Raw genomic sequence first — 42,115 nt, 5'->3', positions numbered from 1 at the left:
ATCGACGCCGAAGTCCGGCAAGGCAGCAACGTGGCGGAGACTGCAGCTGAAGCGGGCATACGCCACGTGGTGTACGGGGCGGCAGGAGTCAGCGACCAGCCGACAGGCGTCGGCTCCTGGGACTCGAAGCTGGTCATAGCCCTGCGCTTTCGCGAACTCGGACTGCCGCTCACCGTGCTCCGGCCAATGGCTTTCATGGAACTGATGACGGACCAAGGTTACTACCCACAGTTTTCCACCTGGCACCTGATGCCAAAGCTGATGGGCCCGACCCGGCCGGTGGGCTGGCTGTGCGTTGACGATCTGGGTGCCATCGCCGCCCGAATGTTCGCCGACCCCGAACGGTGGAGCGGCGCGGTGCTGGGTTTGGCATCCGACGTGCAGTCAATAGACGAATGCCGCACCCTATGGCAGGAACAGACCGGACGAAAGCCCCGTGGCGTGCCGATGCCGGAGAAGCTGTTTGAACGCTTCGTGGGAAAGGACCTCACCACCATGTGGCGATGGCTGCAGACCGGACAATTCGACATGAGTACGCAGGCAACGCGCGAGGTCCTGCCGGAGGCCCGGACCATTAAGGAATGGCTGACACAACGGCCCAAGTGAGCGGTGCTGAGCAGCGCGGACCGCGGTGACTGCGGGGCTGCCGCTTGGCTTACCCGCTGGAGGCGAAAAGGCCGACCCGGCGGCAAGCACCCCGGGGCGATCAGCAGAGGCACTTGTCAGCTGTGTACACACTTAAAAGCGAAAACCCCTCTGACGAGGGGTTTTGCTGTGCCCGAGGTGGGACTCGAACCCACACACCTTTCGATACCGCATTTTGAGTGCGGCGCGTCTGCCAATTCCGCCACTCGGGCGCGGAACACCCAACAAGAAACCACCGGAAAACATCCGCTCCTGCTGGAGTGCGCGAAACTACTCTACATGCAGATAGTCTGAATCTCAGAACCGACCCGGCCGAGCAATAAATCATACGCACGAACCGGGGCAACTAAGATGGTGGAGAACCCGCCTACCCCTCCAAGGAGATCCTGTGTCAGAACAGACGGAATCCAAGCCCGCTTCCCAGCCTGCCCGCCGCGTTGTGGTCGCAGAAGACGAGACCCTCATCCGCCTCGACATCATCGAAATCCTGAAGGGCGAAGGCTTCGACGTCGTCGGAGAAGCGGACAACGGCGAGAAGGCCGTGGAACTGGCCGAGGAGCTCACGCCCGACCTCGTGCTGATGGACGTCAAGATGCCCGTCATGGATGGCATCTCCGCCGCCGAAAAGATCGTCAAGGCCCGCATCGCCCCCGTGGTGCTGCTGACCGCCTTCAGCCAGAAGGAACTGGTGGAGCGTGCCCGCGACGCCGGCGCCATGGCGTACGTCGTCAAGCCCTTCACCCCGGCCGACCTCATCCCCGCGATCGAAATCGCCCTCTCCCGCCACGAGGAGATCAAGGCGCTCGAGAGCGAAGTGTCCGACCTCCAGGAGCAGTTCGCCACCCGCAAGCTCGTGGAGCGCGCCAAGAGCCTGCTGACCACCAAGATGGGCCTGACCGAACCGGAAGCCTTCCGCTGGATCCAGAAGACTTCCATGGACCGCCGCCTGAGCATGCGCGAAGTGGCCGAGACCATCATCAACCAGGTCAACTAAGCGTCACGCCGCAAAGAGGCGTCCGGGAGCCGTACGACGGCGGCCGGGCGCCTTTTTCGCATCCCGCACCGACCGCCGTCGTACTTGAGCACGAGACAGCAAAGGAGGCTCTCGCCGTTCGGCGGGAGCCTCCTTTGCTGTCGAAGGTGAGGATCAGGCCTTCGCGGCCGCCTTCCTCTTCTTCTTTTCCGGCCACGGGCCGAGCTTTTCCTTGCGCTCCGCGCTGGCCTTGGAGGTGTCGGCGAGGTCGCCCACCTTGTGGACCTTCAGGGAGTTGGTGGAGCCGGCCTGTCCGGGAGGCGAACCGGCGGCGATGACCACGAGGTCGCCGTTGTCGACGAGCTTCATGTCCAGGAGGCTGCGGTCGACCTGGGCGGTCATGGCGTCCGTATGGTCCACGGTGGAGACCAGCACCGGCTGGATGCCCCAGGTGAGGGCCAGCTGGTTCCAGACGTGCTCCACCGGGGTGAAGGCGAAGACCGGCTTGATCGGGCGCAGGCGGGACAGGCGGCGTGCCGAGTCGCCGGACTGGGTGAAGGTACAGATGTACTTCGCTTCCAGCTGGTCGGCGATTTCGACGGCGGCACGGGTGATGGCGCCACCGCGGGTCTTGGGCTTGGTGCCCAGCGGGGGCACGCGCTCCAGGCCGTGTTCTTCGGTGGACTCGATGATCCGCGCCATGGTCTTGACGGTTTCGATCGGGTACTTGCCGACGGAGGTTTCGCCGGAAAGCATGACGGCGTCGGCGCCGTCGAGGACGGCGTTGGCGCAGTCGGACGCCTCGGCGCGGGTGGGGCGCGGGTTGTCGATCATAGATTCGAGGACCTGGGTGGCCACGATGACCGGCTTGGCCCAGCGGCGGGCCAGTTCGATGGCGCGCTTCTGGACGATCGGAACCTCCTCGAGCGGCAGCTCGACGCCGAGGTCGCCACGGGCCACCATGATCGCGTCGAACGCGTCGATGATCTCGTGGAGCTGGTCCACGGCCTGCGGCTTTTCGATCTTTGCGATCACCGGAACGCGGCGGCCTTCTTCGTCCATGATCTCGTGCACGCGCTTGATGTCGGCCGCGTCGCGGACGAAGGAGAGCGCCACGAGGTCCACGCCGCGCTTGATGGCCCAGCGGAGGTCGTCCTCGTCCTTTTCGCTCAATGCGGGGACGTTGACGGCGACGCCGGGCAGGTTGATGCCCTTGTTGTTGGACACCATGCCGCCGACGGTGACGGTGGCGACGACCTTGACGTCGTCAACCGCGGTCGCACGCAGGGACACCTTGCCGTCGTCGATCAGAAGGGTGTCCCCCACCTTGACGTCTTCGGTGAGGCTCTTGAGCGTGGTGGAGCAGATCTCCTTGGTGCCGGGGACGTCTTCGGTGGTGATGGTGAAGGTGTCGCCGACGTCGAGGGCGTGCGGGCCCTCGACGAAACGGCCCAGGCGGATCTTCGGTCCCTGCAGGTCGGCCATGATGGCGACCGGTTTGTGCAACTGGGCGGAGGCCTTGCGGACGTTCTCGTAAGTGTTGTCGTGAACGGAGTAGTCGCCGTGGCTCATGTTCATGCGGGCGACATCCACGCCGGCCTCGAGCACCGCGAGGGTGTTGTCGAAGCTGGAGATGGCCGGCCCGAACGTGGCCACAATTTTCGCGCGTCTCATATACCTACCCTAGTAATTGTGCTGCTGGATGTGGATGGGGAACTTGCGGTACCTACAGGACGGAGATGGCCCGGTCCGTAGGCGCGACAGGTGCCGGAAGGATGGTGCTTCCCATGAGGTGCTTGTCGACGGCAGCCGCGCAGGCGCGTCCCTCCGCGATGGCCCACACGATGAGGGACTGTCCACGTCCGGCGTCGCCGGCAACGAAGACCCCTTCGGTGTTCGTCATGTAGTAGCCGTCCCGGGCCACGTTGCCGCGGCCGTCGAACTCGGCGTGCACCTGCTCGGTGATGCCGGCCGGCTCGGCGCCGGTGAAGCCCAGGCTGAGGAAGACCAGGTCCGCGGGGATGACGTGCTCGGTGCCGGCCTTGGGCAGGCGCTTGCCGTCCACGAACTCGGTCTCGGCGACCTTGACGCCGGTAAGCTTGCCGTCCTCGCCGATGAACTCGACGGTGGAGGCCAGGTACGTGCGTTCGCCGCCTTCTTCGTGGGCGCTGGCGACCTCGAAGAGCGTGGGGAACGTCGGCCAGGGCTGGTGCGCGGCACGCTCCAGCGGCGGCTGCTTGCCGATGGCGAGGGTGGTCACGGAAGCCGCGCCGTGGCGGTGCGCGGTGCCGAGGCAGTCCGCACCGGTGTCGCCGCCGCCCAGGATCACCACGTGCTTGCCGCGGGCGTCGATCTGGTTCTCCACGGTTTCGCCGGCAACAACACGGTTGGCCGGGACCAGGTAGTCCATGGCGTAGTGGATGCCTTCGAGCCCGCGGCCCGGGATCGGCAGGTCGCGCGGCACGGTGGCACCGGTGGCGATGACCACGGCGTCGTAGCGGCGGCGCAACTGCTCCCAGGTGACGTCGGTTCCGACGTTCACGCCGGTCCGGAAACGGGTGCCCTCCGCCTTCATCTGCTCAATGCGGCGGTCGACCTGCTCCTTCTCCATCTTGAAGTCGGGGATGCCGTAGCGCAGCAGGCCGCCGATCTTGTCGTCACGCTCGTAGACGGCAACGGTGTGGCCCACGCGGGTCAGCTGCTGGGCCACTGCGAGGCCGGCCGGACCGGAGCCGACGACGGCCACGGTCTTGCCGGACAAGCGGGTGGGCGGCAGCGGCTGGACCCAGCCGTTTTCGAAGGCCTCGTCGATGATCGAGACTTCCACCTGCTTGATGGTGACAGCGGGCTGGTTAATGCCGAGCACGCAGGACGCCTCGCAGGGTGCCGGGCACAGGCGGCCCGTCCACTCCGGGAAGTTGTTCGTTGCGTGCAGGCGCTCGATGGCTTCCTCGCCCTTGCCGCGCCACGTGAGGTCGTTCCATTCGGGAATCAGGTTCCCGAGCGGACAGCCCTGGTGGCAGAACGGCACGCCGCAGTCCATGCAGCGGCCGGCCTGGCTCTTGAGCACGCCCTTGTCCTGGGCTTCGTACACTTCCTTCCAGTCCATGATGCGGACGGGAACGGGGCGGCGTGGCTGCGTTTCGCGCTGCCGGACCTTCAAGAATCCGCGTGGATCAGCCACCGGTTACCTCCAGAATTCGGGACCAAACTTCTTCGCCGTCGGGGTCGAGGCCCTCTTCGATGGCGGAGAGACGGGTCTGCAGGACTGCCGCGTAGTCGCGCGGCAGCACCTTGGTGATGCGGGCGGCCGTGTCGTCGAAGTTTTCGAGCAGGCGGCCGGCCAGGACAGATTCGGTTTCCTCCAGGTGCTTGACCAGCAGGCCGTGCACGATGTCACGGTCCTCGGCGTCGAGTTCAAGGAGCTGGAGCTCGCCCGAGTCCAGGGCTTCCTTGTTGACGCGTGCGGGCTGCAGGTCCAGCACATAGGCGGTGCCGCCGGACATGCCGGCGCCGAAGTTGCGGCCGGTGCGGCCGATGATCAGGGTCTGGCCACCGGTCATGTACTCACAGCCGTGGTCGCCGATACCTTCGACGACGGCGGTGGCACCGGAGTTGCGGACCAGGAAGCGTTCGCCCACCTGGCCGCGGAGGAACAGCTCACCGCTCGTGGCACCGTAGCCGATCACGTTGCCGGCGATGACGTTGCGTTCGGCCTGGAACACATTGTTGCGGTCCGGACGGACGATGATCCGGCCGCCGGAGAGACCCTTGCCGACGTAGTCGTTGGAGTCGCCGTACATGCGCAGGGTGATGCCTGCGGGCAGGAAGGCGCCCAGCGACTGGCCGGCGGTGCCGTTGAGCGTGATGTCGATGGTGTCCGTGGCCAGCACGTCGGTGCCGAAGGTCTTGGTCACCACGTGTCCGAGCATCGTGCCCACGGAGCGGTCGGTGTTGATGACGTCGAGGGAAATCCTCACCGGCGAACGGTCGCTGAGCGCCTCGGCGGCCATGGTGATGAGCCGCTGGTCGAAGTGCTTGTCCAGCTCGTGGTTCTGGCCGGTCAGGTTGCGCAGCGGAACGTCGTCGTCGAACTCGAGGCCGTGCAGGATCGGATCGAGGTCCAGTCCGTCGGCCTTCCAGTGGTCGATCGCGTCGCGGGAGTCGAGCACTTCGGCGTGGCCGATGGCCTCCTCCAGGCTGCGGAAGCCCAGTTCGGCGAGCAGCTCGCGCACTTCTTCGGCAAGGAATTCGAAGAAGTTGACCACGAATTCGGGCTTGCCGGTGAAGCGGGAGCGCAGCTCGGGGTTCTGCGTGGCGACGCCCACCGGGCAGGTGTCCAGGTGGCAGACGCGCATCATGATGCAGCCGGAAACAACCAGCGGAGCGGTGGCGAAGCCGTACTCCTCGGCGCCCAGCAGGGCGGCGATGACGACGTCGCGGCCGGTCTTGAGCTGCCCGTCCACCTGCACCACCACGCGGTCGCGCAGGCCGTTGAGCATCAGGGTCTGCTGGGTCTCGGCGAGGCCGAGCTCCCACGGGACACCCGCGTGCTTGAGCGAGTTCAGCGGCGAGGCGCCGGTTCCGCCGTCGTGGCCGGAGACCAGCACGACGTCGGCCTTCGCCTTGGTCACGCCGGACGCCACCGTGCCGATGCCGACCTCCGAGACCAGCTTCACGTGGACACGCGCCGACGGGTTCGCGCGCTTGGCATCGTAGATGAGCTGCGCGAGGTCCTCGATCGAGTAGATGTCGTGGTGCGGGGGCGGGGAAATCAACCCGACGCCGGGAGTCGAGTGACGCGTGCGGGCAACCCAGGGGTACACCTTCTGGGCCATGAGCTGGCCGCCTTCGCCGGGCTTGGCGCCCTGGGCCATCTTGATCTGGATGTCCTCGGCGTTCGTCAGGTACAGGCTGGTCACGCCGAAACGGCCGGACGCGATCTGCTTGATGGCTGAGCGGCGCTCCGGGTCCAGCAGGCGCTCCACGTCCTCGCCGCCTTCGCCGGTGTTGGACTTGGCGCCCAGGCGGTTCATGGCAATGGCAAGGGTTTCGTGGGCTTCCTTGGAGATGGAGCCGTAGCTCATCGCACCGGTGGAGAAGCGCTTGACGATGCTGGAGACCGGCTCGACTTCCTCAAGCGGCACCGGCTGGCGAAGGCCGTCCTTGAACTTGAGCAGGCCGCGCAGTGTCATCAGGTTCTTCGACTGGTCATCGATGCCCTGGGTGTAGGACTTGAAGATGTCGTAGCGGCGCTCACGGGTGGCGTGCTGCAGGCGGAACACCGTCTCCGGGTTGAAAAGGTGCGGTTCGCCGTCGCGGCGCCACTGGTACTCGCCGCCGCCGAGCAGCGGGCGGTGCGGCTGCTCGATGCCGCCTTCCGGGTAGGCCATCTGGTGGCGTGCCGACACTTCGGCGGCGATGACGTCCAGGCCCACGCCGCCCAGCTGGGAGTGCGTGCCGGAGAAGAATTCATCCACGAGTTCCTGGGACAGGCCCAGGGCCTCGAAGGTCTGGGCACCCGTGTAGGAGGCCACGGTGGAGATGCCCATCTTGGACATGATCTTCAGGACGCCCTTGCCGAGGCCCTTGATCAGGTTGTAGACGCCGTCCTCGGGGGTGACTCCCACAACTTCACCGGTGCTGATGAGCTGCTCCACGGATTCCATGGCCAGGTACGGGTTCACGGCCGAGGCGCCGTAGCCAACCAGGACGGCGACGTGGTGCGTTTCGCGGACGTCGCCGGCTTCGACCACGAGGGCGGTCTTGGTCCGGTTGGCGCTGCGCAGCAGGTGGTGGTGCACGGCGCTGACCAGCAGCAGCGACGGGATGGGCGCCCACTGCGCGTTGGAGTCACGGTCCGAGAGGACGATGTACTGCACACCGCGGTTGATGGCGCCGGAAACCTGCTCGCAGATCTCGGTGAGGCGGGCACGCAGGGCCGCTTCGCCACCCTCGGGGCGGTAGAGGCCGCGGACCTTCATAGCGATCTTGTCGCCGTCGGCGTTTTCGATGTTCGCGATCTTGGCGAGCTGGTCGTTGTTGATCACCGGGAACGGCAGGGACACCTGCGGCTGGCGGACCTGTCCGACGTCGAGCAGGTTGCCGTTCGGACCGATCGCGCACTTGAGGGAGGTGACCAGTTCCTCGCGGATGGCGTCCAGCGGCGGGTTGGTGACCTGCGCGAAGGACTGCACGAAGTAGTCGAAGAGCAGGCGCGGGCGCTTGGACAGGACGGCCACCGGGGTGTCCGAGCCCATGGCGCCGAGCGGCTCGGCGCCGGTGCGGGCCATCGGGCCGAGGAGGATCTTCAGCTCTTCGGTGGTGTAGCCGAAGGTGCGCTGGCGGATGTTCACGGACGCGGCCGTGTGCAGCACGTGCTCGCGCTCGGGAAGGTCGTTGAGGTCGATCAGGTTGTCCTTGAGCCATTCGGCCCACGGGTTGGCGGCGGCGACCTCGGCCTTGACCTCGGCGTCGTCGATGATGCGGCCGGCCTCGGTGTCCACCAGGAACATCTTGCCCGGGGAGACGCGGCCTTTCTTGACCACGTTGGACGGCTCGACGTCGATCACGCCAACCTCGGAGGCGAAGACGATCAGGCCGTCTTCGGTGATCCAGTAGCGTCCGGGGCGCAGGCCGTTGCGGTCCAGGGTGGCGCCAACCAGGTTGCCGTCCGTGAAGGACACGGCGGCGGGACCGTCCCACGGCTCCATGAGCAGCGAGTGGTACTCGTAGAAGGCACGGCGTGCCGGATCCATGGTGGCGTGGTTTTCCCAGGCCTCCGGGATCATCATCATGATCGAGTGCGTGATCGGGCGGCCGGAGAGCCACAGCAACTCGGCCACCTCGTCGAAGGATGCGGAGTCGGAAGCGCCGGGGGTGCAGATCGGGTACAGCTCTTCCGGGGAATCGCCCAGCAGCGGGTTGGCCAGCTGCGACTGGCGGGCGCGCATCCAGTTCCGGTTGCCCTTGACGGTGTTGATTTCACCGTTGTGGGCGATGGTGCGGAACGGCTGGGCGAGCGGCCAGGACGGGAAGGTGTTCGTGGAGAAACGCGAGTGGACGATTGCCAGCTTGGTCTTGAAGCGCTTGTCCGACAGATCCGGGTAGAAGGGCTCCAGCTGCGCGGTGGTCAGCATGCCCTTGTACACGATGGTGCGTGAGGACAGGGACGGGAAGTACACGCCGAACTTGTTCTGCGCGCGCTTGCGGATGCGCCAGGCGCGGGAGTCCAGTTCGTTGCGGTCCAGGGTCTCGCCGGTGGCGGAGGCGAAGAACGGCTGGGCGAAGTACGGCATGCAGGCGCGGGCCATGGCGCCGACAAGGTCGGCGACGACGGGAACCTCGCGCCAGCCGAGGACGGTCAGGCCTTCGTCTGCGGCGAGGCCTTCGATGCCGGCCTTGGCGGTGTCGGCCTCGCGCCCTTCTGCGGGCAGGAACGCGGTGCCGACCACATACTGGCCGGCGGCGGGGAGTTCAAACTCGGTGACGGCGCGGAAGAACTCATCCGGAATCTGCATCAGCAGGCCGGCGCCGTCGCCGGTTCCTTCGTCGGCGCCGACGGCGCCGCGGTGTTCGAGGTTGCGCAGGGCGGTCAGGGCCGCGTCCACAATGTCGTAGCCGGGCTCTCCGCGCAGCGTGGCGATGATTGCCAGGCCGCAGGCGTCCTTCTCCTGCTCCGGGTTGTACAGGCCTTGGGCCTCCGGAAGCGCCGCGAAACGCTTGAAGGGAGAGATGGCTCCCTGCGGTTCAACCGTTCCGGCTTGGCTTGGGCGGTGAAGACGGGTCATGAAGACGTCCTTCCTCGAGATCGTGCGAATGGAAGGGACAACGTTGGCCCCACCTTGTCTGCCGTGTGACGGGCACAACAAAGCGCTGAATTACTGAAATTGTAGGCCAGCCGCCGATGCGCAGCGAAGAGTTACGTACGGCTCCAGCCCGTTTTTGACCCTGGCGGCGATCGTATGCTGCCCGGTTGTCACGAAGGTGCCACGACGCTGTGGCGGGGGTTCTTGGCGGTAGCCCGGTGCCCCAGGGCCGGGACGCCGGCTAGGTGCTCCTGCCTGCGTCCGGCCCGGATTCGGACCCGGCCTCCCCCGTGCGTCCTGCGGGCTGCTGTGCGGCCTCCGGAGCGGTGTCCGAGGGGGTTTTCCCGTCCGCGTCCGAGGGCGCCGAGGGGTGGGTCAGATCACTGTTCTTCTCCGGGAGATTACCACGCGAACCGCTATCTGAGACAGAACTGTCCAGGTTGTGACCGGTGAGGGTGGTCACGTCGCGGTCCGGTCCGTGGCCCTTCAAGTACACCGAATCCGGGGTCTTCGGGGCGCGGATTCCAAGGAGGATGAAGACAATGAGAGCCGCGAGGAAGACCACGATGCTGGTCCAGACGTTCAGCCGCGTGGTGATCCCGAACAGGGTGATTTGCTCGGCGTCGTCAATCCTCAGGGCTTCGATCCAGACCCTGCCGAGCGTGTAGTACATCGCGTACAGCCAGAACAGCCGGCCGCGGCGGAAGTGGAAGCGGCGGTCCAGCAGCAGGAGGATTCCGACGCCGGCCAGGTTCCAGAGCGATTCGTACAGGAACGTCGGGTGGAACAGGGTGTCGGCTGGCAGCCCGGCCGGGAAGTTCGGGTTGGCGGGATCGATCTGCAGGCCCCAGGGCAGGGTGGTGGGCCCGCCGAAGAGTTCCTGGTTGAACCAGTTGCCCCAGCGCCCGATGGCCTGGGCCAGCAGCAGCCCCGGGGCGGCAGCGTCCAGGAAAGCGGTGAGCTTGAGGCCGAGCCGGCGGCAGCCGATCCAGGCACCAACGGCGCCGAGCACCACCGCGCCCCAGATGCCGAGGCCGCCGCGCCAGACCTGCGGGATCAGGCTCAGGTCGCCGGTGCCGTCGAAGCCGGGACCGAAGTAGGCGTCCGGCGAGGAGAACACGTGGTACAGGCGGCCGCCGATGATGCCGAAGGGAATGGCCCAGATGGCGATATCCCACAGGCTGCCCTCGGGAGCGCCCCGGCGCCTCCAGCGCACCGAGGTGAGCCACAGGCCCACGACGATACCGAGCAGGATGCACAGCGCGTAGGCATGGATGCGCAGAGTCCCCCACGGCAGCGGGATGTCGAATCCGGACCAGCCCGGGCTGGGAATGCTCAGTGGGGCTGCTGCTGCGTGGAGGAGACTCTGCATGTGGTTAAGTTGTCCTTTTCCTGAGGCTGCGCTCGATACTGGCGGGCTAGGCCTGCGCGGTTTCCCTGTGCAGGCCGGCGCTGAGGTCCTTGGTGAGCTTCCCGACGGCGTCCACGCCGCCGTCGCGGACGGCCGCGACCAGGGCGCTTCCGACGATCACGCCATCCGCGTACGCCGCGATCTCACGGACGTGTTCGCGGGTGGAGACACCGAGACCGACGCAGACGCGTTCGGCACCGGCGGCGTGGGTGTCGGCCACGAGCTTTTCGGCGCTGCCGCTGACGGCCTGCCGGGTGCCGGTGATGCCCATGATGGAGACCGCGTAGACGAAGCCGCGGCTGGCCTTGACGGTCATTTCCAGGCGTTCGGGCGTGGAGGACGGGGCCACGAGGAAGACGCGGTCGAGGCCGTACTTGTCCGAGGCCTCGAACCATTCGGCCGCCTCGTCGGGGATGAGGTCGGGCGTGATGAGGCCCGCTCCCCCGGCTTCTGCGAGGCGGCGGGAGAACTCGTCCACGCCCATGCGCATGACGGGGTTCCAGTAGGTCATGACCAGCACCGCGGCGTCGGTGACTGCGGTGATGCCGGCAACGACGTCGAACACGCTGGCCACCCGGAAGCCGTTGGCGATCGCTTCGGTGGTGGCCGCCTGGATGACGGGGCCGTCCATGACGGGGTCCGAGTACGGGATGCCGATCTCAATGAGGTCGGCTCCGTTGCGGGCCAGGGCGATGCCGGCGTCGATGCTGGCCTGCACGTCCGGGTAGCCGGCGGGCAGGTACCCGATGAGGGCGGCACGGCCCTCGGCCTTGGCGCGGTCGATCGCGGCAGCGGACTTGCTGGTGGTTTCGCTCATCGGTTCTGCTCCTCCGTGCTGCGCTGTTCCTCCGTGCTGCGCTCGGCGGGGCCCTTGGGTGTGCGGGTGGAAAGTGTGGTGCCCTTGACGTTGCCGTCCTCGTCGAGCATGTCGAACCAGGCGGCCGCCGTCTCGACGTCCTTGTCGCCGCGACCGGAGAGGTTCACGATGATCGAGACCTCGGACGGGTCGGCCTTGCCTTCGGTGAGGCGCTGGCCCACCTTGATGGCGCCGGCGAGGGCGTGGGCGGACTCGATGGCGGGCAGGATGCCCTCGGTGCGGCAGAGGAGCCGGAAGGCGTCCATGGCCTCAGTGTCCGTGACGGGCTCGTAGGTGACCCGGCCGATGTCGGCGAGGTAGGAGTGCTCCGGGCCGACGCTCGGGTAGTCCAGGCCGGCAGAGATGGAGTGCGATTCGACGGTTTGGCCGTCCTCATCCTGCATAAGGTACGAGCGGGCACCGTGCAGCACGCCGGGGCGTCCCAGGGAAATGGCCGCCGCGTGCCGGCCGGTTTCGACGCCGTCGCCGCCGGCCTCGAAGCCGTAGATCTTGACGGCGGAGTCGTCGAGGAAGGCGTGGAAGAGGCCGATGGCGTTGGACCCGCCGCCGATGCAGGCGCAGACGGCGTCCGGCAGCTTGCCGGTCTGCTCCAGGATCTGGGCACGGGCTTCCTCGCCGATGACCTCGTGGAAGAAACGCACCATCGCCGGGAACGGGTGGGCGCCGGCGGCGGTGCCGAGCAGGTAGTGGGTGTTTTCGACGTTCGTGACCCAGTCGCGCAGGGCGTCGTTGATGGCGTCCTTGAGGGTCTGGGAGCCGTTGGTCACCGGCACCACGGTGGCGCCGAGCAGCTGCATGCGGGCAACGTTCAGGGCCTGCCGGCGGCAGTCCTCGGCGCCCATGTAGACAACGCATTCGAGGCCGAGTAGGGCCGCGGCGGTGGCGCTGGCCACGCCGTGCTGGCCGGCGCCGGTTTCGGCGATCACGCGGGTCTTGCCCATGCGCTTGGCGAGCAGGGCCTGGCCGAGGACGTTGTTGATCTTGTGCGAACCGGTGTGGTTGAGGTCTTCGCGCTTGAGGAAGATCCTGGCGCCGCCGGCGTGCTCGGAGAAGCGCTTGGCTTCGGTGAGCAGGGAGGGACGGCCCGAGTAGTTCTTGTTCAGGTCCTTGAGCTGGGCGAGGAACTCGGGATCGGCCTTGGCCTTCTCGAAGGTGTCCTGCACCTCGTCCAGGGCCGCGATGAGCGACTCCGGCATCCAGCGTCCGCCGTAGGAACCGAAGTACGGCCCGCTCGCGTTGCGCAGTGAAGCTCCGCCCTGCAGGAATGCGTCGGCCGCATTCTGCTCCGGCCTGGATGTTGGTGCGTCCACCAAAGGTCACCGTCCTGTTCGGTTGATGGTTCGGGTCCTCCCGGGCGGCGCAGCACCGCCCGGGAGCTGGCGTCAGCGGCTGACAGCCATGGCGGCCGCGCCGGCCGCCTTGAATTCGGCAATGCGTTCCCGCGGCGTGGCGTCGCTGACCAGCGCCTCCCCCACGAGGATCGCGTGGGCGCCGTTACCCGCGTAGTGGGCGACGTCGTCGGCGTTCCGCACACCGGATTCCGCCACGACGACGGCGCCGGCCGGAATGTTCCCGGCGAGCGAGGCGAAAAGGGAACGGTCGACGTCGAGCGTCTTGAGGTTGCGCACGTTCACGCCGATGATGCGCGCCTGGGCAGCAGCCGCGCGCTCGATTTCCTCGGGCGTGTGGGTTTCGACCAGCACGTTCATGCCCAGCTCACGGCTGAGGGCGCTGAACTCCTGCAGCTGGGCGTCGGACAGAGCCGCGACGATCAGCAGGATCAGGTCCGCGCCGTGGGCGCGGGCTTCCCAGATCTGGTACTCGTCGACCGTGAAGTCCTTGCGCAGCAGCGGGATGTCGACGGCGGCACGCACGGAGTCAAGGTCGGCGAGCGAGCCGTTGAAGCGGCGCTCCTCGGTGAGGACGCTGATCACGGAGGCCCCGCCGTCGGCGTACTGCACGGCGAGGGCCGCGGGGTCGGTGATCGAGGCGAGGTCGCCCTTGGACGGGCTGCGTCGCTTGATCTCGGCGATGACCTTCAGTTCGTCGCGCTGCGCGGAGGGGCCGCCCAGGGCGGCCCAGGCGTCCAGGGCCGGAGCGGCGGCCAGAGCCCGTTCCTTGACCTCGGCGAGGCCGCTCAGGCGCTGGCGCGCAGCCATGTCCTCCCTGACACCGGCGATGATGTCATCAAGAACCGTCACAGTCAGTGGCCGGCGTTCTTCAGCTTGCTGCCGCCGACGCCGTAACCGGCCTTGCGCATGCCCCAGCCGGCGATCAGGCCGACCACCATGAGAACGGCACCGGCGATGAACACCGGGGTGTTGGCAATGACGAAGGCGACGGAGCTCACCAAGGCCCCGACGAGCATGATAATCACGCAGGTCCACGCAGCCGGGCTGTTGCCGTGGCCGATAACGTCGCTGTGGCTGGCGGCCGTTTCGGGGGCTTTGCTGGCGGACACGGTGGTTTTGCTCATGTGAAATCTCCTCAGGATGGATACTGCTTACATTCTGCCATCTATTGACAGGGCCCGGGACACGGCCGGCGCCGCGCCCCATAGACGTTACGTGGGGTCTTCCCCGCGGGAGAGGCTGTCCCAGCTGTCGATCTCGTCGACCGGTCCGCTGCCGCCGCGGGCGGCCTGCCGGCCGCGGTCGTACTTGGTCCTGGACTTCCAGTAGCGGCCTGCTGCGGGCAACACCAGCGCGCACAGTGCGAGCAGGGCCCCGGCCACGACGGCGAGCACGGGGAACGGGGTGACCGTCACCGCGGCGTCGCCGCCGGAGATGCCCGTGCTGGCGGCGATGGTGCCCTGCGCGGCGCCGAGCGGATCGGCCAGGACGGTTGCCGCCGCGACGATGATGCCGGCCGAGGCCAGCAGGATCAGGGCGGCAATGATCCAGCGCGAGATCCTGCCGGCGATGGACGCGGCCAGCCCGCCGGCGAGGGCCACCAGGGCCAGGGCGGTCACCGCGGTGGCGGCCTTGCTGCCTTGGACGTGGAGGTCTGCGTTGGCGGCCACGGCCGGGTCCAGCCTCACGTCGATCCAGCTTTGGGTCGTGGTGCCAAACACCGCCAGCGCGAAAACGGCGGTGGCCAGCACGAGGTTTGCCTTGCGCGCCCAGAACGGCGGCTTCACGGGCCGTTCCGTTCCGGCGTCGCGGGTGCCTGCGGGGTTCACTTGGCGCTAGCCCCGCTGGTACCGGCGTCTCCGCCGGTGCTGCCGCCGTCGACGGATTCGGCCGAAATGTTGCGCAGCGAAGCCGCGATATGCGCGGCACGCAGCGGCGCGGCGGCCTTGTTCACTGTTTCCAGCGCTTCGGCGGGCTTGTGCGAATCGGCCACGATGCCGCCGCCGGCCTGGACGTAGGCCCGGCCTTCGCGCAGCAGGGCCGAACGGATCGCGATGGCCATGTCCATGTCCCCGGCGAAGTCGAGATACCCGACCACGCCGCCGTAGATCCCCCGCCGGTGCGGCTCAAGTTCGTCCAGCAGGCGCAGCGCCCGCGGCTTGGGCGCCCCGGAGAGGGTGCCGGCCGGGAAGGTCGCTTTAAGGACGTCATACGCGGTGGCGCCGGGTGCGAGGTCGCCGACGACCGTGGAGACCAGGTGCATGATGTGGCTGAACCGTTCGACCTCCATAAACTGCGTGACGTCCACGGTGCCCGCGACGCAGACCTTGGAGAGGTCGTTGCGCGACAGGTCCACCAGCATGAGGTGCTCGGAGCGTTCCTTCTGGTCCGCGAGCAGTTCGGTGGCCAGTGCCTTGTCCGCCTCAACCGTCTTGCCGCGGGGGCGCGAACCGGCGATCGGGTGGGTGATGACCTCCCCGTCCTTCACGGTGACGAGCGCTTCCGGGGAGGACCCGACGATGGTGTAGGCCCGGCCGTCGGCATCCTCGAGGCTGAACAGGTACATGTACGGGCTGGGGTTGGTGTTGCGCAGCACCCGGTACACATCCAGCGGGTCGGCGGCGCATTCAAGTTCGAAGCGGCGCGAGATGACCACCTGGAACACCTCGCCGTCCACGATCGCTTCCTTGCCGCGGTCGATGGCGTTCAGGTATTCCTGCTCGTCCCAGCGCTCCTGGACGCTGGAGGCGAAGTCGAGGGCTTCGCTGGCGAGTACGGAGACGGGCTGCTCCACGGGCGTGCTGACCCGTTCAAGCAGGGCCTTCACCCGGGCGACGGCGTCGTGCCAGGCCTCGTCCACCCGTTCGGAGCTGTTGTCGAAGTTTATGGCGTTGGCGATCAGCAGGACGGTGCCGTCCATGTTGTCGTGCACGGCCATGTCCGTAACCAGGTTCAGCGCCATTTCCGGCAACTGGAGGTCGTCTTCGGGCGGGCTGGTCAGTTTCTCCCAGTGGCGCACGGTTTCCCAGCCGAGGAAGCCCACCAGGCCGGAGGTGAACGGCGGCAGGCCGGGGAAGCGTTCCGTCTGGAGCGCTGCCACGGTGTCCCGGACCGCGTCGACAGGGCTGCCGTCGACCGGCACGCCCACGGGCGGTTCGCCGATCCAGTGCGCCCGGCCGTCCTTGCTGGTCAGGGTGGCGCGGGAGCGGGCGCCGATGAAGGAATAGCGGGACCACGCGCCGCCCACGGCAGCCGATTCCATCAGGAAAGTGCCCGGCTGGCCCTGGGCCAGCTTGCGGTAGAGACCGATCGGGGTTTCGGCGTCAGCCAGCACCTTCAGGCGGACCGGAATGACCCTGCTGTGTGCGGCGAGTTCGCGGAACTCGTCCAGGCCCGGGCTGATGATTCCAAGGTCCTGCATGGCTATTCTTCTCCGCCTCTTCTTGTGTTCGGGTGGGTGGTGGTTGGCTCAGGAGGGGTCAGTGCGCCGAAACGACCGCGCCAAGGTCCCGGCCGTCAAAACAGGTCCGGGTTCCGGTGTGGCACGCGGCGCCCACCTGCTCGACGCGGACCAGCAGGGCGTCGCCGTCGCAGTCGAGGGCAACGGACTTGACGAACTGGACGTGACCGGAGGTGTCGCCCTTGCGCCAATACTCCTGGCGGGAGCGGGAGTAGAACGTGACGCGACCGCTGGTCAGGGTGCGCTGCAGGGCTTCGTCGTCCATCCAGCCAAGCATGAGTACTTCGCCGGTGTCATGCTGCTGGATGATGGCGGCCACGAGGCCGGCAGGATCGCGTTTCAGGGCAGCGGCAATTCCCTCCGGGAGGGGGCCTGCGGCAGGGTCGGTGCTGGGTACTGGCTGATCGGACATCGGATCAAGTCTAGTGCCTTCGGGAGTCCGGGAATCCAGCGGCGGTTCCAGTGCGCATCCGGGCTGCTCTCGTGCTAATTTCACAAGTGATGCATTTCGTCGATCCCTCCCGTGAAGTATTGGCCGAAACCCTCCTGGCGGCCGGTCCTGATTCCCCCACGCTCTGCGAAGGGTGGCAGACCCGGGATCTTGCCGCGCACCTCTACTTGCGCGAGCGGAAGGCCGCCGTGGGAATCGGGCTGCTGGTGAAGGGCCTGGCAAAAGCGTCGGACAAGGCCACCGCCAAGCTCGCGGCCAAACTGGATTCGGCAGACGCCTACGCCGAACTCGTCAACACCTTCCGCGCCGGTCCCCCACCGCTCTCGCCGCTGAAGATCAAGGCCCTCGACGAATCCTCCAACCTCATCGAGTATTTCGTGCACACCGAGGACATCCGCCGCGCCGGCGACCGCTGGGCGCCGCGCGCCCTGGACGAGGCCTACTCCGACGCCCTGTGGGACGAGCTGATCAAGCGGGCGGCCATCCTCTACCGCGGCGTCGACCTCGGCATTGTCCTTGTCCGTCCCACCGGCCCGCGGCATGTGGCCAAGCGGGCGCCCGTTTCCGTGGCGATCGTGGGCGAACCGGGCGAACTGCTCATGCACGCCCACGGCCGCACCCGGCACGCGCTGGTCACCTTCGAAGGGCAGCCGGACGCCGTCGCGCTCCTGCAGTCCGCCGAAGTCGGCCTCTGACCTGTTCCTGACTTAACGACGACGGCGGGCCACCGGGTTTGTGAACCGGTGGCCCGCCGTCGTTTAAGGCGTCTCAGCGGACCTCGAAGCCCGCCTTGCGGATGGCCGTCTTGACCTGGGCGATCATGTCATCGGGTCCGAAGTGGAAAACAGAGGCGGCCAGGACGGCGTCGGCGCCTGCTTCCACGGCCGGCGGGAAATGCGCCGGTTCCCCGGCGCCGCCGGAGGCGATGATCGGGATGTTCACGGCGGCGCGGACCAAGCGGATCAGTTCCAGGTCGAAACCGTCCTTGGTGCCGTCGGCGTCGATCGAGTTCAGCAGGATCTCCCCCACGCCGCGGCCGGCAGCCTCCTTGGCCCACGCGATGGCATCGATGCCGGTTCCCTGGCGGCCACCGTGGGTGGTCACCTCGAAACCGGAAGGCGTGGGCTCGGAGCCCGGGCGGGTACGCCGGGCGTCCACGGAGAGGACCAGCACTTGGGAGCCAAAATGCCGGGTGATCTCGTCGATCACGTCCGGCCGGGCCACCGCGGCGGTGTTGATGGAGGCCTTGTCCGCGCCGTAGCGCAGCAGCTTGTCCACTTCGGCGACGCCGCGCACGCCGCCGCCGACGGTCAGCGGGATGAAGACTTCTTCGGCGGTGCGGCGCACGACGTCGAAAGTGGTCTCGCGGTTGCCGGAGGAGGCGGTGACGTCGAGGAAGGTCAGTTCGTCCGCGCCGGCGTTGTCGTAGCGGTGCGCCAGTTCCACCGGGTCGCCGGCGTCGCGGAGGCCCTCGAAGTTGATGCCCTTGACGACCCGCCCGGCATCAACGTCCAGGCACGGGATGACCCGTACGGCTACAGCCATGATTACTCCTGTGGTTGGGTGCGGTCCGGACTAGATGCGGCAGGCGTGGATGCTGCTGACCAGGATGGCGCGGGCGCCAAGGTCGTACAGTTCGTCCATGATCCGGTTGGTTTCCTTCTTCGGCACCATGGACCGCACGGCCACCCAGTCGGAGTCGCGCAGCGGGGACACCGTGGGCGACTCCAGGCCCGGCGTCAGCGCTGCGGCGTCTTCGACCAGGTCCTTGCGGATGTCGTAGTCCATGAGTACGTACTGGCGGGCCACCAGCACGCCCTGGAGGCGGCGGATCAGCACGTCGATTTCCTTGGCGGTGCCGTTGGCCGCGCCGCCTTCGCCGGTGCGGCGGATGAGGACGGCTTCGGAGCGGAGGATCGGTTCGCCGAAGATTTCCATGCCGGCGGCCTTGAGGGTGTTGCCGGTCTCCACGACGTCGGCGATCGCGTCCGCGACGCCGAGCCGCACAGAGGATTCCACGGCGCCGTCGAGGCGGACCACCTTCGCGTTGACGCCGCGCTGGGCGAGGTAGTCGCGCAGGAGGCCGTCGTAGCTGGTGGCGAGCCGCTTTCCTTCAAGCTGCTCGACGCCGGAGAAGTTGCCGACCGGGCCCGCGAAGCGGAACGTGGAGGCGGCGAAGCCCAGGGGCAGCAGTTCCTCGGCCTCCACCTGGGCGTCCAGCAGCAGGTCACGGCCGGTGATGCCGACGTCGAGGGTTCCCTGGCCAACGTACACGGCGATGTCGCGCGGGCGCAGGAAAAAGAACTCGATCTCGTTGTCGGGATCGACCATGACCAGTTCGCGGGAGTCGCGGCGCTGGCGGTATCCCGCCTCGCTGAGCATCGCGGAGGCGGCTTCGGACAGGGAACCCTTGTTGGGGACGGCTACTCGCAGCATGGGAGTCTTTCTGGGGATGGTACGGAAGGGGTGGTTTTCAAGCATGGGCCACGCGTGCGCGGCTACAGATGCTTGTAAACGTCCTCCAGGTTCAGCCCCTTGGCCAGCATGAGGACCTGCAGGTGGTACAGCAGCTGGGAGATTTCCTCGGCCGCGGCCTCGTCGGATTCGTATTCTGCAGCCATCCAGACTTCGGCGGCTTCTTCGACGACCTTCTTGCCGATGCCGTGGATTCCGGAGTCCAGTTCGGCGACGGTACGGGACCCGGCCGGACGGCTCGCTGCCTTTTCGCTCAGTTCTGCGAACAGCGTCTCGAAATTCTTCACGCCCTACAGCCTACTTGTTCGGCGGGCGGGGCCGCTTCCCGGGGCCTTGCATGACGAAGGGGATGTGAGCGAACACACAGCCGTGCGCCGCCCGCATCCCCTTCGCATCATGCCCGCCTTCAGGCCGCCGGGTACTGCTTGAGGGTCAGTGCGGTGGCCAGGGCGGCCGTGACGGCTTCATGGCCCTTGTCCTCGGAAGAACCGGGAAGCCCGGCCCGGTCCAGGCCCTGCTGCTCGGTGTCGCAGGTGAGCACGCCGAAGCCGACCGGCACGCCGGTGCGGACGCTGACATCGGTAAGTCCCGACGTCGCGGCCTGGCAGACGTAGTCGAAGTGCGGCGTTCCGCCGCGGATGACGACGCCGAGGGCAACGACGGCGTCGAAGTGCGGCGCCAGCCGGGCAGCCGCGACGGGGAGCTCGAAGCTGCCCGGAACGCGCAGCACGGTGGGTTCGCTGATGCCGGCGTCCTTGGCCGCGCGGAGGGCTCCGTCCAGGAGCCCGTCCATGATCTGGGTGTGCCAGCTGGCCGCCACGATGGCGAGCTTCAGCTGCGAGGTTTCCTCGTGGTTGAGGGTGGTGAGGTCGATTGTGGGGGCGCCGTGTCCGCTCATGGGTGTGTTGTTTTCCGTTCAGTCTTGTTCGTGGTCAAAAGTTCCGGCGCCGGCCGACGCCGGGTCCGCGAGGGTCAGCCGGTGGTCCATTCGGTCCTTCTTGGTCTGCAGGTAGCGGAGGTTTTCTTCCCGGGAAGGAACCTCCGTGGGGACCATCTCAACAACCTTGACTCCGGCCTGGGCCAGGCGGTTCTGCTTGTCCGGGTTGTTGCTCAGCAGCCGGATTTCGTGCAGGCCCATTTCGGCGAGGATCTGAGCCGCGGCCTTGTAGCAGCGGGCGTCCACCGGCAGGCCGAGCTGTTCGTTGGCCTCCACGGTGTCGAAGCCCGCTTCCTGGAGCGCATAGGCCTTGATCTTGTTGGCCAGGCCGATTCCCCGGCCTTCCTGTCCCCGCAGGTAGAGCAGGGTCCCGCCTTCGTCGCGGATCAGCTCCAGGGCGTAGGCCAGCTGTTCGCCGCAGTCGCAGCGGTAGGAGCCGAAGACGTCGCCGGTGAGGCATTCGGAGTGGAGGCGAACCAGGGGCGCAACTCCGTTGCGGGGAGCGTTCGGCGAACTCACCGCGAGGTGCTCCACACCGGTGGCCTCGTCGATCCAGGCCTGGGCGATGAACTCGCCGAAGGCGGTGGGCAGCTGGACCACCGGGCCGCCGCTGACCGGGTGCTTCCGGTGTCCCTTATTGCCACCGTCGCTATTGACGTCGTCGCCATAACGCTGTGCGGTCATCGTGTCTCCTCTTCTCCTGCCTGGCCTGCCGCTGCACCGATGTATTCCACCAGATCTTCGATTGAGATCAGCGGGCACCCGTGTTCAGCAGCGAAGTCCCGGAGGCTGTCCAGGCGCATCATCTCACCATCATCGTGAACCACTTCGGCGATCACGCCCACCGGGGAGAGCCCGGCGAGGCGGCACAGGTCCACTGCCGCCTCCGTGTGCCCGGGACGTTCACGCACTCCACCGTTAACCGCGCGGAGCGGAAAAATATGCCCCGGGCGGGTAATCGACGACGGCGTGCTGGACGGGTCCGCGAGGATCCTGGCGGTCAGCGCCCGGTCTCCTGCCGAGATTCCGGTGCTCACGCCGGTGGCCGCGTCGCAGGACACGGTGTACGCCGTTCCCTTGGAGTCCTGGTTGATTTCCACCATGGGCGGCAGCTGGAGGGCGTCGGCGCGGGCGCCTTCGAGGGGAACGCAGATCACGCCGGAGCTGTAGCGGATGGTCCAGCCCATGAGGGCGGGGGTGGCGTGTTCGGCGGCGAAGATGATGTCGCCTTCGTTTTCGCGGTCTTCATTGTCGACCACAATTACGGCCCGGCCGGCGGCCATGGCGGCGATGGCGTCCTCCACGGGGTCCAGCCCGTGGTGCACAGCCGTGCTGCGTCCGTCAGGGGAGATGCTCACAGTGCGTCCCCTCCCTTCACGGTGTCGTTGCCGGCGGTCAGAGTGTCGTTGCCGGCGGCGTGGCTGCCGGCCCCCGGGCGGGCCGCGAAGGAGAGCAGCCGCTCGGTGTACTTGGCCAGGACGTCGACTTCCAGGTTGACCCGTCCGCCGATCGACTTGGCGCCGAGGCCGGTTTCCTCCAGGGTGGTGGGGATCAGGCCCACTTCGAACCAGGGTTCGCTTTCCGCGGCGGGGCTCACGGCGGTCACCGTGAGGGACACGCCGTCGACGGCGATCGAGCCTTTCTCGGCGATGTAACGGGCCAGTTGGGCCGGAACACCGAAGCGGAGCCGGTCCCAGTTGCCCTGGGATTCTCGCTCGAGGAGCTGCCCGACGCCGTCGACGTGGCCCTGGACGACGTGGCCGTCCAGCCGGCCGCCGGCGGGTACACAACGTTCGAGGTTCACGGCATCGCCCGGGGCCAGCTCGCCGATGGTGGTCCGGACGAGGGTCTCCCCCATGACGTCCACGCTGAACTCCTGGCCGTCAATCTCGGTTGCCGTGAGGCAGACGCCGTTGACGGCGATCGAGCCGCCCAGTTCCAGTCCGCCGGTGGTGCTGGGGGCGGTGAGGCGCAGTGTGGCGCTTTCCGTTCCCTGGTGGCCGATCGACAGGACCTTGCCCTGTTCGGCGACGATTCCGGTAAACATTTCAGTGTTCTCCTTCGGTGGCTTCCGCGGCGTCCTTGCCGTCTTTGTGGTCTTCGGCGGTGGCCGCCAGGGGTTTCAGGTGCAGCCGGAGATCGCGTCCGAGCCTGCGGACGGCTCCCCCTCCGGCCTCGTCCCAGGTCCAGTGCTGCGCGTCGGCGAGGGTGCTGATGCCCAGCTCGCGCAGGGCCGGCGTGCCGCTGCCGAGCAGGGTGGGGGCCAGGTAGACGATCAGTTCGTCCACCAGTCCGGCCGCGAGGAAGGCGCTCAGGACCCGGGAACCGCCTTCGACCATGACGTGGCGGATGTCCCGCGCGTAGAGCATCGCCAGGGCTTCGGCCGGGTCCCGGGTGGGCAGGTGGACGAAGTTGCCGTCGCTCCCCCGGATGGCTGCCTCCTCCGGGATGCCGCGCAGGCCCATGACCGCGCGCAGCGGCTGCTTGCCGGATTCCTCGCCGGCGCCGTTGCGCGCAGTAAGGCGCGGATTGTCCACGAGCACGGTCTCGGTCCCCACCAGAATGGCATCGATCAGTCCGCGCAGGCCGTGGTTGTCCGCCAGCGATTCCTGGCTGGAGATCCACTGGCTGGTGCCATCACTGGCCGCGATCCGGCTGTCCAGGGTCTGGGCGATGTGCAAGGTGACGAAGGGGCGGCGCCGCCGAACGGCGTCGAACCATTCACGGTTCAGCTCCGTGGCCTCTTCCGCGCCCAGGCCGGACTCGACGGCGACCCCGGCCGCCCGCAGCGTGACGGCTCCGCCGGCCGCATGGTGGTGCGGGTCGTCGACGGCGTACACCACCCGGGAGACCCCGGCGTCGATGATCGCCTGTGAACACGGTCCGGTGCGGCCGGAATGGTTGCACGGTTCCAGCGTGACCACCATGGTGGTGCCCTTGAGGTCGATCCCTGCGGCCCGGGCTTCGGCGATGGCATCGGCCTCCGCGTGGGCCGTCCCTGCCCCCCGGTGGTACCCGGCCACAAGCTGCTTGCCGTCGCTGCCGAGCACCACGGCCCCGACCAGGGGGTTCGCTCCGCGCGGGCCGCGGAGCGCCGCGGCGAGGGCGGTGTCCATGGCGGCCTTCTCGGCGTCCGTGACGGCGAAGCCGGTAATGGGTCCGGTGACGGTGCTCATGATGCTGCTCCGGCCGGCACGGCGGCGGGCTGCGTGGAAAGACTCTCACGGCGCCCTGCCCGCCACCAGACAAAGAATCCCGCCAGGGTGAAGAAGCCGTAGAAAAGGTACATGAAGGCGCTGGCGAAGTAGCCGGCGCTGAACAGCAGCGGCACGCCGACGATGTCCACGGCCACCCAGATCAGCCAGAACTCGGTCCAGCCGCGCGCCATGCCGTAGGTGGCAAGCAGTGATCCGGTGAAGGTCCAGGCGTCTGCCCAGACCGGCGGGTAGGAGCCCAGCGAGTCGAACAGCGGGGTGAGGGCGGCGGTGCCGGCAAAGAGGGCCGCGATCAGGGCGATCCGGACCTTGGCGGGAGCCCAGGACGGCACGAGCGCGCGGCCCTGCGTGGCAGTGCTGCGCCCTTCGCGCCAGCGGTACCAGCCGTAGGCGGCGACCGCGATGAACATCATCTGGCGTCCGGCCTGGCCCCAGAGGGTGGCCGGCGTCGCGGCACCGAAGACATTGCCGAGGAAAACGGTGAGGAGGAGCAGATTGCCCGCGATACCCACGGGCCATGCCCAGACTTTGCGGCGCATTCCGCCGAGGGCGCTGGCGAGCCCGAAAATGTTACCCAGCACTTCGCGTAGAACAAGCGCAGATCCGCCAACCGGAATCTGTGCTTCGAAGAGCCATCGCAGAAAATCCATGCCGTTCCTTCCCTGAAAGCCGCGATGGCTCCGGGGGTGTACGACAGCACGGATGCGGGCGCCCGAAAAGGGGACGCCGCAGCGTGACTGTACGTGCTTCTCCCATCCAGACTTTGACTGTCGGTACTGGAATTCCACCAGTTCAACCGTTCGCCGCCGCTTCCGGATTGGAAACGATGGCTCGCGGGTCGCGGACTATGACCGCCGGTTCGGAATTACACCGACCCCGGAGCACGTAATGTGTGTTTGCTATTGTGGCACAACTTCGGCGACAGGCCGGCTATTCCCGGGCCGCGCGGGTCAACAGTTCGTCATGGTTTGGCGCACACGCGCCGTCAGCGCCGCGACGCAGCGGCGAGGCCGGCTTCGCGGAGGCGCTCGATGGCAGCCGCGGGGTCGTCCTTGCCGTAGACGGCCGAGCCGGCCACGAACACGTTGGCACCAGCCTCGGCGGCGCGCAGGATGGTTTCCTCCGTGATGCCCCCGTCCACCTGCAGCGCCACACCGATCCCCGACCCATCGATGGCGGCGCGCGCCCGGCGGATCTTGGGCAGCGTCACGTCCAGGAAGGACTGTCCGCCGAAGCCGGGTTCCACCGTCATGATCAGGAGCATGTCCAGTTCGCTGAGTATGTCCAGGTACGGCTCCACCGGGGTTGCCGGGCGCAATGCCATACCTGCCTTCGCCCCGCGTGCCCGCAGCTCCCGTGCGAGTTTGACCGGTGCGATGGCAGCCTCCGCGTGGAAGGTTACCGAGGCGACGCCGGCGTCGGCGTAGGCAGGCGCCCAGCGGTCGGCGTCGGCGATCATCAGGTGGGCGTCCAGCGGAACGGGGCTGACCGCCTGGATGCGTTCCACCACCGGCAGGCCAAGCGTCAGGTTCGGCACGAAATGGTTGTCCATGACGTCCACGTGCACGGCGTCGGCGTTGCTGATGCGCTTCAGCTCCGCTTCCAGGTTCACGAAGTCGGCGGACAGGATGCTCGGGTTGATGCAGCAGGTGGACAAGTGTGTTCCCCTTGGCGTTGGTGGTGTGCGGATGCAGGTGGAGCCGTGGTTTCCGGGCTTAGGCCTTTTTCCGGATGAGGGCCATGAACATGGCATCCGTGCGGTGCAGGTGCGGCCAGAGCTGGGCGGTCAGTTCGTTGCCGGCGCCGAGGTTCCCGCCGAGGCTGACGGCGTCCAGCGCGGCACCGGCGTCGAGCAGTTCGAGGTCCTCCCGGCCGGCCACGGCGTCGCTGACGACGGCGGTGGTTTCGGCGGGATGCGGGGAGCAGGTCACGTAGGCCACCACGCCGCCGGGCCGGACGGCGTCGATGGCGGACCCGAGCAGTTCACGCTGCAGCGGACCGAGCTCGGCAAGGTCCTTGGGCGTGCGCCGCCAGCGGGATTCCGGCCGGCGCCTGAGCGCTCCCAGGCCGCTGCAGGGGACGTCGGCGAGGACGCGGTCGAAGCTTCCCGGCTGTTCCTTGCCGAGGTCCCGGCCGTCGCCGGTGCGCACCGACCAGGCAGAACCGGGCACGGCCGCCAGGGCCTGGCTGACGAGCTTGGCGCGGTGCGGGGCGGGTTCGTTGGCGAGCAGGCTGGCGCCTGCCTCGTTGGCGAGTGCGGCGAGCAGCGCGGCTTTGCCCCCGGGACCGGCGCAGAGGTCCAGCCACTTCTCGCCGGCCTGCTCGCCGGAGCTGCCGAGCTCGACGGCGGCGACGGCGCGGGCAACCAGCTGGGAACCGACGTCCTGGACGCGGGTGGTGCCGGCCCGGACCGAGGACAGGCGGCCGAGGTCGCCGCCGCTGGACAACGCCGAGCCGGCGACGAGCGGGCCGGGGGTTGCGCCGTTCTCCAGCGCTTCCTCAAGGCTGCCGAGGCCGGGAAGCGCGACGAGGTTCACCACGGGCGCCTCGTTGTCGGCTTCGAGGAGCTCGGTGATTTCATCCGCCGGGCGGCCGTGGGCCACCAGGGACTGCCGGAGTGCCCGCACGATCCATTCCGGATGCGCGTGGCGCACGGCGTCGATCCTGGTGGTGTCGGTCTCCCCCGCCAGCACGTGGTCGAGCCATTCCGGGAGTGTGCGGGCGGTGACCTTGCGGAGCACCGCATTAATGAGGGAGGACGGGCCGGCGCCGATTACGGCACGGGCCAGGCCCACCGTCTGGTCCAGGGCGGCGTGCGCCGGGACGCGCATGGCCAGGAGCTGGTGTGCGCCGAGGCGGAGGGCGTCAAGCACGGCCGGATCCAGCTTTGCGAGCGGCCGGTCCACGCAGGCTGCCAGGATGGCGTCGTACGTTCCCTGGCCGCGCAGCGCGCCGTAGCTCAGTTCGGTGGCGAAGCCGGCGTCGCGTTTGTCGAGGCGGTGGTGCCGGATCCTGGCCGGCAGGACGAGGTTGGCGTAGGCGTCCTCGGCGGCCACGGCCCGCAGGACTTCGAAGGCGACCAGGCGCGCGGGATCGGCGCGGCGGGTACGCTGCGAAGGAGCGCTGGCGGAGAAGCCGCGCTGCGGCCCGCGGTTGCGTTCCCGACCTTTGGCGTCGCGCCGCACTGTGCCGCCACCGCCCTGGCTGCGGTTGCCCCCGTCGCGGCTGCCGCCGTCGCGTCCGCCATGATTGGCAGGGTTCCGTCGTCCGGACTCACTCATTCGAATTCCACGCTTTCCACTGCCACCCCGCGGGCCCAGTCGGCCGAGGCCATCATCTTCTTGCCGGCCGGCTGGATCCGGCCAAGCCGCACGGCATGGGAACCGGTGCCGACCAAAACATTCTTGCCGTCAACGCGGACGCGCCCCGGCGCCAGGTCCTTGACGTCCGGCCGCAGCGCCAGTTCTTCGAGCTTGACCCGCTGGCCATCCCACATGGTCCAGGCGCCGGGTTCCGGGGTGACCCCGCGGGCCCTGCGGTTGACGGCGAGGGCGGGCTGCCGCCAGTCGATGCGGCCGTCGTCGAGCGTGAGCTTTGGGGCCAGTGACACATCGCCCTGCTGCGGCGCGGGCGCTGCCCGGCCGGCGTCGACGGCGGACAGGGTCTGGCTCAGCAGGACGGCACCGCTGGCGGACAGCCGTTCGAGCAGTTCGCCCGCGGTGTCCTCAGGCCGGATCGCTTCTGTGACGGTTCCGAACACCGGTCCGGTGTCCAGGCCCTCCTCGAGCTGGAACGTGGCGGCGCCGGTGATGTCGTCGCCGGCGATCACGGCCCGCTGCACCGGGGCGGCGCCGCGCCAGGCCGGGAGCAGGGAGAAATGCAGGTTGATCCAGCCGTGCCGCGGGACGGACAGTGCCGCCTTCGGGATGATTCCGCCGTACGCGACGATCGCGGCGACATCGGGCTCGTACGAGGCAATGCGCGCGATAGTGTCTGCGTCTACCTTGCTTGCGTGGATAAGGTCGATGCCGAGTTCGGCGGCGCGGACGGCAACCGGCGACGGCGTCAGGATCCTTTTGCGGCCCGTCGGCGCGTCCGGGCGGGTCAGGACAGCGACGACGTCGAATCCGGCGTTGACCAAGGCATCAAGGGACGGGACGGCGACGGCCGGAGTGCCGGCGAACAGGACCTTCATTCAGCAATACCGAAGCTGCCGAAGCTGGAGCCGACGGTGGTTGCCCGCTTGCTGGTGGTCTGTTCGGTCACCGCGTGGTAGTTCGCGGCCCGGATGGCGCGGAGGGCGGACTTCCGGTCGTCCCCTTCGAGGCGGTCGGTGAAGAGGATGCCGTCCAGGTGGTCAGTTTCGTGCTGGAAGCAGCGCGCGAGCATGCCCTCGGCCTCGACACTAACCGGGTTTCCGTGGAGGTCGACTCCGGTGGCGCGGGTGGCGCGGCGGCGGCGCACCGGGTAGGCGAGGCCGGGGATGGACAGGCAGCCTTCGATCTGGTCTTCCTGGAAGTCTTCGCTGTTTTCCAGGACGGGGTTGATGATGTGCCCCTCCACGCCGTCGATCCGGTAGGTGAAGACCCGCTGGCTCACGCCGATCTGCGGGGCCGCGAGGCCGGCGCCATCCACGTCCTCCATGGTTTCGGTCATGTCCGCAACCAGCTTGGCAAGCTCGGGGCCGAAGTCCGTGACGGGATCCGCCACCGTACGCAGCACGGGGTCCCCGATGATCCGGATGCTCAAAATGGCCATGCGCTGTCTGTCCTCACGATCGGCGTTTGCTTTATCTCCCTGCGAAACGGAAGCTAAGCCAGTTTAGTGGAGCCGGCCACCGCGGGAGCGGCGGGGTACGCGGGAGGTGCCACCGGGAGCAATGCTGCGCCGGCCGCCGCGACGTCCGCGGACATCTCCCAGACCCGCTTGAGCGCGCAGAACTTCCACCAGTGGTGTTTCAGGACTTCCGGATTCGCACGTTGCGGGCGGACTTCGGTCTCACCGATCGCCACCGCCAGCAGGACCGGATCCTCGCCGTATTTCCAGGGCTCCCACTCCCCTGCAACCGGGTCCACGAGGCTTTCTTCGGCCTTCATGCCCGCCACCAACTGCATCACGACCTTGTCGTCGAGTGCCTTCACGGTACCGTCGCGGTTGGTGCCCTTGGTCTTGTAGTCGATCAGGCAAACCCGCCCATTGATCCGCGCAACGAGGTCAAGGGTGCCGGCGTAACCGACGCTCGTGTTCCACACGGTGATTTCCGGGGCAAGCGGCTCCACCCGGTACAGCTCCCACCATTCATCGAAGCGGGCCGCGAAGGCTTCCTCGCCGTGCGATGCGAGGTCGTTGCGGGCTTCAGCCACCCGGTGCGGCCTGCCCAAGGCTCGCAATGCCACCTGTTCGCAGTAGCCGTGCACGCGGTCCCCGCGCTGGGCGGCGTCGTCACGATACACCTCGGCCGCCTTGGCTGCCTTGTTGACCGCCTGCCGGAGCCCGCCGGGGCTGCCAAGGAGCCGCGGCAACTCGGGATCGTTGGCCAGGCTGTTCGCTCCCATGTAGCCGAACCAGCCGTCCAGCGAGTGTGCCTGCTGGCCGATGACCGTGGTGATGGACGGCACCGAGAAGGCTTCCGCGGTGGAACGGGCGTACATCCGGCCGTGGTCGGTGGCGTGGGCAAGCAGTGGATCTGTCATAAGGAAAACTCTTTCACAGACCTCCGACAGGATCCGAGCCGGGCCCATCGGAGGTACGGCAAAGGCCCCTGCTCTTCCTTGCGGAACAACAGGGGCCTTCACGTCACGGTGGGCGATACTGGGTTCGAACCAGTGACCTCTTCGGTGTGAACGAAGCGCGCTACCACTGCGCCAATCGCCCGTGCATCAAAAACACTAACCGACTCCGGCCGGAAATCAAAAACCGCCGGAACAGCTGCCGAACTGGAGCGCTGCAAGGGCGCAGGGTTGCCGGCACGAAGGCATCCGCATGCGTGGACGCTCCGGCTAATTACATGCGTGTAACTCGAATATTCCGCGCCATTCCGCGGAAGTCGCGGCCTCGGGAAGCCCGCAGGCCGGAACGATTTGGAGTTTCCTCGAACCTCCTATAGAGTTTTTACTCGTCGGAAAGCGGCGCCCAGCCCACCAGGGCGGGAACGCGGAAATCCGGCATTGCGGACGTAGCTCAGCTGGTAGAGCACCACCTTGCCAAGGTGGATGTCGCGAGTTCGAATCTCGTCGTCCGCTCGCAGGACACTGTCACGGCAGAGGCTTCCGGGAAACCGGAGGCATTGCTTACACGGTGGGTTGGCCGAGAGGCGAGGCAGCGGCCTGCAAAGCCGTATACACGGGTTCGAATCCCGTACCCACCTCGGTGAAAACCCTGGATTTCCGGTTCCGGCCGGATCATCACGGGCGATTGGCGCAGCGGTAGCGCGCTTCCCTGACACGGAAGAGGTCACTGGTTCGATCCCAGTATCGCCCACGGGAGCAAGGAAACTTGCTTGACGTTGAGCGGATGGCTCCGGCCATCCGCTCAATATTTGCGGACGTAGCTCAGCTGGTAGAGCACCACCTTGCCAAGGTGGATGTCGCGAGTTCGAATCTCGTCGTCCGCTCTCCTGTTTTTAAGGATCCCGAATGCATTTCGGTTCCTGGCGGAATGTGCGGACGTAGCTCAGCTGGTAGAGCACCACCTTGCCAAGGTGGATGTCGCGAGTTCGAATCTCGTCGTCCGCTCTCCGGGCCCCCGCCCACTCTAAAGCAGCTCCGCGGAGCTGCTTTTTTTGTACCTTCGGTCCGCTTCGGACCGCCCAAGCCGGGTGGCCCAAGCTTCGAATCATAGGAATATCCCACGAATACAGCTAAGGAAAAATCGCTTTATCTGATGTGATTCGACTCGCATACTTTTCTTCGGACCTTTTTGGCTTTAGACACCACGCCTACAGGCAGGAGCACCACGGTGAACCAACAAACGCTTTCGAGTTCGATCCTCAGGAAGAAACCGATCGACACCATCGAGGAGGAGAACAAGCACAGCGGGCTCTTCAAGAGCCTCGGACTCTGGCAGCTGACCGCGATCGGAGTGGGCGGCATCATCGGCGTCGGCATCTTCTCACTCGCCGGGCTGGTGGCCCACGGCAACGGCAGCAACCCCGGCGTCGGACCCGCAGTGCTGATCTCCTTCCTCGTGGCCGGCCTCGCATCGGCCGCGGCGGCGCTTTCCTACGCCGAGTTCGCCGGCATGATCCCCCGCGCCGGATCCGCCTACACGTACGGCTACGTCGCCCTCGGAGAGATCGTGGGCTGGTTCATCGGCTGGGACCTGCTGCTTGAGTACATCGCAATCGTCGCCGTCGTCGCGATCGGCATCTCCGGATATTTTGACGCCTTCCTCTCCGGAATCGGTATCCACATGCCCACCTGGATGACGTCCACTGCGGACGAAGGAAAGGGCGGCGTGATCAACCTGCCGGCGATCCTGGTCTGCCTCGTGGTCACGTGGATCCTAAGCCGCGGCACCAAGACCTTCGGCCGCTTTGAACTCGTCGCCGTCGGCATCAAGGTGCTGCTGATCGTGTTCATCATCGGCCTGGGCATCTTCTACATCAACACCGAGAACTACAACCCGTTCATGCCCAGTGGCTTCGGACCGGTCCTGGCCGGATCGGCCACCGTCTTCTTCGCGGTCTTCGGCTACGACGCCATGAGCACCGCGGCGGAGGAAGCCAAGGACGGCAAGAAGCACATGCCCAAGGCAATCGTGCTGTCGCTCGTGATCGCCATGCTCCTCTACGTGGCGGCAACCCTTGTCCTGACCGGCATGCAGAACTACAAGGACATCAACCCCACGGCCGGTTTCGCCTCGGCCTTCACCGGCGTGGGCCTTCCGGTCATCGCCACGATCATTTCGGTCTTCGCGGTGCTGTCGATCCTGACCGTCATGCTCACCTTCCTGCTCGGCGTCACCCGCGTCTGGTTCACGATGAGCCGCGACGGCCTCCTCCCGTCTTGGTTCGCCAAGACGGACCGGCACGGTACCCCGCAGCGCGTCACCTGGATCGCTGGCATCACCTCGGCCTTCCTCGCCGGCATCTTCCCGATCAAGGCAGTCGCCGACCTAACCAACATCGGCATCCTTGCCGCGTTCGTGGTGGTGTGCGTGGCCGTAATCGTCTTCCGTTACACCAAGCCCGGTGCCCCGCGCACCTTCCGTCTGCCGCTCATGCCCCTGGTCCCGGCCTTCGGCGTGCTGTCCTCGGGCTTCCTCATGACGCAGCTTCCCTGGGACACCTGGCTGCGGTTCGGCGTCTGGCTGGTCATCGGCCTGGCGATCTACTTCGGCTACGGCCGCAGGCATTCGCTGATGAACCCGCACAGCCCAAGGCACCAGCCATCCGCCAGCCTGGACGCGGGCCGCTGACAGGAACCCCGCCCCGTCCTTGGCAGGGCAAGGATGACGGGTTAGGCTCGAAAGCGGGAGGAGCGATCTGGCTCCGCGACCGAAGGGAGGTGCCCGTGGGACTAATTGACGATCTGAAGGGCAAAGCTCAGGAGCTCATTGGTGGCAACGAGGAAGCCATCAAGGACGGCATCCAGAAGGCCGGCGATTTCGTCGATGACAAGACCGGCGGAAAGTTCGCCGAGCAGGTCGACGCCGTCCAGGATGCAGCTTCCGGTTTCGTGGAGAACGCCAGCGGTGATGAGCCGGGCGGCGAGGCTCCCGCCACGGACAAGGCTCCGTAAAGAGCGCCCGTAACAGTTACGTCAACGGGGCACCGGTCCCGCCGGGAGGCGGCACCGGTGCCCTTGGCGTTTAACGGGTACCGTTGAAGATCATGCCCTCCCCGGATTCCAGCGCCGCACCGGCCGAAGCTCCCGCTCACCCAGCCCCGTCCCGCCAGTTGTCGATGCCCCTCACCGCCGGCATCGTGACGGCACTCGTCGGCTTCACGTCCTCCTTTGCGGTGGTCCTGGCCGGGTTGCGCGCCGTGGGCGCAAGCGATGCCCAGGCCGCCAGCGGCTTGCTGGCACTCACGCTGAGCTTCGGCGTCGGGATCCTCTGGCTTTCCTGGCGTTCGAAGGCACCGGTGACGCTCGCCTGGTCCACTCCGGGTGCCGCTCTTCTCGCCGGAGCGGGAACGCCCGACGGCGGCTGGCCGGCCGCCGTCGGCGCCTTCCTCACCGCCGGGGTGCTGATCGCCCTCACGGGCCTTCTCCCGCCGCTGGGGCGGCTGATGGCTAAGATCCCCACCGCACTGGCCCAAGCGATGCTCGCCGGGGTGCTCCTGCCCTTGTGCGTGGCACCGTTCAAGGCCCTCGGCTCCGCTCCCCTGCTGGTGGCACCGGTGATCCTGTGCTGGCTGGTCATGATGAAGCTGGCCCCGCGCTGGTCCGTTCCGGCCTCGCTCGCGGTCGCATTGGCGGTGATCGGCCTCCACATCGCCTTGAACGGCGGTTCTGTTCCGGCGGACCGCCTGCTGCCTGAGCTGCATTGGACCACACCGGAGTTCAGCCTGCCGGCCGTAGCAGGCCTGGCCCTGCCACTGTTCATCGTGACCATGGCATCCCAGAACATTCCCGGGGTGGCGGTGCTGAAGTCCTTCGGATACGCAGCGCCGTGGAAGCCGTCGATGCTGGTGACCGGCGCCGGGACGGTGCTCGGCGCCCCGTTCGGCGGCCACGCCATCAACCTGGCCGCCCTCAGCGCGGCCCTGGCAGCCGGGGAGGAAGCCGGCACGGACCGTGCCCGGCGATGGATCGCAGCCTTCACTTCGGGCCTGGCCTACCTGGTGCTCGCCGCGTTCTCCGCCGCGCTGGTGACGGTGGTGGCCATGGCTCCCCAGGGCCTGCTCGAAGCGGTGGCCGGCCTGGCCCTGCTGGGCACCATGGCCTCGGCCATCGCCTCGGCGCTGGCCGTGGCGGAGGAGCGGATCGGAGCCTCGGTGACGTTCCTGCTGGCCGTGTCGGGGCTAAGCATCGCCGGCATCGGGGCAGCATTCTGGGCGCTGCTGGCGGGGATCGTGGTCCGCTGGGTCCTCAAGGACAGGAGCACCGCGGAGCGGCCCTAAGCGGGACCGGCGTCAGGAGGGTTCGTGGTTCTGGCCCTCGCGCGCCAACGCGGTGAGGCGGGAGACCGCGCGGTAGTACTTCTTCATGTACCCGCCGCCCATCATTTCCTCCGTAAAGAGCTTGTCGAACGGCACGCCGCTGGCCAGGATCGGAACATCCTTGTCGTACAGGCGGTCGGCGAGCACCACGAACCGGAGGGCGACCGCCTGCTCGGTGATGGTCTCGACGTCGCGCCACACCACGGCGTCGATCCCTGCAATCAACTGGCGGTAGCGGCTGGGGTGAACACCGGCCAGGTGGTCCACCAACTGGCGGAAGTCGTCGACGGCGACCGTCCGGCCGTCGAATTCGGCGTGCATGTGCCGCTTGAGGTCCTCGGTCTTCAGCGGGGCCGGAGCCGCCGGCAAGCCGCGGTGGCGGTAGTCCTCGCCGTCGATCCTGACCACATCGAACTGGTCCGCGAGGACCTGGATCTCGCGCTGGAAGTCGACGGCGGCGAAGCGGCCCTCGCCGAGCGACCCAGGCAGGGTGTTGGAGGTTGCCGCGAGCCGCACGCCGGCGTCGGCCAGTTCCCGCATGAGGCGGGACATGAGCACCGTGTCGCCCGGATCGTCGAGCTCGAATTCGTCGATGCAGACGAGCTTGTAGCCGCTGAGCGCCTCGACAGTCTTGCGGAAGGACAGCGCCCCCACCAGGTTGGTGTATTCAACGAAGGTTCCGAAGGCCTTGGGCCCGGGCGCCGAGTGCCACAGGGAGGCCAGCAGGTGGGTTTTCCCGACGCCGAAGCCGCCGTCCAGGTAGATGCCGGCGCGGCCGTTGTCCTTCTTGCCGAACAGCTTGGAGAAGAGGCCGCCGCCCGTGCCGTTGCCGACGACGGCGGCGAAGCCCTCCAGCGACTTGACCGCGGCAGCCTGGCTGGGCTGGGAAGGATCGGGACGGTAGCTCGCGAAGGAGACCTCCCCGAACCGCGGGGAAGGGTGGAATCCCTGCAGGATCTCGTCCGCAGAGACCGCAGGGGTGCGTGCGGCGAGCTGTTCGATCTGTACCAAAACGGTCCGTTCTTCCGGGGTGAGGTCCTCAGCAAGAATACCGGGAATGCCCGGGCGGCACGGACACGGCCCCATCCAGCCGGCGGCGGCCATGTTTCACCATGTGACCGCACGGGAGCAATCCGGGGGGTGCGTGGATAGTGTTGATTCCAAGCCGGGCAGACGGATGCCCTGCCGTCCGGTGCCGGCGCCGCCCATCATCAGTGAAAGGCCATACCCATGTCCTACCCCGTTGAACAGAACGAGAAGTTCGCCAAGTACGCGCACCCGGAGCGCCTGGTGTCCACCGAATGGCTCGCAGCAGCCCTCGAAGGCGGAGCGCTCAGCGACGGCAAGCTTGTTATTGTCGAATCCGACGAAGACGTCCTGCTCTACGAAACCGGCCACATCCCCGGCGCCGTGAAGATCGACTGGCACACGGACCTGAACGACGAGGTCACCCGCGATTACGTGGACGGCGCCGGCTTCGCCGCCTTGGCCGCCGCCAAAGGCATTTCCCGCGACACCACCGTGGTCATCTATGGCGACAAGTCCAACTGGTGGGCCGCGTACGCCCTGTGGGTCTTTACCCTGTTCGGCCACAAGGACGTCCGCCTCCTGGACGGCGGCCGCGACAAGTGGATCGCCGAAGGCCGCGCACTGACCACCGAGGTCCCGCAGCCGGCGCCGGGCGAATACCCCGTGGTCGAGCGCAACGACGCACCGATCCGCGCCTTCAAGGAGGATGTCCTCGCGCACCTCGGCAAGCCGCTGATCGACGTCCGTTCCCCCGAGGAATACACCGGGCAGCGCACCCACATGCCGGCCTACCCCGAGGAAGGCGCGCTGCGCGGCGGCCACATCCCCACCGCAGCCTCCATTCCGTGGGCCCGCGCCGCAGCCGAGGACGGCAGCTACCGCAGCCGCGAAGAACTCGAAGCCCTGTACCTGGGCGAAGCCGGCCTGCAGGAAGGCGACGAAGTGGTGGCCTACTGCCGCATCGGCGAGCGTTCCAGCCACACCTGGTTTGCCCTGAAGTACCTGCTGGGCTTCCAGAACGTGCGCAACTACGACGGTTCCTGGACTGAATGGGGCAACGCCGTGCGCGTCCCGATCGTCAAGGGCGCGGAGCGCGGTTCCGTTCCGGCGCTGGTCCACTAGCCGGCGCTTTCCGTGAACACCGGTCCGGACGGGGCGAAACCCCGTCCGGACTGCGTAAGCTGGACGTGATGAGTACCAATACCCTGCCCGCCGCCCTGGCGGAAATTGTTGATGATTTCCAAGCCCTGAGCGAGCCCGAACGCCTGCAGCTGCTGCTCGAATTCTCGCGCGGCCTGCCGGAGCTGCCGGAGCGCCTGCTGGACCACCCGGAACTGCTTGAGCAGGTGGTTGAGTGCCAGTCGCCGCTGTTCCTGACCATTGAGACGGAACGGAAGGACGACGGCGGCGCGCCCGGCTACCGCCTGTTCTTCAAGGCGCCGCCGGAAGCACCCACCACGCGCGGTTTCGCCGGGGTCCTGCACGAAGGACTGGACGGCCTGACGGCCGCCGAAATCCTCTCCGTGCCGGACGACATGCCGGAGCTGCTCGGCCTCACCCGGGCCATTACTCCCCTGCGCATGCGCGGCATGACCGCCATGCTCGGCCGGATCAAGCGCAAGGTGGCCGCCGCCGACCGGCTGCAGTCCTGACGCCCGGCAGCCTAGCAACGTGGCGAAAAAACAAGCATCGACCGGTACGCCGGCCACAGCCGTCCTGGCTGCGGCCGGCGTTCCGTTCACCCTGCATCCGTACACCCACGATCCCGGCGCGGAAAGCTACGGGCTGGAGGCGGCGGAGGTCCTCGGCGTGGACCCGTCCCGGGTCTTCAAAACCCTCATGGTGGACATCGAAGGCAAGCTCGCCGTCGGAATCGTCCCGGTGAACGGCACCCTGGACCTCAAGGCGATCGCGGCCGCGATGGGGTCCAAAAAGGCGGCCATGGCGGACCCGAAGGCCGCGGAGCGGCGCACCGGGTACGTCCTGGGCGGCATTTCACCGCTGGGCCAGCGGCAGCCATCACCCACCGTCGTGGACGAATCGGCGCTGGACTTCCCCACTGTCCTTGTCTCAGGCGGCCGGCGCGGCCTGGACATCGAACTGGCCCCGGCCGACCTCGTCCGGCTCACGAAGGCGCGGGTAGCGCCAATCGCCGGAGCCTGACGCCACGGGTTGCCGCGCCTCAGCGGCCGCCCGTGAGCTCGGGAGCAAGCGGCGCCAGCCGCGGCTCCAGCCAGGACCGGACCAGCCGTTCCCATTTCTCCCGGTCCACGTTCCATTCCTTGGTGTGCCTGGCCGCGGTGAAGGGCACGTAGGTCACCATCTCGGGATTCCGCTCGGCCAGGCTCGCCGACGGACCGTACGGCACGTAGTCGTCATCGACGCTGTGGATCAGCAGCGTGGGCGTGCGCAGTTCCACGGCCCGGGCGTCCCAATCCATCGCCCGCAAGTCCAAGGGTGCGGCCAGGCCGGTCAGCCTGCGGCCCAGGGAGTGGCCCAGCATCAGCTGGCCATACCGCCCCACCGCACGGGGGATCGAGTTCAGCCGGGCGTGGTGTGCCAGGACGTTCACCCAGTCGATCACCGGGGCATCCAGCACCAGCGCCCGGATAAGGTGGCGGTAGCGGGAAAGGTCGGCCGTCTGCAGGCTGATCGCCCCGCCCATCGACCAGCCGAACAGCACGACTTCCTCGGCTCCCTGTTCCAGGGCGAACGCGATGGCGGCTTCGACGTCGCGCCATTCCGTGGAGCCCAGGCCATAGCGGCCGTCGGCCGCGGCCGGAGCCAGTCCGTCGTTGCGGTAAGAAATCAGCAGGCAGTCGAGGCCAAGGCCGAGCGCCACCGGAAGGGCCCGCAAGCACTCCAGCCGGGTGGCCCCGCGGCCGTGGACCATGATGGCCCAGACCCGGGCTGCACCTTCGCCGGTGGTTCCTTCACCGGCGGTGGTTCCCCGCCCGGTGGAATGTCCCGCTTCGGCCCGGACCAACCAGGCCGGCGCCTTGCCGCCGTCGACCTCTATCTCCACGTCTTCGGCCTCAAGGCCGAGCGACGCCGGCGACGCGTACACCGCGCCGCTCCACCAGCCCCGGTGCGCCGAGGAGAGGTCGCCGCTGTAAACCTCCTCGACTTCGCGCTGCACTGTGCGTTCGGCGGGCGAGTAGGAGACGATCCTGCCGATCCGCGCGTGCCCGGCACCGCCGGCGAAGAAGAGGCTGAACGTTCCTTTCGAGGTGGTGTCCGCGTTGGCGGCCAGGATGATCTGCAAACCCTCGTCGCTGCGTACCACGGCAAGGATTTCCTGGTCGGCGTTTCGGATGGAGGGCGTGATGATCCGCCGGGCGAAGTAGGCCGCCAGCGCAGAGCTGCCTGCGCCGAAGAGCGCGGCGAGGCCACTGCCTGCAACAATTCCTGCGAGCGTCCATCGGGCGCGGGCGGACATGCCCGCGGAACCTGGGTCCGCTGCTGCCGGGCGCAAAGTCGATGCCATGCCACCATTGTCCATCGCGGCACCCCCTGCGCCGGAATCGGCGCAACGCCCGGCCGGAATCGGCGGCGAAACCCTGCCACGCGGCCGGGTCGGGGTCTACGCTGTAGCCATGAGCGATCCAATCGTCATTCTGAGCGAAGAGCCCCTCGGCCGGGACGACCGCGTCAACATCGCCAAGCTGGTGGACGGCAGCGATGCCCCCATCGTGGTGCTGGTGCCGGCCAATACCGAACGGCACCTGCTGGTCGATTTCCTGGAGAACCTCTCCATGCTGGAGGTGGCGAAAGCCTTCAGGGAACTGCTCTCGCAGGCACCGGATCCCGAGGTGGAACGCGCGAGCGCACAAAGCGCCCTGGCGGCCTCGCTCGAGGCGTTGGAAGGGCTGGGATCCGGAGTGACCGGTGAGATAGTCGACGGCGGCGCTGTCGCCGGCCTGGTGGCCAAGGTCAAGGCCCTGAATGCCTCCCAGGCCGTGGTGGTGACCAGGCCGCACGCCATCGCGGACACGTTCCACACCGACTGGGCGAACCAGGCACAGGACCAGCTGGGCTTGCCCGTGCTGCACCTGTACGCCGGTTCGGGATTCATTGGCGACTCCTGAGCGTTGAGCAGAGCATGACTACCGCGGACAACAGCAAGTACTTCGCCACTGCCGACCTCACGGCCGGGGTGCCGCACCAGGACGTTCCGGACAAGGGCGCCTGCGTGGAAAAGACCGAGGCCGAATGGCGCGAACAACTGACTCCGGAGGAATTCCGGGTGCTGCGCCAGGCGGGAACCGAGCGCGCCTACACGGGCGAATACTGGGACACCCACACCGCCGGGGTCTACCAGTGCCGGGCGTGCGGCGCCGAACTTTTCACCAGTAACGAGAAGTTTGATTCGCATTGCGGCTGGCCGTCCTTCTGGGCACCACTGGCCGAGGGAACCGTACGCTACCTCCACGACCGGACCCTGGGCATGGAACGGGTGGAGGTCCGCTGCGCCAACTGCGATTCCCACCTGGGCCACGTGTTCGAAGGTGAGGGCTACGGCACTCCCACCGACCAGCGCTACTGCATCAACTCCGTCTCCCTGAAGCTGATCGAAACGCCGGCGGCGGGCTAGCCGGGGCGCAGCCGGGAGGTCCAGCCAGTTCCACGGCTGGACCTCCCGGCTTTTTCTTGGCACCATGCAACAGAGTTCCTTATGCTCATGGCAGTTTTCACTTAGCATCACTGTTCACTTGCTACGCTCGCCTCAGAATACAAACCACTGAGGAAAGGCAACGTCAACGATGACCACCACCGCCACGGCGCCCCGCACCCGCATCACCGCAGAGAACCCGGCCTGGGGCTCCCTGAAGGCCGCAGCCACCGCGCTGCAGGCCCTGCAGGTCAAGGACGGTTCCGTCCCCGAAGCCACCGACCACGGGGCCGCCCGCGAGCACGTCGCCGCCATCATCGCCGCCGTCGAAACCCTTTCCCCGGCCTTCCCGCACGATGCCAGCTACCTGGAACTGCTGGTCAAGGACTTCGCCCGCTGGGCCGACTCCGGCTTCGGCGTCCCGGACTTCCTGGATTCCCTGATGGCTTTCCAGCCGCAGGAACAGCGCGTGGACGGCCTGCAGCACCTGGTCGTGTTCCCGATGTACACCCAGAACGGCAGCACCAACCGCCTTGTGGAAGCCGTGCTGCTTGAGGTCATCTGGCCCGAGTTCATCGGCGGCCTCGAAGCCGGCGACTACTCCAACAAGCTCTTCGTGCCGATCCGCTTCCTCGATTTCACTCCGGGCTACGACACCAACTCCGCCGTACTCTTCCCGGAGACCGTCGCCGTGCGCGAAACCCCCACCTTCACCTGGGGCGGCATCTTTGCCGACCGCGAAGCCGCCCGTTTCCGCCGGGTCCTCAAGGCCGCGGCGGAAACCACGCGCCTGGAACTGCCGGCAGACGCCGCCGAACTGCTGGACGACCAGGAGCTGACCCAGCGCGCCTTCGTCATGTGGGACCTCATCCACGACCGCACCCACATGCGCGGCGACCTGCCGTTCGACCCCTTCATGATCAAGCAGCGCATGCCGTTCTTCCTGTACTCCCTCGAGGAACTGCGCTGCGACCTGACCGCATTCCGCGAGTCTGTGAAGATCGAAAAGGACGAGGAAGCTTCCGAAGACGCCCGCAAGCACGCCAAGCTGGTGCAGTACGCGGTCATCTTCGACCGCATCTTCCGCTTCGCGATCACCGGTAACCGTGTCCGCAACTACGACGGCCTGGGCGGCCAGTTGCTGTTCGCCTGGATGCACCAGCACCGCGTACTGCACTGGACCGACAGCAAGCTCAGCATCGACTGGGACGATGTGGCCGACGTCGTCGTCGAACTCGGCGAGCGAATCGAGGAACTGTACTGGCGCTCCATCGACCGCCCCAAGACCGCGCACTGGCTTGCCGCGTACGAACTGATTTCCGGTACCGTTACCCCCAACCCTGCTTCGGTCTGGGCCAAGGGCCCCGACGCGCTGCCGCTGACCGGCGCACCGCGTGAACTGACCGACCAGGTCCTGGACGACGAATTCCCGCTGTCCATGTTCTACGAGGCATTGGAGAAGAAGATGCGCACTGTCATCGAATCCACCACCGGGATCACGGGATCGACGGCGGCCTGATGACCTCCCTGAATGTCCTGGTCACGGGCGGCAGCAGCGCGTCCGGCGTCGCTGCCGCCCGGGCCCTCGCCCTCGCCGGGCACCGGGTGTTCACCGTGGGCTCGGACCGCGGCCGGATCACCACCGCTGCCGAGGAAGCCGGCGACGGCGTCACTCCCCTGGTCTGCGACCTCGCCAGCTTGGACGCCGTGCGCGAACTCGCCGCCGACGTCCACGCCGCGGCAGGCCCGGTGGACGGCGTCATCCACCTGGTGGGCGGCTGGCGCGGCGCCACGGGCATCGAGGACCAGCCTGACGAAGACTGGGACGTCCTGTCCACGGGGGCCGTCACCACGCTGCGAAACGTTTCCCGCGTCTTCTACCGCGACCTGGCCGACTCCCCCGCCGGGCGTCTGGCCGTTGTCAGCTCGACGGCGGTTACCGCACCGACCGCGGCGGCCGCCACCTATGCCGCCGCCAAAGCCGCGGTGGAGGCCTGGACCTTCGCCGTTGCCGACGGCTTCCGGCGGGAGCAGTCCGGCGCGACGGCCGATCCCGTTGAACAGCACAGCGCCGCCGTCGTGTTCGTCGTCAAGGCGCTCCTCGACGCCGGTATGCGGCAGGCCCACCCGGAACGGAAGTTTCCCGGGTACACGGACGTGGAAGAACTGGCCGCGGCCGCCGTCGGGCTGTTCAAGCAGCCGGCCGCCGAAGTGAACGGACACCGGATCCGGCTGGTCCCTTGACACAGCACCGGGGCCGGCAGCAGTCCGGCTCCCCGGGGGCGGCCGCCACCGGCCGCCCCTCCTTAGACTGAAAGAGTGAACGAACCCATGACAACTGCCCTGCAGCAGTCCCCGGAAACCCTGGCCGGCCGGATCCACGATCCGGAAGTCCGGGGCTTCGCGTCCGACAACTACTCCGGCGTGCACCCCGAAATCCTGGCCGCGCTGGCCGCCGCCAACGGCGGGCACCAGGTTGCCTACGGCGAAGACGAGTACACCCGCAAGCTCGAGGGCCTGATCGCGGAGCTGTTCGGCGAGGGCGCCGAGTGCTACCCCGTCTTCAACGGCACCGGAGCCAACGTCCTGGCCCTGCAGTCCCTGCTGCCGCGCTGGGGCGCGGTGATCTGTGCCGGCACCGCGCACATCAACATGGACGAGAACGGTGCGCCGGAGCGGATCGGCGGCATAAAACTGCTGCAGGTCCCGGCAACGGACGGCAAGCTGACCCCGGAGCTGATCGACCGCGAGGCCTGGGGCTGGGG

Annotated in this window: 41 protein-coding genes, 7 tRNA genes and 1 riboswitch (1 of these 49 running past the window's edge); of the genes, 19 read left to right on the top strand and 29 right to left on the bottom strand. The window is 67.5% G+C overall.

All coding sequences use genetic code 11. The features are described 5' to 3' along the window. Nucleotides 1-606, top strand: a 606-nt coding sequence (locus BLP88_RS05905) for an NmrA family NAD(P)-binding protein (RefSeq protein WP_074587659.1), incomplete at its 5' end; no start/stop codon positions are given. Nucleotides 607-775: 169 nt separating this feature from the next. Here BLP88_RS05905 and BLP88_RS05900 read toward each other — a convergent pair. Then, a tRNA-Leu gene (locus BLP88_RS05900) sits at nt 776-857 on the bottom strand. A 176-nt stretch (nt 858-1,033) separates the two neighbouring features. Between BLP88_RS05900 and BLP88_RS05895 the strand changes: the two genes are divergently transcribed. Next, nucleotides 1,034-1,639, top strand: a complete 606-nt coding sequence (locus BLP88_RS05895) for an ANTAR domain-containing response regulator (protein ID WP_074587657.1) — start codon at nt 1,034-1,036, stop codon at nt 1,637-1,639. A gap of 153 nt (nt 1,640-1,792) precedes the next feature. On the opposite strand, the gene pyk is transcribed toward BLP88_RS05895, so the two are convergent. From pyk to hisI, 11 genes are all read right to left on the bottom strand, one after another. Then, a complete protein-coding gene (pyk, locus tag BLP88_RS05890) occupies nt 1,793-3,292 on the bottom strand; it encodes a pyruvate kinase (RefSeq protein WP_074587656.1) in 1,500 nt (499 codons plus the stop codon). Between the two features lie 52 nt (nt 3,293-3,344). Continuing rightward, the gene (locus tag BLP88_RS05885; protein WP_074587654.1) at nt 3,345-4,802 is read right to left on the bottom strand and encodes a glutamate synthase subunit beta; all 1,458 of its coding nucleotides are present in this window, start codon (nt 4,800-4,802) and stop codon (nt 3,345-3,347) included. Then, complete coding sequence (gene gltB, locus BLP88_RS05880; RefSeq protein WP_074587652.1) at nt 4,795-9,408, bottom strand: glutamate synthase large subunit; 4,614 nt, start codon at nt 9,406-9,408, stop codon at nt 4,795-4,797. The genes BLP88_RS05885 and gltB overlap by 8 nt, the downstream gene beginning before the upstream one ends. A 259-nt stretch (nt 9,409-9,667) precedes the next feature. Then, a complete protein-coding gene (gene lgt / locus BLP88_RS05875; protein WP_074587650.1) occupies nt 9,668-10,798 on the bottom strand; it encodes a prolipoprotein diacylglyceryl transferase in 1,131 nt (376 codons plus the stop codon). Between the two features lie 46 nt (nt 10,799-10,844). After that, complete coding sequence (gene trpA, locus BLP88_RS05870; protein WP_074587648.1) at nt 10,845-11,654, bottom strand: tryptophan synthase subunit alpha; 810 nt, start codon at nt 11,652-11,654, stop codon at nt 10,845-10,847. Continuing rightward, nucleotides 11,651-13,027 carry a tryptophan synthase subunit beta gene (trpB, locus tag BLP88_RS05865; protein ID WP_074587647.1) on the bottom strand — a complete coding sequence of 459 codons (1,377 nt, stop codon included), beginning with the start codon at nt 13,025-13,027 and terminating at the stop codon, nt 11,651-11,653. The genes trpA and trpB overlap by 4 nt, the downstream gene beginning before the upstream one ends. Before the next feature lie 69 nt (nt 13,028-13,096). Continuing rightward, entirely contained in the window at nt 13,097-13,915 is an 819-nt protein-coding gene (gene trpC / locus BLP88_RS05860) for an indole-3-glycerol phosphate synthase TrpC (RefSeq protein ID WP_074587645.1), read from the bottom strand. A gap of 2 nt (nt 13,916-13,917) precedes the next feature. Next, entirely contained in the window at nt 13,918-14,190 is a 273-nt protein-coding gene (locus tag BLP88_RS05855) for an HGxxPAAW family protein (protein WP_074587643.1), read from the bottom strand. Between the two features lie 87 nt (nt 14,191-14,277). Continuing rightward, nucleotides 14,278-14,895: a Trp biosynthesis-associated membrane protein gene (locus BLP88_RS05850; RefSeq protein WP_175453499.1), complete on the bottom strand. Its 618-nt coding sequence runs from the start codon at nt 14,893-14,895 to the stop codon at nt 14,278-14,280. Continuing rightward, nucleotides 14,892-16,487: an anthranilate synthase component I gene (locus BLP88_RS05845; RefSeq protein ID WP_074587641.1), complete on the bottom strand. Its 1,596-nt coding sequence runs from the start codon at nt 16,485-16,487 to the stop codon at nt 14,892-14,894. The genes BLP88_RS05850 and BLP88_RS05845 overlap by 4 nt, the downstream gene beginning before the upstream one ends. A gap of 58 nt (nt 16,488-16,545) precedes the next feature. Beyond that, entirely contained in the window at nt 16,546-16,938 is a 393-nt protein-coding gene (gene hisI / locus BLP88_RS05840) for a phosphoribosyl-AMP cyclohydrolase (protein WP_074587639.1), read from the bottom strand. A gap of 89 nt (nt 16,939-17,027) precedes the next feature. On the opposite strand from hisI, the gene BLP88_RS05835 reads away from it, so the two are divergent. Next, nucleotides 17,028-17,672 carry a TIGR03085 family metal-binding protein gene (locus BLP88_RS05835; RefSeq protein ID WP_074587637.1) on the top strand — a complete coding sequence of 215 codons (645 nt, stop codon included), beginning with the start codon at nt 17,028-17,030 and terminating at the stop codon, nt 17,670-17,672. 73 nt (nt 17,673-17,745) lie between these two features. Here BLP88_RS05835 and hisF read toward each other — a convergent pair whose 3' ends face one another. The 15 genes from hisF to BLP88_RS05760 form a co-directional block, all read right to left on the bottom strand. Further along, nucleotides 17,746-18,522: an imidazole glycerol phosphate synthase subunit HisF gene (hisF, locus tag BLP88_RS05830; RefSeq protein ID WP_074587635.1), complete on the bottom strand. Its 777-nt coding sequence runs from the start codon at nt 18,520-18,522 to the stop codon at nt 17,746-17,748. A gap of 30 nt (nt 18,523-18,552) precedes the next feature. Continuing rightward, a complete protein-coding gene (gene hisG / locus BLP88_RS05825) occupies nt 18,553-19,413 on the bottom strand; it encodes an ATP phosphoribosyltransferase (RefSeq protein WP_074587633.1) in 861 nt (286 codons plus the stop codon). A gap of 62 nt (nt 19,414-19,475) precedes the next feature. Further along, nucleotides 19,476-19,739, bottom strand: a complete 264-nt coding sequence (locus BLP88_RS05820) for a phosphoribosyl-ATP diphosphatase (protein WP_074587631.1) — start codon at nt 19,737-19,739, stop codon at nt 19,476-19,478. Between the two features lie 119 nt (nt 19,740-19,858). Next, nucleotides 19,859-20,350 carry a 6,7-dimethyl-8-ribityllumazine synthase gene (gene ribH / locus BLP88_RS05815; RefSeq protein ID WP_074587629.1) on the bottom strand — a complete coding sequence of 164 codons (492 nt, stop codon included), beginning with the start codon at nt 20,348-20,350 and terminating at the stop codon, nt 19,859-19,861. A gap of 18 nt (nt 20,351-20,368) precedes the next feature. After that, nucleotides 20,369-21,073, bottom strand: a complete 705-nt coding sequence (gene ribA / locus BLP88_RS05810) for a GTP cyclohydrolase II (protein ID WP_074587628.1) — start codon at nt 21,071-21,073, stop codon at nt 20,369-20,371. Next, on the bottom strand, nt 21,070-21,672 hold the full coding sequence (ribB, locus tag BLP88_RS05805) for a 3,4-dihydroxy-2-butanone-4-phosphate synthase (RefSeq protein WP_245679781.1): 603 nt from the start codon (nt 21,670-21,672) through the stop codon (nt 21,070-21,072). Before ribB ends, ribA begins: the two co-directional genes overlap by 4 nt. Before the next feature lie 71 nt (nt 21,673-21,743). Continuing rightward, nucleotides 21,744-22,436 (bottom strand): riboflavin synthase, encoded by a 693-nt coding sequence (locus tag BLP88_RS05800; protein WP_074587624.1) that lies wholly within the window; start codon nt 22,434-22,436, stop codon nt 21,744-21,746. Between the two features lies 1 nt (nt 22,437). Beyond that, on the bottom strand, nt 22,438-23,565 hold the full coding sequence (gene ribD, locus BLP88_RS05795) for a bifunctional diaminohydroxyphosphoribosylaminopyrimidine deaminase/5-amino-6-(5-phosphoribosylamino)uracil reductase RibD (RefSeq protein WP_074587622.1): 1,128 nt from the start codon (nt 23,563-23,565) through the stop codon (nt 22,438-22,440). Then, entirely contained in the window at nt 23,562-24,254 is a 693-nt protein-coding gene (gene pnuC, locus BLP88_RS05790) for a nicotinamide riboside transporter PnuC (RefSeq protein WP_074587620.1), read from the bottom strand. Before pnuC ends, ribD begins: the two co-directional genes overlap by 4 nt. Before the next feature lie 89 nt (nt 24,255-24,343). Next, nucleotides 24,344-24,493, bottom strand: a riboswitch (FMN riboswitch). A 96-nt stretch (nt 24,494-24,589) separates the two neighbouring features. Then, the gene (rpe, locus tag BLP88_RS05785; RefSeq protein WP_074587618.1) at nt 24,590-25,261 is read right to left on the bottom strand and encodes a ribulose-phosphate 3-epimerase; all 672 of its coding nucleotides are present in this window, start codon (nt 25,259-25,261) and stop codon (nt 24,590-24,592) included. Between the two features lie 58 nt (nt 25,262-25,319). Then, nucleotides 25,320-26,885, bottom strand: a complete 1,566-nt coding sequence (locus tag BLP88_RS05780; RefSeq protein ID WP_074587617.1) for an RsmB/NOP family class I SAM-dependent RNA methyltransferase — start codon at nt 26,883-26,885, stop codon at nt 25,320-25,322. Further along, nucleotides 26,882-27,799 carry a methionyl-tRNA formyltransferase gene (fmt, locus tag BLP88_RS05775; protein WP_074587615.1) on the bottom strand — a complete coding sequence of 306 codons (918 nt, stop codon included), beginning with the start codon at nt 27,797-27,799 and terminating at the stop codon, nt 26,882-26,884. Before fmt ends, BLP88_RS05780 begins: the two co-directional genes overlap by 4 nt. Further along, nucleotides 27,796-28,362 (bottom strand): peptide deformylase, encoded by a 567-nt coding sequence (gene def / locus BLP88_RS05770; protein ID WP_074587613.1) that lies wholly within the window; start codon nt 28,360-28,362, stop codon nt 27,796-27,798. Before def ends, fmt begins: the two co-directional genes overlap by 4 nt. Nucleotides 28,363-28,415: 53 nt before the next feature. Beyond that, nucleotides 28,416-29,297 carry a cytochrome gene (locus BLP88_RS05765; protein WP_074587612.1) on the bottom strand — a complete coding sequence of 294 codons (882 nt, stop codon included), beginning with the start codon at nt 29,295-29,297 and terminating at the stop codon, nt 28,416-28,418. Nucleotides 29,298-29,406: 109 nt separating this feature from the next. Next, a tRNA-Val gene (locus tag BLP88_RS05760) sits at nt 29,407-29,478 on the bottom strand. A 295-nt stretch (nt 29,479-29,773) separates the two neighbouring features. Here BLP88_RS05760 and BLP88_RS05755 point away from each other — a divergent pair. The 8 genes from BLP88_RS05755 (at nt 29,774) to BLP88_RS05720 (ending at nt 33,670) form a co-directional block, all read left to right on the top strand. Next, nucleotides 29,774-29,846 (top strand) — tRNA-Gly (locus BLP88_RS05755). A 54-nt stretch (nt 29,847-29,900) separates the two neighbouring features. Beyond that, nucleotides 29,901-29,971, top strand: a tRNA-Cys gene (locus BLP88_RS05750). A gap of 41 nt (nt 29,972-30,012) precedes the next feature. After that, nucleotides 30,013-30,084, top strand: a tRNA-Val gene (locus BLP88_RS05745). 60 nt (nt 30,085-30,144) lie between these two features. Next, nucleotides 30,145-30,217, top strand: a tRNA-Gly gene (locus BLP88_RS05740). Between the two features lie 48 nt (nt 30,218-30,265). Then, a tRNA-Gly gene (locus BLP88_RS05735) sits at nt 30,266-30,338 on the top strand. Nucleotides 30,339-30,561: 223 nt separating this feature from the next. Next, nucleotides 30,562-32,022, top strand: coding sequence for an amino acid permease (locus BLP88_RS05730; RefSeq protein WP_074587610.1), 1,461 nt, complete (start codon nt 30,562-30,564; stop codon nt 32,020-32,022). 89 nt (nt 32,023-32,111) lie between these two features. After that, nucleotides 32,112-32,345, top strand: a complete 234-nt coding sequence (locus BLP88_RS05725) for an antitoxin (RefSeq protein WP_084110845.1) — start codon at nt 32,112-32,114, stop codon at nt 32,343-32,345. 92 nt (nt 32,346-32,437) lie between these two features. Next, the gene (locus BLP88_RS05720) at nt 32,438-33,670 is read left to right on the top strand and encodes a benzoate/H(+) symporter BenE family transporter (RefSeq protein ID WP_084110844.1); all 1,233 of its coding nucleotides are present in this window, start codon (nt 32,438-32,440) and stop codon (nt 33,668-33,670) included. Nucleotides 33,671-33,682: 12 nt separating this feature from the next. Here the strand turns inward: BLP88_RS05720 and zapE are convergent, their stop codons facing one another. Beyond that, nucleotides 33,683-34,720 (bottom strand): cell division protein ZapE, encoded by a 1,038-nt coding sequence (gene zapE, locus BLP88_RS05715; protein WP_074587708.1) that lies wholly within the window; start codon nt 34,718-34,720, stop codon nt 33,683-33,685. Nucleotides 34,721-34,939: 219 nt separating this feature from the next. Between zapE and BLP88_RS05710 the strand changes: the two genes are divergently transcribed. From BLP88_RS05710 to ybaK, 3 genes are all read left to right on the top strand, one after another. After that, a complete protein-coding gene (locus BLP88_RS05710) occupies nt 34,940-35,860 on the top strand; it encodes a sulfurtransferase (RefSeq protein WP_074587607.1) in 921 nt (306 codons plus the stop codon). A gap of 68 nt (nt 35,861-35,928) precedes the next feature. After that, nucleotides 35,929-36,390, top strand: coding sequence for a SufE family protein (locus tag BLP88_RS05705; RefSeq protein WP_175453498.1), 462 nt, complete (start codon nt 35,929-35,931; stop codon nt 36,388-36,390). Nucleotides 36,391-36,409: 19 nt separating this feature from the next. Beyond that, nucleotides 36,410-36,901, top strand: coding sequence for a Cys-tRNA(Pro) deacylase (ybaK, locus tag BLP88_RS05700; protein WP_074587606.1), 492 nt, complete (start codon nt 36,410-36,412; stop codon nt 36,899-36,901). Nucleotides 36,902-36,920: 19 nt separating this feature from the next. Here ybaK and BLP88_RS05695 read toward each other — a convergent pair whose 3' ends face one another. After that, nucleotides 36,921-38,225: an alpha/beta hydrolase family protein gene (locus tag BLP88_RS05695; protein ID WP_074587605.1), complete on the bottom strand. Its 1,305-nt coding sequence runs from the start codon at nt 38,223-38,225 to the stop codon at nt 36,921-36,923. 109 nt (nt 38,226-38,334) lie between these two features. On the opposite strand from BLP88_RS05695, the gene BLP88_RS05690 reads away from it, so the two are divergent. The 5 genes from BLP88_RS05690 to BLP88_RS05670 all read left to right on the top strand — a co-directional run. Continuing rightward, complete coding sequence (locus BLP88_RS05690) at nt 38,335-38,826, top strand: hypothetical protein (RefSeq protein WP_074587705.1); 492 nt, start codon at nt 38,335-38,337, stop codon at nt 38,824-38,826. A 14-nt stretch (nt 38,827-38,840) separates the two neighbouring features. Next, the gene (gene msrB, locus BLP88_RS05685) at nt 38,841-39,332 is read left to right on the top strand and encodes a peptide-methionine (R)-S-oxide reductase MsrB (RefSeq protein ID WP_084110842.1); all 492 of its coding nucleotides are present in this window, start codon (nt 38,841-38,843) and stop codon (nt 39,330-39,332) included. Between the two features lie 169 nt (nt 39,333-39,501). Beyond that, nucleotides 39,502-40,869, top strand: coding sequence for a DUF6421 family protein (locus BLP88_RS05680; protein WP_074587603.1), 1,368 nt, complete (start codon nt 39,502-39,504; stop codon nt 40,867-40,869). Then, complete coding sequence (locus BLP88_RS05675; protein WP_074587602.1) at nt 40,869-41,594, top strand: SDR family NAD(P)-dependent oxidoreductase; 726 nt, start codon at nt 40,869-40,871, stop codon at nt 41,592-41,594. The genes BLP88_RS05680 and BLP88_RS05675 overlap by 1 nt, the downstream gene beginning before the upstream one ends. Before the next feature lie 87 nt (nt 41,595-41,681). Then, a protein-coding gene (locus tag BLP88_RS05670; RefSeq protein WP_074587601.1) for a threonine aldolase family protein crosses the window boundary here: on the top strand, nt 41,682-42,115 show its beginning. It continues 655 nt past the right edge of the window; 434 of the gene's 1,089 nt are visible here — the first part of the coding sequence; the start codon lies at nt 41,682-41,684; its stop codon lies off the right edge, out of view.

It is taken from the genome of Arthrobacter cupressi (assembly GCF_900099975.1).
Classification (GTDB): Bacteria; Actinomycetota; Actinomycetes; order Actinomycetales; family Micrococcaceae; genus Arthrobacter; species Arthrobacter cupressi.
This window is presented reverse-complemented; position numbering and strand designations above follow the sequence as displayed.

What these genes read in the sequence shown, in the direction of transcription:
- BLP88_RS05690 (WP_074587705.1), top strand. Translation starts at nt 38,335, where the DNA reads ATGAGCGATCCAATCGTCATTCTGAGCGAAGAGCCCCTCGGCCGGGAC.
- BLP88_RS05680 (WP_074587603.1), top strand. Translation starts at nt 39,502, where the DNA reads ATGACCACCACCGCCACGGCGCCCCGCACCCGCATCACCGCAGAGAAC.
- BLP88_RS05705 (WP_175453498.1), top strand. Translation starts at nt 35,929, where the DNA reads ATGAGTACCAATACCCTGCCCGCCGCCCTGGCGGAAATTGTTGATGAT.
- ribB (WP_245679781.1), bottom strand. Translation starts at nt 21,672, where the DNA reads ATGGCCGCCGGCCGGGCCGTAATTGTGGTCGACAATGAAGACCGCGAA.
- BLP88_RS05720 (WP_084110844.1), top strand. Translation starts at nt 32,438, where the DNA reads ATGCCCTCCCCGGATTCCAGCGCCGCACCGGCCGAAGCTCCCGCTCAC.
- BLP88_RS05695 (WP_074587605.1), bottom strand. Translation starts at nt 38,225, where the DNA reads ATGGCATCGACTTTGCGCCCGGCAGCAGCGGACCCAGGTTCCGCGGGC.
- ribH (WP_074587629.1), bottom strand. Translation starts at nt 20,350, where the DNA reads ATGAGCGGACACGGCGCCCCCACAATCGACCTCACCACCCTCAACCAC.
- msrB (WP_084110842.1), top strand. Translation starts at nt 38,841, where the DNA reads ATGACTACCGCGGACAACAGCAAGTACTTCGCCACTGCCGACCTCACG.
- fmt (WP_074587615.1), bottom strand. Translation starts at nt 27,799, where the DNA reads ATGAAGGTCCTGTTCGCCGGCACTCCGGCCGTCGCCGTCCCGTCCCTT.
- pnuC (WP_074587620.1), bottom strand. Translation starts at nt 24,254, where the DNA reads ATGGATTTTCTGCGATGGCTCTTCGAAGCACAGATTCCGGTTGGCGGA.
- trpA (WP_074587648.1), bottom strand. Translation starts at nt 11,654, where the DNA reads ATGAGCGAAACCACCAGCAAGTCCGCTGCCGCGATCGACCGCGCCAAG.
- BLP88_RS05765 (WP_074587612.1), bottom strand. Translation starts at nt 29,297, where the DNA reads ATGACAGATCCACTGCTTGCCCACGCCACCGACCACGGCCGGATGTAC.
- ribD (WP_074587622.1), bottom strand. Translation starts at nt 23,565, where the DNA reads ATGAGCACCGTCACCGGACCCATTACCGGCTTCGCCGTCACGGACGCC.
- pyk (WP_074587656.1), bottom strand. Translation starts at nt 3,292, where the DNA reads ATGAGACGCGCGAAAATTGTGGCCACGTTCGGGCCGGCCATCTCCAGC.
- ribA (WP_074587628.1), bottom strand. Translation starts at nt 21,073, where the DNA reads ATGACCGCACAGCGTTATGGCGACGACGTCAATAGCGACGGTGGCAAT.
- def (WP_074587613.1), bottom strand. Translation starts at nt 28,362, where the DNA reads ATGGCCATTTTGAGCATCCGGATCATCGGGGACCCCGTGCTGCGTACG.
- BLP88_RS05675 (WP_074587602.1), top strand. Translation starts at nt 40,869, where the DNA reads ATGACCTCCCTGAATGTCCTGGTCACGGGCGGCAGCAGCGCGTCCGGC.
- hisG (WP_074587633.1), bottom strand. Translation starts at nt 19,413, where the DNA reads ATGCTGCGAGTAGCCGTCCCCAACAAGGGTTCCCTGTCCGAAGCCGCC.
- gltB (WP_074587652.1), bottom strand. Translation starts at nt 9,408, where the DNA reads ATGACCCGTCTTCACCGCCCAAGCCAAGCCGGAACGGTTGAACCGCAG.
- BLP88_RS05800 (WP_074587624.1), bottom strand. Translation starts at nt 22,436, where the DNA reads ATGTTTACCGGAATCGTCGCCGAACAGGGCAAGGTCCTGTCGATCGGC.
- BLP88_RS05780 (WP_074587617.1), bottom strand. Translation starts at nt 26,885, where the DNA reads ATGAGTGAGTCCGGACGACGGAACCCTGCCAATCATGGCGGACGCGAC.
- BLP88_RS05710 (WP_074587607.1), top strand. Translation starts at nt 34,940, where the DNA reads ATGTCCTACCCCGTTGAACAGAACGAGAAGTTCGCCAAGTACGCGCAC.
- lgt (WP_074587650.1), bottom strand. Translation starts at nt 10,798, where the DNA reads ATGCAGAGTCTCCTCCACGCAGCAGCAGCCCCACTGAGCATTCCCAGC.
- BLP88_RS05845 (WP_074587641.1), bottom strand. Translation starts at nt 16,487, where the DNA reads ATGCAGGACCTTGGAATCATCAGCCCGGGCCTGGACGAGTTCCGCGAA.
- BLP88_RS05835 (WP_074587637.1), top strand. Translation starts at nt 17,028, where the DNA reads ATGCATTTCGTCGATCCCTCCCGTGAAGTATTGGCCGAAACCCTCCTG.
- BLP88_RS05855 (WP_074587643.1), bottom strand. Translation starts at nt 14,190, where the DNA reads ATGAGCAAAACCACCGTGTCCGCCAGCAAAGCCCCCGAAACGGCCGCC.
- hisI (WP_074587639.1), bottom strand. Translation starts at nt 16,938, where the DNA reads ATGTCCGATCAGCCAGTACCCAGCACCGACCCTGCCGCAGGCCCCCTC.
- hisF (WP_074587635.1), bottom strand. Translation starts at nt 18,522, where the DNA reads ATGGCTGTAGCCGTACGGGTCATCCCGTGCCTGGACGTTGATGCCGGG.